We start from the raw sequence: 57,671 nt of genomic DNA, 5'->3' as shown, positions 1-57,671 counted from the left end.
ACCGGCATGGCCGGTTTGGTCCTGATCGTTATCTTTTTTGCCCGGAAGCGCTGGATCCGGGTGTCGGGCGCGGCGTTGGACGGCTGCATCATTTGGCCGATCAAGTCGCGTTTGCTCAGATCGGAATAGACGAACACATCCAGATAGTGGTCGTCGAATATCACGTCCGGGGCGACCTGGTAATTTGCCCCCATATACGGCATGTTGGCGACGATCACTACGTGCGCCTGGGCAACAACATATTTTCGACTGCTGCCAACCTGCAATCGGATCTCCGACGGTTGCGCCTTTACCAGGGTCGAGATGAACCCGGCGATCTTGCCTAGTTCGCCGTGCTGGATGTCGTCGGAAGCCGAATATAAGGCCGAGGACAGGCCGATGGCGGCCGCTTCCAGAAATGGGCGGTCTTTTTGACGATGGCGCACCTGGCCCACGTCGACCTTGATCTGACGCCCTTTCCGTAGCAGCGCGGCGGCGGCGGCAATGTCATCGACCGGGATGCCGAGGCTGCGGGCCAGATTGTTGCGGGTGCCGGTCGGGATGATACCCAGAGTGGTCCGGCTGCCGACCAGTCCCAGCGCTATATTTTCAATCGTGCCGTCGCCGCCGGAAACGATCACCATTTTTACCCCGGCCCGGACAGCGCGGCGGGCCAACAACCGTAAATCCTGTTTCGGCTGTACCACAACCACTTCCGCCTGGATCTGCTGTTTCTGCAAAAGACACAGCAATTCCACCAGTTGCGCTGCGGATTGCTTTGGATTGCCGGAAGCCGGATTGAAAATCAGTTTGGCTTTCACCCTTTCCCCCTTTAGCTATGGCAGCCAGCGGCCGTCTTTATTGCGTAATGTTTCCCTTGGCAGAATGCCACCGGGTTTTCATCGGGTGATGCTGACGGTCAAACAACTTGTGCGCCAGTGGACTTGCGGCCGGGGCAGGCTACGGAGATTGCCTGGGCAGGCTCCAACATCCCCACCCGGAATGGCTCTGTTTGTTTTTCAAACGACCAAAGCGCGGCGGGCGGTAGAATATATCCACCCCCTCGCTCATTCCGGGTCTGGCATAGGCGGGATCTTCGGCGCAGTCCAAGTGTTCAACTGGTCCCGGTTTCTTTCCATTCAAAACGGTCAAGGTTTGTTCATAGGCGCTTCCGACCGTGTCCAGGTATTCCCGGACACGGTTCACATCGTAAACCGCAACCGTGACCGCTGTCTGGATGTCATCTGCCAGCTTGTCAAACGCCTGCCGGGCGAAGTTTTTGGCCAAAGCCGCCATGTCTCCGTCTTGCAATTCCCGGTCCAAATTTTCCAGCGGACGCAGGTCAAAATAGGAGCGGTGCAGATTTCCGGGAGAAGCGATGATGTAACGGGCATATGGTGCCAGCACGGCAACGGTGTACGGGGTGCCGTTGTAGCAAGTGGACAGGACGATCAGATCGAATTTAACTGAATCGCTCTTGATCTGCTTCAATCCCCCGGCAAAATCGTCTATGGTGAACACCCGGCCCGGGGAGGAGGCATCATATCCGGCCCCCCCGAATTCCGGTATCTGGTGGCCGAAGTATAGCAACAACCTTGCTTCCGGAGGAGATGCCCCCTGATGGTATCGGCTATATAGCTCTACTTCCGGCTGGAAGCGGGTCTTTCCCCGGTCCCGCCAATACGATTCCTTGGCCAGAAGCCGTCCCCCCCGGTAGTGGTAGCAGGTGCCGTCAGGGCGGGGGAAAAAGAGCCAGGCATGCCGCCTGGGTTTTTGATGAAAGATAAACACCTCCGCCCGCCTGTTCTGTTCCGCCACCCCTATTGCCCCGGCCAGGGCCGCCTTATCGGCCAGGTGGGCCTGGCCGCCGGCATCGTGATACAGGTAGTCCCCGTCGCCGTGGATAATGAAGATCATCGAGTATCTTATTGGCTGGGGGGTCTCATCTGACATCGTTATCTCCCGCCGGGCGGAGGGAATGGAACTGCACGAAACAAGGAACCATCCGAGCACCACGCAGCCGGCGCACTTGAACAGCATCTGGAATGGCCGCGTGGTGCTCGTAAAGGTCAGGTTGGATGAATTTTGCATGACTATCCTTGTGAATATCAGCTCGATGCCGGACCCACTAAAAGAGCAGGACCAAAATGAGAACGATCAAGAGCAGCGTGACCACGCTGATGGTTATCGTTTCGGGGGCTTGCTCCATATCCTGAACCACATAATCGGAGAAGTCGTCCAGTTGGGCATCCCCCACCCGATCATAGCCATTGGTGCCCGCCAGCTCGTTTTGTTTCTCCTGCAGGGTTGTTTTGAGCTGATTGATGCCGGCCCGGTCATCTTTTGAAACCAGGGGCAAGCTTTGGACCCGGTCCAACACCATGGTCATGTTTTGCAGTGAATTGTTCAGTATTTCGCGCTTTTGCACCGGATCGCCGGTTGCTTTCACGTTGCAGGCGGTGTTGTTAAAATACTTGAGAATGCCGTCATTTGCCGCTGCATAACCTGTTTGCCCCAGGACCAAAAGGGCGGCGATTGTTCCGAGTATGGTTCTTGTCTTCATGGCAGTTTCTCCTTGATTATTTAATGGTTTTAGCTCGGGGACGAGCTAGTTAAGGGTTCCGTTCTCTGCGGCGTTCTTTAATTTGTCATTGGCAAATATGGCGACTTCCACCCGCCGGTTCTGTTGACGGCCATATTCCGTATCATTCGACGCGATGGGATTAGACTCACCCATTCCTACCGTAGATATCCTGGAGCCGGGAACAGCCTGACCCATAAGATGGTTGGCAACCGCCTGAGCCCGGCGTTCGGACAATTTCAGGTTATATTCTTCACTTCCGGTGTTGTCGGTGTCTCCTTCAATGAGAATGTTGGTGTCCGAATATTTATTAAGGATCTTCGCCAAACTCTCGATGTTCGTTTTCGCCTGGGAGCGCAAATACGATTCATCCACATCGAAAAGAAGGCCCGAATCAAAGGTGATCTTGATCCCTTCCCCGACGCGCTCAATCGTTGCTCCCTGCATGTCCCGCTTCATCTCCTCGGCCCTTTTGTCCATCTCATTGCCGATCAAAGCACCGGCCGTGCCTCCGACTGCCGCTCCGATGATGGCCCCCAGGGCCGTATTTCCGTATTGGTTTCCGATAATCCCGCCGGCGACTCCTCCGACCCCGGCTCCTATACCCCCGCCTTTCAGCGCGTTGCTGAGTCCGCACCCCGACATCACTGCGAGGGAGGCACTGAGCGCCAGGGCCATGACAATGTTCGTTTTTATTTTCATACTAACTCTTTTAACTGTTGTTTATTGTTTGGTTTAAGTTATGCTTCTGTTTAAAGGGCTTGCCCCTTCTGGTTTGTCTCTGCTGAGTCTGGGTGGGACCAATGATTCCGGTGAAAAGCTATCCGGTTCCCGTAATGACCGCCATGATCTTGGTTTAATGATTGGTTTTCACATAATGTTCCCCCTGTGCAATTTATCGTGTCCTTGCTTTATTTCCCGTCTGCGCTCTCCGTTGCCGCCGAATTGCGCAGACGGCTGTATTGGAAAGTGAATTCTGCCCCCAGGATCATTATAAAGGCCGAGTAGTATATCCAGACCAGCAGGATAATAATTGAGGCGATGGAGCCGTAGATCAACTGGTAATTGGCGTATTTTTCCAGGTAAAGGATAAATAATGTTCTGGCAATCTCGAAGAGGATAGCGGCTAACAATGCTCCCGGCCATACATAGCGCCAATGCGTCTTGACATTTGGAATGAACTTATAGAGCAGCAAGAATACAGCCAATAACAGCAGGAACGCAGCCAGCCTGCTGCCCACCTCCACTAATACGATAAATGTTGGCGGCAGGTCAAATATTTCCCCCGATATTGAAATGAGCGTGCTGGCTCCCAGCGAGGAAAGAAACAGGATGCCCGTGCCTAATGCCATGCCCACTTCGTGGGCTTTCCCAATATAGAATCGACGGCCGCGTCGGTTGTCCCAGGCCCGGTTGATCGCCTGGGCTATTGCGCCGAACATCCCGCTGGCGCTCCAAAAAAGGAGAACGATGCTCAACACTCCCACCGGACCCCGTAACTTTACAACACTTACAATGTTCTGTTTCAAGAAGTCGGTGGCTCCGGGCAGATTTTTGCCGACAAATATCAACAATTCCTCTTGCAGATTCAGTGAAGGCAGGAAATAACCAAAAACAGCAATCAGCCCCAGCAGCAACGGAAAGGTGGATAAAATTGCATAATAAGCCACGCCGGCGGCTCTTTGGGTGGTATCATGATCGTCTAATCCCCTTGCGGTCAGGTATATCAAATGAAATGCAGGGATTTTCAGAAGACTGTCTTTTGTTTTCAGCAGCCTGACGTATAATTTTTTTATTTGATTTGCCATCCTGTGGTTCCATTTTCCTTCCGTCCATCACCCTAATTAGTGCCCGTGAAAGCCCCATGGTATATTTGCTGACCATACCGGGTTTTATGGATCCTAACTGATACTCCCTTCGAGCGTGCTGTCCCTCAAGTATTGGTATATCTTTATGACCGACATGGTCAGCGGCAGGATCATGATGATCCCCAGGATTCCGCCGAAATGTGCTCCCAGAACACATAGCACCAATATCAACGCCGGATGGATCTCCATTTGCCGGCCCTGGATCCTGGGCACCAGCAGGTTGTTCTCGAACAATTGGATCGTCAAATATCCCAAAGCCACCCAGAACAGCTTTTCCGGAGCCGTGGCCAGCGTCACCAGAATGCCCAGGCCGCCGCCCAGCCAGGGACCGATCTGGGGCACCATTTCGGTAAGCCCTGCAAAGACGGCCAGCGGCAGGGCATAATCTATTCTCAAAATGCTCAGCAACGCATAGGCACAAAGGCCCACCGCCAGCCCCAGCAACAACTGTCCGATGATATAGCGCCCCACCACCTTGTTGAGAATGACGATTATGTTTTTGGTGTGGATCCGCGCCCAACCCGGCAACCCCTCATAAAACTTGTTGCGCAGGCTGCTCCAGTCTTTAAGGATGAAGAACACGAATATGGGCAGACTGGCAAACCCCATGATCATCCCCAGTGAGGTCTGGAACACTTTAAGCCCCCGGGTCAGGAAATCCTTCAACAGATCAGGCAGCGCGGCTCCGGCTTTAACCATATAAACGTCAATGGTCTCCTGGATCAGCGGATCTGACAGCATGGGGATGGATTTAAGCCATTGTTTTATCGTATTCAATCCGTTGGGGATGGTCTGGGAAGCGTCCTGGGTCAGGGCCCCCAGGGCTTTCCCTCCGATGGTGATGATATAGAATATTACCAGACCGATGAAGGCCAGGGATAGGGTATATGCCACCGTTATGAGAGAAATTCTTTTAAATTGCTGCAACTTCGGTTTCCGGCCAGCGCCGGGGAGACGTTTCTCCACCCACCGGATGACCGGCAAGATCAGGTAGGCCACAAGGCCGCCTACCATAAATGGCAGCAGGACGCTTCGCAACCCCCAGATCAACAGGATAGCGAAGATCAGCCCCAGTATGAATACTATCAGCTGCCAGTGTTTTCTTATCTGAGTTTTAACAAAGTTCAATTGCCACCTCCTCCGGTTATCGGCCTATAATCCATCTCCGTCTTCATATCTGTTCTATCCCGGTGCCGGAACCCAGCATGACGGCCAATCCCCGGGTTTCTTCGTGGCTTTCCAGAAAGATCTTGACCAGGCTGGTCATGGGCACCGAGAGCAGCATGCCCACCGGTCCCAGGATCCATCCCCAGAATACCATCGAAAGGAAGACCACCAGAGTTGATAGGCTCAGGCCTTTGCCCAGCAGTTTAGGCTGCAGGAAGTTGCCCAGAAGCATGTAGACCACCATAAAGCCCAGGGCTGTCAGCAGGGCAGAACCTAGACCCAACTGGACCAGCGCCAGAAGGATGACCGGTATGGCCGCGAAGATGGATCCGATATTGGGCACAAAGTTCAGGATAAATGCCAGCGTTCCCCAGAGCAGCGGATACGGGACACCGAGGATCAAAAGCCAAAGACAGATCAGCAGGCCTCCGGCGGCGCTGATCAGGGTTTGAATGACCAGATAGCGCTTGGCGCTCTTGATGAATTTTGCAATGACTGACAAAGACGTTTCGGGATTCTTGTAAACCGCCCTCATTTTTTGGGGCAATTCCGATACTTCCAGCAGAATGAACACCACCGTCAGCAGGATCAATATCGCATTGGCGATAATGCGGCTCAGGGTTGAAAACACCTCCCCGGCCAGGCTCATTACCCATCCCGGGTTTAAAGCGCCGGCTGCTCCATCCTGGGGTATTTTGACGCCTTTGTCCTGCAGCCAGCTTGAAAATGCGGCACTGTTAGCGGACAATCGTTCCAGGTAGCCTGGAAGATTGCTCATAAATTGATTAAGCGAGGGACCTATCAGCAATACAAAGAATGCCCCGCCGATCAGTATCACCGCCAGAATGATGGCCAAGGCCAAAACCTTCGGCACCCCCTTGCGGCGGATCCAGTACAACGGCGGCGTGCAAATGACGGCGATGAACAGCGCCAGGAAAAGGGGCACCAACAACGAACTGGCCGCCTTCATTCCCGCCACCACGATTGTAAAACTGGCCAACATCAAAAGCGCTGGAGCCTTGGCCGTTCGCTTCATAAGACTATTCATTTATTAACCAATAACTCTTTAGGTTTTTCCCAGCATTACTATTCAGCACTTATTTTATGAAGCCAACAATATAGTCAGGCAGAAGGTTCATGGTGTTTGCGGTTTTAACGCTTTATGGCCCGGACGGCTGCGCGCCCCTTGCGGCTGGCTTCGGAGGTTGCCTCCTTGACCGTGTCCACCACACTACCGGCAGTTTCCTTGACCGTGTCCGTCACCTCATCGACCGCATCCTTGAGCAGCTGTCTGGTCACTTTGCCCGATTTCGGGGCATAGAGCAAGGCCATTACTCCGCCAATGACCGCCCCGGTCAGCAGGCCGAGGCCAAAACCGGAAACATGATCCCTGTTCATAATTGTTCTCTCCTTTATTAAAGTTACCTTATGCACTTCGCCGTTTATGGCCCGCGATCAGGCTGGCCAGGATCACCACAATGGAAATCACCAGCAAAACTTGAACCGCCCCTCCCAGAAAACTGCCCATCAGCCAGGCGAAAAGCCACAAGACCAGCAGGATGGTAAAAATGGTCCATATCATACCCCGATCCTTTCTCCGCAGGTAGAACGGCGACCACCCTTAAAACAGTTCCGTTATATCTTCATCAGCAACTGGCGTATTTCTTCCTTGGTTTTTCCGAGTTTTTTCTGCAGCCGGCCCAAAAATTCCTCCTCCTTGCCCTCTATAAAGAGGACGTCATCATCCGTGAGGTTGGCATACTGTTGTTTGAGCTTGCCAGCCACCTCATTCCAGTTACCCTTGATTTTTAGCTTGTTCATTTGGCACCTCCCTGAAATTAATCGAATCCGTTTGGTTTGTACGACAATCCTGTTCTGTTCTTTGACGATCCGACATTCATAACCATCGTATTGTCAAATGGGTTTTAAGCCCTTTACATCATCGGCCGGCTTCCCCGCCAGGTCCTTTTCGGCTGCCAACCAATCTTCCAGGTCATGACCGGGCTGCCGCCCCCTCTGTTCGAACATTTGATGGGCCTTTATCCTAGTCTGGTTTTCCAGGTCTGCGGGCGCCCCGGCGGAGACGGGAGCGGTTATGGCCGGTTGGGCTTTTGTCGTATTCATTTTTCATGTTCCTTAAATTGATGTTTATCCGTTTGTTTTATTGCGGTTTAAGCTGCGACCATCCTTCGCCACAGGCGTTGATATGCCAACTGTATCATGTCTGCCGTGCTGAGTTTTGTGTTTTTCCCCGGGGCATGACTTAAACGGCTGTATGGCCGATGCCTGTTATTTGAACCTTTGCGTTTCATGGTTTTGGATCCTTTATCTTTTCTATTTTTTGAATATTCTGCCGATATTCTTGACTCCCCCCAGCAGGCCCTGGATCAATGCCAATACCGGAAGCAGCGGCCGAAGGCCTTCCTGCACCATGGCCACGGTGTCACTGACGCTCTCGGATGCCTCCTTGACCGACTGCAGCGCTGACTTGGTTTCGCAACGCAGCTGGTAAAACATTACCGAAGCAAAAATGAGCACCGCCGCAGCTACAAATCCCAGGACGGTTATGCTCAAGTCACGGTACCATTCAATACCCATTTGTCGTTACCTCCTTGTTATGTTACAAGGGCCGAGCCTTTGATGACCCGGCCGCTCGTTGTTTTCCCTTTTTGGGATACCTCCCAGTATTTCAGAGATACCGGGAGGTCATTTGCCCGTTGCCCTACGGAGCGGTAACGGTCGCGGCATCCAGGGTCACCGCTGACTGCACCAGCGCCCGTCCGGTGAATATTGAACCGGTTTCCATGCTCATCAGTGTCTGGCACAGCATGATCCCCTTGAGGTTGGCGGTCGTTCCCAGGGTCACTTGGCCGGCCACCTGCCAGAAGATGTTCTTGGCCTGGGCACCTCCGCTCAGGGTAATGATGGCGCCGCTGCCGATGGTGAGATCCTGGGCTATCTGGAAGATCCAGACATCATTCACCCCGCCGCTGAGCGTGACCCCGGGAGCATTTACCAGAACGCCGGTGCTCCACTTGTAAAGGCCCGGAACCAGTGTCAGCGAAGTGATATTACCGGCTCCCAGTTCGGTGGCAGTGGGGTTGGTCCGGCCGGCGGCATCGGTGTAAGCGGTTTCCAGGTCGCTGATGGCTGTGGTCAAATTGGCGGGAGTGGGCGGGTAGTAGTCGGAGGCGTAGACTCTTCCGGTCACCAGGGATGAGGTTGAGAATGTGTTAGAGACATCCATGATCAGCCCGAATCCGGTGATATAGCTGGCGGCGGCCGGGCTTACGCCCATGTTACCCACCACCGAGGCGGACCCGGTGGTCGAAATCCCGGTTTTTGACAGCAGCACGAAATTGCCGGCGGTGCCCAGGTCAACCGGCGGCGGTCCGGCCGTGCCCGCAGCGATGGTGGTGAAGCTCCATACTTTGGCAACAGCCATTGCATTGCCGGCCAGATCCTTGACCCCGGTGGTGACCGTGACCGTATAGGTGGTGTTGTTGGCCAGGTCGCTGCCGGGATTAAGGGCGGCGGTGGTGGTGCTGGGAGACGTCACCGCGCCGGAGACCACCGTGGTTCCCTGTTTTAAAGTAATGGTGGAAGCGGTGATGGTCAACGGATTCATTGCTTCGCTGAAGGTGACGTAAATGTTGGCATTGACCGCAACACCGGTGGCGGAATTGGCCGGGATGGTGGAGACCACTGTGGGCCTGGTGGTGTCCGCCGTTGTGCCCGTGGTAAATGTCCAGACATAGGTGCTGGCCATTGCATTGCCGGCCAGATCGGTGACCCCGGTGGTGATGGTGGCGGTATAGAGGGTGCTGGCCGCCAGATTGGCTGCCGGGTTGAAGGTGGCGGTCGCGCCCAGGGAGGTCACCGCGCCGGAAATGACCGTGGTCCCCTGTTTTAAGGTAAAGGTGGCGGAGGTGATGGTGGCCGGGTTCATCGCTTCGCTGAAGGTGACGGCGATGTTCCCGCCCAGCGCCACACCAGTATCTGCATTGGCCGGGACGGTGGAGCTGATGGTTGGCGGAGTGATGTCGGTGGTTGTGCCGGTGGTAAACGTCCAGACATAGTTACTGGCCAGCGTGTTGCCGTCCGGATCCTTGACCCCGGTGGTCAGCGTGGCCGTATAAACGGTGCTGGCTGTCAGGTTGCTGGTTGGATCAAAGGTGGCCGTGGCGCCTGCGGCAGCATAGGACACCGCTCCCGAAATGGCGGTTGCCCCCTGTTTTAAAGTAAAGGTGGCGGCGGTGACGGTGGCCGGATCCAGGGCCTCGCTAAAGGCGGCCGTGATCTGACGGTTGAGCAACACGCCGGTGGCAAGGTTGGCCGGGTTGGTGGAATTCACCGCCGGCCGTGTGGTGTCGGCCGTTACGGCAACGGGGCTGGTGATCCTCTGCCCGCAGCCGTTGGTCGCCACACCCACGGCCATCGCAATAAGACTGAGCATTATTACGGTTATGACCTGCCGGGTGCCTTTTTTTGTTGACATGGTTCTATCTCCTATTTGGGGCGCAGTTTCAGCCCGGTGGGCGGACGGCTGCGCCTGGTTTCGCTCTTTATGAGCAGTTGGCGGGCCTTTTTTATATCTGATTATTTCCCGAGGTATAATTCATTGAGTATTTTTTATACCACTGGAGATTGTTCCTCTTGGTCAGCCGTTACTTTGGCGGGCTTGATGTGTCTGGTCGGTATTTCCAAATTGCGGGCCTTATATTCCTTTTCGGCCGCCTTCCTGATGATATACGCGTTGTCGTAGATAATGCCATAAAGCAAGTAAAACCCGTTATCGTCCGTATCGTTCACCATGCCTTGATCGGCCACTTGGACCATGTGCTCGACCAGGTCAAGCACCACATCCAAATGCTCATTGATTTTAACTTTACCCATATTTAATCCTATCTAAGCCGGTTGTCAGCTTATAACCGGACCTCCAGAATTTCTGTCACAGGAGAGATCCGTGATTGTCGTCTCTGGTACATAATGGCACATTACCATTAACCGGACGTATCGTCATTCCTGGTTGTGTCTATTTAATAAGCTACCTCAGCAGCACCAGCCGCCGGGTAAGACTGGTCCCTTCATAATTCAACTGGTAAAAATAAACACCGGAGGACAGCCTTCTTCCCTGGCTGTCGCTGCCTCTCCAGATGATGTTATAAACCCCGCTCTGTTTTTGACCCTGCACCAGGGTGTTTACCTTCCGGCCGCAGATATCGTAAACATTAAGCGAGACATTGCCGGCCCGGGGGAGGACGTAGCTGATGATCGCCGACCCCGAAACCGGGTTGGGCCGGCAGGGCATCAGCTGCAGTTTATTGAGGGCCAGACCGCCGCTAACCGCCATCACCGGACCGTGCCAGGTTATCTGGCCGCTTAGATCCTTATCCCCCAGACGATAGTAGTAGGTGGAATTGGGAAGCACCAAAGTATCGGTGTAACTGTATTGGCAGCCGAAGGGGGATCCTTCGGCCGAGACAGAAGCCAGCTTAAGAAAATCTTCGGCCTGGCCAAATGAGCGCTCTATCAGCCATTCGTTATTGTTGATCTCACTGGCGGTCCTCCAGGTTAAAGTTATTCCCTTGCTTACGCTCTGGCAGGCAAATTCCGACAGCTCTATTGCCAAGGGCATGGTAACTGCGTCCAATGTTACCGCGGTCTGGGCCAGGGCCCTGCCGCTTAAAGTTGCTCCGGTCATTACCACTATGGCCGTGGCATCAAGTATCGTTCCTTTGAATTGAGAGTAAGTTCCCAGGGTGGTCTGGCCGGCCACCTGCCAGAAAATATTGTGCGGTTGGGCGCTGCCTCTCAAATGAACGACGGCATAGCTGCCGACGTTGAGAGTTGTGCCTATCTGGAATATCCAGACATCTTCTGCGCCTCCCTCAAGAATCAGACTGTCGTTTATGATAACCCCGGTAGCCCATTTATAAATACCGGGAACCAGCGTCATCCCGCTGATATTCCCGGCGCCTAATCCGACCTGATCCGGCGGTGTCCGGCCGGCGGCATTGGTGTATGCGGCTTCCATGGCACTGACGGCCGCGGTCAACTCGGTCGGAGTGGGTTCCTTATAATTGGCGGCATAGACATTCCCGGTCACCAGGGATGATGTCGAATAGGTGCTGTCGGCATTCATGGTCAGGTCGAATCCGGTTATGGCACTGGCTGCTATCGGACTCACTCCGATGGAACCATTGATAATGGTGGTTCCGGTGGCTGATATGCCGGATTTTGCCAGTATGGCAAAATTGCCGGCCGTTCCCAGGTCTACCGGCTGACTGTAGCCATTGGTAATGCCCATTGCCAGGGCCGCCAGGGCCATGGTTATTGCGGCTATGATCGGCCGTCTTCCGGTCTTTGTTGACATGGTTTTACACTTCTTTCTGATTGGGACGCAGTATGCGCTCGGCGGGCGGAGTGCTGTGCCTTGCCCCGCCGCTTATTAAAGCGGCGGGACTTTGTTTGATAATTTCCTTTGGTATATAAGCGATCCACCGGTAGGGTGTGGGTTATTTCGGACACTTATATTGCTGCCGTAACTCTCTCGCCAGCTGAGGTTCTTATCTCAACAGCACCAGCCGCCGGGTAAGACTGGTCCCTTCATAATTCAACTGGTAAAAATAAATACCGGAGGACAGCCTTCTTCCCTGGCTGTCGCTGCCTCTCCAGATGATGTTATAAGCCCCGCTCTGCTTTTGACCCTGCACCAGGGTGTTTACCTTCCGGCCGCAGATATCGTAAACATTAAGCGAGACATTGCCGGCCCGGGGGAGAACGTAGCTGATGATCGCCGACCCCGAAACCGGGTTGGGCCGGCAGGGCATCAGTTGCAGTTTATTGATGGCCAATTCGCCTCCCGTCGGCTGTTCTACCCCTGTGGTAATGGCCACGGCGTCCAATGTCACCGCGGTCTGGGCCAGGGCGCTGCCATTCACTGTTGCGCCGGTCTGGATCACGATCGCCGTCATGTCCAATATGGTTCCCTTGAAATCGGAGGACGTTCCCAGGGTGGTCTGGCCGGCCACCTGCCAGAAGATGTTTTTGGCCTGGGCGGCGCCGCCTAAGGTAACAATGGCGCCGTTGCCCACTCCCAGAGTTTGTGCTATCTGGAAGATCCAGACGTCATCCGCACCGCCCGACAAGGTGACGCCGCCGTTTATCAGGACCGCGGAGCTCCAGTAATATGTCCCGGGGTAAATGGTCTGCCCGCTGAGGTCACCGGCGTGAAGTTCGGTGGAATCCGGAGTCAATCCGGCGGTGGTGGTATAGGCGGCCTGCATGTCAAGGACCGCCGAGTCCAGGTATGCCGGGGTAGGAACCGCATAATCGGAAGCATAAACTTTCCCGTCCACCAATGGTGAGGTGGAAAATTTGCCCGAGGTATCCATGGTTAATTCAAATGGTCCGGTTATGGCGCCGGCGGCAGCTGGACTCACTCCAATATCTCCCATAATTTGGGTGCCGGCGGTGGTCGATATTCCGGTCTTGGCCAGGATCACAAAATTACCGGCCTTTCCCAGATCCACCGGCGTGGCGCCGTATCCATTGGTAATGCCCAGTATCATCGCAATAACCGCCATGGTTATTACGGTCATGGCCTGCCGTCTGACTGGTTTTGTTGACATAACTCTGCCTCTTTCTTTGGGGCACAGCGCTTGGACGTTGTGGCCTAAAAGCTGTCCCTTGTCCCGCCCCCTTTTGGGGGGGCGGGACCTTGTTAAAAGTTGCTTTTGACTGTTGATCCGTGGCTACTTTATTACCGTGACTTCCATCCTGCGGTTAAGGGCCCGGCCGGCCTTGGTGCTGTTGGTGGCAACCGGGTAGTCCTCGCCGTAGCCAATATGAGTCAACCGGTCTGCGCTGATGCCATAGTCGGCTATCAGGGCGTTGCGAACCACGTTGGCCCGGGCTTCGGATAGCTTCTGGTTATAGGCTTTGGTGCCAGGGCTGGAGGTGTGCCCGCCGATCTCCACCCTTACTTCCGGGTTATCCCTCAGCAACTTGGCTATGGATTCCAGAAGCTGCGCGGAATTGGGGCCGAGCTGGGCATTTCCAACGGTGAAGTTGATGTCGGTGAAGTTATACTTCTCGCCGATCTTGACCAGGTATATGGTCTGCTTCGCAAGCGGCGCGCCGCCCACGGGGTACAGGGTGAGGCTCTTGGGGTAATACCCGTCGGCTCCGGCCTGGACGTGGTACTCGCCCTGGTTCAACATGATGTTGAAGGCGCCCTTGAAGTCGGTCTTGGTGGTCTGGTACTTGCCGGTGGAATCCTTGAAGGACAGAGTGGCAACCACCGGACTGCCGGTCTTGTAGTCCATGACGTTGCCGGAGACCTCGCTGGGCGGTATGGGCGCCAGGGCCAGGGCGAAGTCCTGGATGGCCGGAATTTTCCGGTTCTTTTTGGTCAGCTGGACCGCGGCGCTACCGGGCAGGTACAGCTTGGCCTCGGCCCTGATCTCCACCGGGGCTTTCCCGATGGCGACCCCTTCCAGCCGGTATTCGCCGGCCGGGTTGCTATTGGCGGCGATTCCTCCGGCCGATACGATGGCCAGGATCCCTTTGCCGGTCGCCTTATCAGTCACCTTGCCGGTTATTATACCGGTGGCCGGGATTTTCGGACCTATTTCCGCCTTGGGCGCATAGTGCAGGCCCAGGATGGCATGCCAGTGCTCGCCGCCGCGGAAGAAGGGCAAAGCCTCACGGACGTCGGTCCGCAGGTTGTATTCGCCGCCCCCCGTGATGTTAAAGCCTGCGACATAGTACCTCAGGCCGAAGATCGCCCAGGTGGGGTTGTTCAATTCGTCGTATTCGATCAGCTCGCCGGTGGTGCTGCCGGGCTTGGGATACTTGGTGGTGTCCATCATGTATTCGGCGCTGAACCCTACATAGGGGGTCAGGTATCCCATGTCGTAGCTTAAACCGATGCCGAACGGCAGCGACATGTTCGGATAGATGTTGACCTCGGTGCTGTCGGTGGCCGAGGCATGCATCTTGTCCAGCTTATAATACATGCCGGCGTTGAAGGTGATGCAGCCGCGGCCGTCTTGGCCGAAATGCCGGTCGGCCAGCATCCGGGCGTCGATGCCGCCATTGTAAACGCGGCCCGACGGTGCGGTCTTGAAGGTGTCGGCCACGGTGGAGATGTCATAGCCGAAATAGGCGGCCAGCCACATCTTGTCGCCGGCCGGTATCGACATTTTCAAGCCCACCCGGGTGTTGCCCAAGCCGCTGGGGTTATAGGTGTACTTGGTCCCGCCTATCTCAACGTAGCTGGAAGGCATCAGGTAGTTGGTGCCCGCTGACAGCTCGAACATGTCGTTGATGCTGAAGTAGCCGGAGGGCCTGATGGCCATGTCCATGGCCCCGTTTTTAAGGCTGGTGGCGGTGGAGTCGTCTTCCCATTTCCAGGCGTACAGATAGGCTCCGATCCCGAAGTTCATCGGGCCGGCGTTCTGGGCGCTGATGGTCCGAAACATCCCGCTGCTGCCCCAGATGGTTGGCGAGGCCGAGGCCATCCCGGCCGCCAGCGCTATCAGCGCGACTAATGCGATTAGGCGTTTCATTTGGTTCTTTCCTTTTTTAGGTTGTTGTTTTTAGCCTGCGGGGATTCTTTGCCCCCGCAGGCGCTGTTGCATTTATTGTTTTGGTGCCGGTTGCCGCTGTTTACCTTACCAGCACTAACCGCTTGGTGAGGCTGGTCCCTTCATAGTTAAGCCGGTAAATGTATACCCCGGACGAAACCCTTCTTCCCTGGCGGTCGTTGCCCCTCCAGGTGATGTTATAAGACCCGGCCGGTTTTTGTCCCTGGGCCAGGGTGTTTACCAGCCGGCCGCGGATGTCGTAAATATTAAGCGAGATATTGCCGGACCGGGGAAGGGCATAGCTGATGGTTGCCAGGCCCGAGCTGGGGTTGGGCCAGCAGGGCATCAATTGTAGCTTGCCGTAGGTCAGGAGACCTTCTATCGGCTGTTCTACGCCGGTGGGTATGGTAAGGGTATTGCCTATCAATGTTACCTCGGTCTGGGCCAGCGCCCGGCCGTCCAAAGTTCCTCCGTCCTGCATCACGATCGCTGTATAGTCCAATATGTTACCCTTGAATTGAGTGGTTGATCCCAGGGTGGTCTGATCGGCCACCTGCCAGAAGATGTTCTTGGCCAGAGCGCCGCCGCTTAAGTAAACAATGGCTCCGCTGCCCACGATCAGGGTTCCATCTATCTGGAATATCCAGACATCATTGGAGTCGCCGGTTAAAGTGACGCCCGGGGCGTTTATCAGGACCCCGGTGCTCCACTTATACAGGCCGCGGACCAGGGTCTTTCCGGTAAGGTTCCCGGCATGCAGTTCGGTAAAGTCCGGCAATGTCCGTCCGGCGGCGTCGGTGAACGCGGTTTCCATGTTGCTGACGGCCGTACCCACGTAAGTCGGAGTTGGCACCTTGTAATCGGCGGCATATATCTTACCGTCCACCAGGGCTGAGGTCGAATATGCACTATCGGCGGCCATAATTAAGCCAAACCCGGTTATAGCCGTCGCGGCGATTGGACTCACCCCCATATCTCCCACTATTTGGGTGGTTCCGGTGGTTGAAATTCCGGCTTTTGACAGGATCACGAAATTACCGGCCAAACCCAAATCTACCGGAACGCGATTGGTCGTCATGCCGGTGGTAAAGCTCCAGACATAGGCGCTATCCAGCGCGTTGCCGCCCAGATCGGTGGCACCGGTCGTGATCGTGGCCGTGTAAACGGCGTTGGTATCCAGATTGCTGTAAGGAGTGAATGTCGCCGTCTTTATGCTGTCAGCATAATTCACCACACCTGCAATCGGTGTCATCCCCTGCATCAAAGTGAATGTCAGGGTGTCAATTGTGAGCGAGTCCATGGCTTCGCTGAAGGTGGCGGTGATCTTGGTGTAGATGGACACGTCTATGGTGGAATTCGGAGGATCGGTGGAGATCACCGTGGGCGGGATGCTGTCTTTGATGGTGAATACGCCATCGCTGGTATCCGCCGAACTGTTGCCGGCGCTGTCACGGACAGCCACCTTGACCAGGGCAAATGTACTGGGGGTGTTGGGCACCATCCAATTGTAGCTGGTGTCGAGCCCGGTCCAGATCAGGTCCCAGTTGGCCCCGTTGTCGGTGGAGTAGCTCACCTCGCTCTCCGTCACGCCGACGTTGTCGCTTTGGCTCCAAACTATCAGGTGGCTGGAGCCGGTGTTCCAGGTCTCGCCTCCGTTGGGCGCGACCACAGCCACTACCGGCGGCAGGGTGTCCTGGGCGGTGGTATCTACTGTGACCGGGGCGGTGAAAGCCACGGCGTCCAGGGTCACCGCGGTCTGGGCCAAAGCCCGGCCGTTAAAGGCCGCGCCGGTCATGATCACGATGGCAGTGGCGTCCAGTATGATCCCCTTGAAATCGGAGTATGTACCAAGGGTGGTTTGGCCGGCCACCTGCCAGAAGATGTTCTTGGGTTGGGCGCCGCCGCTCAATTTGATCATGGCGCCGCTGCCCAGGGTTAGGGTTTGCGCTATCTGAAATACCCAGACGGCGTTGGAGTCTCCGGCCAGGGTCAGGGTATCGTTTATCAGTACTGTGGAGCTCCAAAAATAGGTGCCGGGGTAGAGTGTCTGCCCGCTGAGAATTCCAGAGTGCAGTTCGGTGGAATCCGGGGTGCGTCCGGCAGCTACTCCGTACGCGGTTACCATGTTGCCGACCGCCACTCCCAGGTCGGTCGGGGTTGGCTCCTTGTAATTGGCGGCATAGACTTTCTCGGTCACCAAAGATGACGTCGAATATGTGCTGTCGAGGCTCATCACCAGCCCGAATGGTCCGGTGATCGTACCTGCGGCGGCCGGGCTTACTCCGATGTTTCCCGCAATTAAACTGCCGGCAGTGGTTGAAATTCCAGACTCTGCCAGGATGGCGAAATTGCCGGCCGTTCCCAGATCCACCGGGGTGGCGCCGTAGCCGTTGGTAACACACATTACCAGAGCCATAAGCGCAATGGACATTGCGGTTATGCCCTTCCTTCTGACTGTTTTGGTAGACATGATCCTGACTCCTCTTTGTATTAGTTTCTTTCTCTGATGCTTGTTGCTCTGGGGCCTAAACATTTTTTCAGCTCAAATATCGCTTGGGTGATATTTTTGATCAGGCATAATATGCTTCCTTTCCTTTCTTCTATTTATAAAATTCATTGTTTAGCAGTGCTTGCGGAGATTCAACGGCCATGACCCCCGGCCGTATAATTGCAGCCCCTGTCAATTGCCGTCCTGCTCCGGCAGCAGGGTTATTTCTATCCGACGGTTCTTGCTGCGGCCGGAGGCCGTTTTATTGCTGGCCACCGGCTGGTATTCCGACAGGCCGATGACCTGCATCCGCTCCGGCGCGATGCCGACCTTCTCCTGAAGGAAACGGACCACATTTGCCGCCCGGGCCGTGGAAAGCTCCCAATTGGTGGGATATTGCTTCTGGAGGCGGGGGTGTATCGGCACGTTGTCGGTATGACCCTCAACCCGGATGGTCTTGTTGCTGGTGTTTTTCAGAACGTTGCCTACCCTTTCCAGCACCTTTATGCCCTCCGGCGTTAATTCGGCTTCGCCCGATGGGAACAATATCTTGTCGACCATGCTTACCGACAGACGGTCGGCCAGCTGGGTGATCTTGATCTGGCCCTGCTGGATCTCATTCTTCATGTCCGCGGTCAGCTTTTCGTAAGTGCCTTTCAGCCGGGCGATCTCCTCCTCCTTTTTCAGGGAAATGACGGCTATCTTGGCCTCGAGTTCCCGCTCCAATTCCATCCTCTGCGCTTCCAGGGCATCGACCTGGAAGGTGAGATCCGTGACTGTGTTGCGCGCAGCCTCAAGCTCGTTTCGGCCGTTAAAGTAAAAATAATACGAGCTGCCGGCCAACAGCATGACCAGAACGATCACCACGGTCAATATTGCTTTCATTTTGATACCTCGTTGATCGATTTTGGTGGTCTACCATGACCCGGATCGCATTTCTCCAATGCCGAATATATAAAGCCGGCGAAAGTTTCCATCGTTCTTATTTCCTCTTGGGGCTGAAGAACAGGCCGAAAAGCCCGGCCAGGGAAGCGACCGATCCGCCTATCAGCATCCAGACCGTTTTGTCGGTGGGTGAGCCGGTAAAAAATCTTGAGACATCAGAACTGAAGGAATCACCGGCCCTGACGCCCCAAACGATCAGCAAAATCCCTACGGCCAGCAGGGCAATTGAAAGAACTTTGTACATTTGTAATGCTCCTTAAAATATTACGGCGATCAAAGCGGCTTGGGGCCGCTTTAGGATAGGCAGCAGGTTATGGGTCGAACCGGTCAAGGGGTGCAATCAAACTTGGCCGGTAAACTTCCGCCCGGGTTAAAAGAAATACCTGACCCCAAGACCGGCATCTATGCCAAAGCCCGTTGACGGCACCACTTGCAGCGCGGGAACCAGCTCCAGAAACACGTCGATCGGCGTCCGGCGAGGCAGCCACAGAATGCCCAGCACCCCGCGGACGGCAGCCGAGTTCTTGTACCCGGCCCCGGTATTGATGCGCCCGCCTATCCCGTAATAAAGCGGAAACCGCTCGCTTGAGCGAATGGCATCAAATGAGTGCCACAGGTGATCCATGTGGAAGTGGATCCGGCTCTCGCCGGTATAATAGCCGTCATACTTGGAGATCCGATCCCCGCCCAGCGACCATCCCAGGCCGAAGTCCAGGGCAGTGCGGTTCGATGTCCACAGTTTGGCGCTGAGCCCGGTCGGTTCGCCAATGATTATCCCCAGACCAAAGCGGCGTTCCTGGCTGCTGGCTCCGGTGGCGGTCAGAAACAGGACCAAGGTGATGGCGGCATAAAGAAACGATCTCATGGGGGGTGCTCCCTTCGATGTTGTTGTAGGTTACAGTATTTTGTTGCCGCGGATGATCCTTATCAGGACGGCAATGACGGCTATGACCAGAAGAATGTGGACCAAACCTCCCATGGTATGGGAAGTGACCAGCCCCAGCAACCACAAAACTACCATTATAGTGGCGATGATGAACAGCATCTTAGTTTCCTTTCATATTATCGGTTTACAAAATAATTCTAATTTTTGCCGCAATTTGGCGGTCACCCAAATGCCCTGAGCTGATCCTGCGGCAGAATTGTCCAACATTGTTATATAGCAGCTTATTCCGTGCCACATCATCGGCGGGACAAAAGATACTCGGCAGGTGACATCCTATGCCCTTGAACCGGAGCCTGATGCCTGCCTGAAAATAAATAAAATGAACGCCTGAGCAGCACCCTAAAGTGTATCATGTCCCTTAGCGTTAATGAGACACTCTTCCCGGCCCTGGCCAATAAAAAAGGGCCCGTCCTGCCTATTCCGGCAAAACAAGCCCTTTCCATGGGGTATCTTTGATTTTTAGAGCCCAGTATCGGTCATCGAATCATATCATCTGTATCATTAGCGTTAAATGATACACTTTGGCTAAATGAGACACTCGCCTTCACTTTTGGGTCAGGAACCGGTGGATGGTGGCCCGGCTGACCCCCAGGAGTTTGGCGGCCTTTAATTTATTGCCCTGGGTTTCTTCCAGGGCCGCTTCCACTGTTTTGGAGTCAAGTTTTCCCTGGCGGTTCCTGCGTTTCTTGGAACGTTTATCGGCCGGGAAGATATTTGCCGGCAGGTATTGCGGGGAGATGACCTTGCCCCGGCATTTGATTAAGGCAAATTGCAGGACGTTCTGCAATTCCCTGACATTGCCGGGCCAATGGTACCCCATCAGAATATCCAGTGCCTCCTGGGTCAGGGTTGCTTTTTCCTTTTGTGATTCTTTTGCCGACCAGTCAAGGTAGCTCTCGGCCAAAATGGGGATATCGTTAAGCCTTTCCCGCAGCGGGGGCATCTTGATCGGCACCACCGAGAGGCGGTAAAACAGGTCCTCCCGGAAACGCCCGGCTTTGATCTCCTGGGCCAGGTCCTTGTTGGTGGCGCTGATGACCCGGACGTCCACCTTTATCGTCTTTTCGGAGCCCACCGGTTCAAAGGAGCCGTTCTGGATGACCCGCAGCAATTTAACCTGCATGGCCTGGCTCAGATCGCCCACCTCGTCCAGGAAGATGGTGCCCCCGTCGGCCAGTTCAAACCGGCCTTTTTTATCGCGGATGGCGCCGGTGAAGGACCCTTTGCAATGGCCGAACAGCTCGCTTTCCAGCAGGCCGTCCGGCAGGGCGCCGCAATTTACCGGCACAAACCGTTTTTGCCGCCGCGGGCCCTCGTTGTGCAGGGCCGAGGCCACCAGTTCCTTGCCGGTCCCGCTCTCGCCCAGGATCAGGACCGGGGCGTTGGATTCTGCCAGTTCCCTGATGGTGTCGAATAATTCCACCATTTTTTCATCCCGGCCCTGTATGCCCGCAAAGGAATGTTCTATCCTCAGCCGTTGGCGCAAATAAGACACTTCGGTGATGTCCTCCACCGTCAGCACCGCCATTTTCCTATTCTCGTATTCTACCGGGGCGGCGCTGATGGAGAACATCCGTTTATGGATGTGTCCGTCGATGAAGAACTCAAAATTAGTCCTGACCCGCTGGGTTGCCCGGCCCGCCAAAGCCCCTAGGACCGTGTTGCTGATCTGGCAGTTCTTGCAGATTTCCAGGGACCCGCAGCCCTCGGGGGTCTCCTCGGCATGGGTGCACCGCAGCACGTCCCCCCAGCGGCGGTTGACGATGGCGGTTTCCGACAGGCCAAAAGTATGCTGGGCTGCCTCGTTGATGGACATTACGGTCAACTGATCGTCCATTATCAGGATGGTGCAGGGGACCGCCTCAAAGATGGTGCGGAGCTTCTGCTCCGACCGCTTGATCTCGGCTTCGGCCTGTTTGCTTCTGGTGATGTCGCGCAGGAAAACAAAAAAACGTCCTCCGTCGATGTCCGTATAATTGGCGCTGAACTCGATATCAATGATCCCGCCATTCTTGCAGCGGTGTTTGGTCTCGAACCTTTCATGGCTTATCTTATAGTCCGGCGCCCCCCCCTTGGCCGAGTGGCGCTGCCGGTATTTGGCGGCGACCCGGCCGTTCTTTTGCAGCTCTCTGGCTGCAGTGGTGGCTGAGGGGGGATTCAGCGGGACAGCCGTCTCTATTAGTTTGCGGATATGAGCGGCGGTATCTTCTTTGTTTTCGCCGGCGTCCACATCCTGAATGTTCATTTTTAAAAGTTCCCGGCGGCGGTACCCTGTCATTTTACAATAGGCGTCATTGACGTTCAGAAAGCGGCCCTGCCTATCGGTGATCCAAAATCCGTCCATGGCGGTCTGGATTATGGACTGGGCCTGCAGTTCCAGATGCTTGCGGTCGGTGATGTCGCGGATATTGCATTGGATCACCCTGGTGTGATCGACCGTATAGACATTGCTGACAAATTCCACCTGGATGGCCCTTCCATCCTTGGTCTCCAAAGGCAGGTCTTCGTAGCGGATGAATTTTTTCTTCTGCAATTCCAGAAAGGCCCGGCGGCTTTCCGGAACATCCTTGAAAGGGCCGATCTCCCAAAGACGCTTGCCCAGGAACTCCCCGTGGGAATAACCCAGCATGGCCACCAAAAACGGATTGACATCGGTGATGCGCCCGGTCAGGGCGTCCAGGATCAGGATCCCGTCCTGGGCTGTTTCAAACAGCCGCCGGTAGCGGGTCTCCGAATCCTTCAGCAGTGCTAAAGCCTGCTTGGCCGCCGAATCATCGGCCAGCTGTTTTTCCGTCTTACCTTTCATGGAACATCCCCCTGTTGGGTAATTTAGCTCGCGTTGTCCATATCTTGAATTTTGCCTTAGAATTACAAGTATTCGCTGTTGGTTGCCAGATCCCGCCCCTAATATGGACTCTACCCATTGGATCGGTCATATCCTGAATTATCGTAACCGAATCCTTTTTCCCTAATAAATGATACACCCAATGTTTGGTAAAAGTCAACTAAAAAAAGCTTCTCCCGATATTTTGGGATGAAGCTTTTTCTGGGAATCCTCTTTAAAACGGGAAACTCTGATGCCCCTGCCGCCGCAATACTTTGCTTGATTGCCGGGTCACGCGTTACTGATGGATGACATCCAGAACACCGCTTTTCAGGGCATACCAGACCACCTGCAGAAAGGTGTCCCCTGGTTTTCTCCGGTAGCTCACCCGGCCCACCTTCATCGGAGCTGATTGCTCCGGAGAGTTGGTGCCCCGGATCTTGAACTGGTTGGCCAGGAACGAGGCAATGCGGTTGCCCAACCCCTTCTGGGAACCGGTTGTTTTGTCAAGCACCGCGATCGTCAGGTCGCTGAAGTTAGCCCTGACCCTGCCGCGGGCGCGGCCGGAGGCCACGTCGATCTCGAACTCCGCCCTTTCTACCCGTCCGGAGCTGATGTCGTAGTGCTCCACAATACTAAGGAATGGCCCCAGACGGGTCAGGTCCATCGCGCCCAGCGAACCGGAACACTTGAACGAAAGGTCTGTTGAAGCGGCCGGGATCGCCAGCGTCATTTTAAGAAGTCCGGCATCCATCATTTTTCCCTGGGCCCGGAGGACTATGGAATCATCCGCTTGGCCCCGGTTGGTGATGCCCTCGGCGTTCAGATCGACCTCGGTGAAGGTCAGCACTCCGGGCGCGGCTCCGGATGCCACCCGGTCGCGATAGGCCACCCAGCCGCCGGTGATGCTCAGGCTGTCGACCCGTACCGGCAGCCGGATGGCGGCCAGCGCCTGGTTCACCATCAGGGGGCTCTTGACAAAAGGCCCGGACGGCTTTTCATGGTAGGCAAAAGCGTCAAAGGCGGGGCGGATAAAAATGACCGACCTGGCCCGGTAGGATTTGCCCTGAAGGATTTCCCCGACGTCCAGCCCCGATATCCGGCATTCCGGGACGGTCACGGTGTACCGGGTGGTCCTAAAAGGGTTGGCCGCGCAGATCTCTTCATCCCCGGCCAAAGGCGAAAGCTCAATTCCTTCGGCGGTCAACTCTGAGTTAGGCGCCATAGCCTGCAGCCTTTTACAGCGTATCCCATAACGAGACCGGAGAAATTCCATATCAAGTTTCGAAGCATCCAGGCCGGCGTTGGCCATGGCATCGACCAAAGCAGACTTTCCCAAAAGGAACTGCGACCATCGGACGCCAGTCAGCGAGATCCGCCCGGCCTTATAGGTTGAATTGGCCGTGCTCAGGGTAACGGATCGGGCCACCAGGCGGTTGGGACCGACGACGTAATACAGTTTGCCTATCCGCAGTGTGGACCCGGGATGGGTTGCGGCATAGTTATGCTCCAACTTCCTTTTCCCATATCCGTTCAACAGCGCTCCATTGAAGATAAGAAGGAGCGCCGCACCTGCCAAGACGGCACCGCCTAGACCATAGCCCGCATAGGTCATCAGCCTGCGCAGCTTATGGCCCCGGCTGTTCTCCGCCTCTGGCTGGCGGGGTCGGTCATCCGGGTGGCCACTATAATTCATCGATAATTCCTGCTTTTTTATTGGAAAGGCACCGTTTCCGGTTTGCCGAAGATAAAATCGCTGAAGCCAAAATCCGTCGTCCGGAAGGCATTGAACTTGAAGATATTGTAACCGCTTCCGGGGATCGAGGGATAATACGCGATGGAGAATTGAAAGTTGTTCAAGACCAGGTATTCGTTTTTGATCAAAGCCCCTATTCCCAGTTGTGAGGACACCCGGCTGTATTTGAATCCGGACGCAGCATTGCCCAGCATGCCGAGCGACCCGGTCAGGTATGGTCCGAACCGGAATCCCACCAGGTTCCAGGGGGCATAGGATTGGGTCTGGAGCGTCAAGACGATCTTTTGGGTGCCCCGCGAAGAACCGCTGAAACCACGGATGCCGTTCTCATCGTTGATGGTCAGGCTGTCGGAGGAAAATCGATGCGCCCCCCAGGTGACCTGGGGTTTGACGAACTGCCGGATCCGCCAGGACCCGGTCTCCAGCAGATTGCTGAAATAGTTGACTCCGCCGGCAAAAACGCCCTGCTCCAAGGATCTTCCCCGGATAAATGTCCCGTACTCCAGGGTGGAGCTCAAATATCCCCAGCCGTGATAATTGCCGAAGGAGGTGCGCCAGCCCAGGTACAGGCGGCCGGCGGCATCGATGGTCTGGTAACCTCCTGTTAGGCCGTAGACCGCCCCGACCGGCACATATTCGACCCCACCGTAATTATAAATATAATTGTCCCGGAAGTATTTACGCATCGAGATCCCCAGACCCGCCAGATAAAGGTCCTGGTTGGCATAATGATGGAACGAGTCTGGCATTTCATATGGTTTCTCAAGATACCGGATCCGTAAATAACGCCCGGCCACGATGGCATTCGTCGTCCTGTCATTTTCGGTCTTCCCCTTGAATATCCTGTTGGCATTCCCGGCCCAGTAGTCCTGGATGTTGTATTTTATATCCTGCCTTTGGTGTTCCGGCAGGGCATCGGCCAGGGCATCTTTTTGAAATTGCTGGGACAGGTTCAATCCCGCCGCCCACCGGGCAAAGGGGGAATAAAACGGACGTTCCACCGCCACACTCCTGCCCGAATTCCCGTTTTCGTCGCTGTTATAATGGAGCACTGTGCTGATGTGCGAATTTCGGACATTGGGAATATAATAGTTCGCGGTCAAGGCATTCTTTTTAGTGGAACGGTTCCAGGTATACCTGTTTTGCAGCTCATGCCCGAAACCAATAAAGTCCTTTTCAGTGAAGCCGGCGGCTGCGTGCGAGGAGGTAAGCGAGCCGTTCAGATAAATGCTCCATTTGTCCAAAACCCGGATATTGACATCCACCGAATCGGCCGTTTCACCCGCGGGGGTAAAAGAGAAGACGACTTCGCGGACATAGGACTGGCTGAGGATCAACCGCTCGGATTCCTTTGCCAGCAAGGAGTCCAGCGGTTCGTTCCTGCGGATAAGTAAAATGTTACTGATGGTCATTCCCTGGGTCTTGACATGCAGCGCATTCCCCGACCTAAACAGTATGTTCTGGGGCAGGGCCGCAGTGTCCTTGGCCGAGAAACCGAACGGATCCAGGGTGACAATGTTAATGTCACGGATGATCTTGCCTTCATAGTCGGCATAGGGCACATGCAAAAGCAGGGGAAGCTTTTTCTTGGCGGGGCTGGAAGCTACCGGCTTGAACACCAGGCCATAGACAAACCTGGTGAATTTGGATTTTTTTGAAAATGTTTCAATGTCTCCGTAAACGGTGGCTGTATCCGCTTTAAAGGAGGTGGGTTGGGCTAAGGCCTGAAGGTCCAGCCCGATCACTAAACATACCACTAAAAGTATTTCAAATCTCGGCCGGCATTTTCTTATGATTACGGAACAGTTGGTAACCATTGTTTTTTCAGGCCGAGCCGGCGTCAGGCCTGCCTTTTGAATATATGCCGATGGCGGGCTGGTGATGCCTGTCCCGCCCGGCCAGGACCAGGCCGGCATAGGCATACATTTTTCAGGGCCAACTTCAATTGTTCTTTCCATTTGGTTGGTAAAGGTTATTTTAAAGTAACGGTCAATTAATCATACCTGGACCTTGTTTTGAAGTACCCCCGTTAATTGTGCCTATTGAAAATAATACTGATAGGCCTTTCAAGTGAAAGTGAATTATTTTATTTTACAGTTTAATATAATCAAAATCAAGCAAAATCTGATCCCCTAACGGATCTAAGTCTTATGTAATGAAGACAATTATAATGAAACCTTAGCCACTCGCCGCATCTCAATCCTTGTCTCATCCCGTAAAATCAAGCTTTGCGGCGCCAGCCGGAGGAGTCAGATTGAAATACCAGGGCCCGCAGGTATAATGCCTATGGGCTTTTTGTTTTGCAGGATCTGTGGTAACAGGGATACAACTTCCCCTTGGTTGCCGATCAAGTCCTTCTATCCTCCGGCCTTCCCGTATAAACCACCCGGACCGAGCATAAGACATTCATCCGGACCATCGTAAAGAAGATCATGGTTAACAAACCGCAAGTCTCAATCAATTACACCATCGCAACTTATAAAAGCAACACGGAACCACTAAACATAGCGGTTCCGTGTATTATACGATCTGGCTCCAGCGGTAGGGCTCGAACCTACAACAACCCGGTTAACAGCCGGGAGCTCTACCATTGAGCTACGCTGGAATATCTTTAACAGGGTCAATTATATTTTATTTTCGCGGTTATGTCAAGATTTTTATGCCCAGGAAGACTACCTTAAAACCATGATCTTTTTAGACGACTGGTTCCAGCCGGTGGTCATCAGGGCGATGTACAGGCCGCCGGGAACCGGCTGCCCCCGGTCATCCTTCAGGTCCCAAAAGGCCGGTCTCTGGGTGTCATCGCGTTCGAACGATATGGGATAAGACCCCAGAAGGCTTCCCAATTCCAACTTTCGCACCATCCTTCCGTCCAGGGTATAAACCCTGATGGTGACGGCATAGGAGTCCTGAAGCAGATAGAACGGCAGATACACCCCGCCGTCGCTGGCTTTGACCGGGTTGGGATAGGGGTCAAGCAATTGATCCTTCTCCGGCAAGGCTATTTCCGGGTAAACGATCTCGGGGGCGGAATGATACAGGGCCGCGATCCCGTCCGGGACCCCCCAACCCAGGCGGTAGACATCATAAAGATCATAGGTTGCGCCGTCGCTGACGTAATACTTATGGTCGGTGGCAAGGCCGGAAAATCCGGGATTGTGATTGGGATAAACTCCCAGCGTAATATCCAATGATTCCGGCACACCAAAAAAAGCGTCCACGGTGTTCTTATTGCTGCCGCTGTATTTTAAGGCGTTGATGACATCCTGCGGCCCCCAGGAGGGATGGGCCTCCAGCAGCAGGGCGCACAATCCGGCCGTCAGGACGGTGGCTCCGGAGGTGCCGATGGAGCTGGCGTAACGGTTGAAATTTCCGTCATCATCCGGTTCGTTGTAGGCATAGTAATTCTGCCAGGATGAGGCGATCTCGGGTTTGATGCGCCTGATATAAGCCGAATCGGTCCTGCCGGTCGGCAGGATCTTTATGCTGTCGGAGGCCGGGCCGGCAGCCGCGCCAGTCACCCTCTCCCCGCTGGAGCCCACCGGATCGGCCCATTGCATGTTGGTGGCCCAAACTCCGCCCACCGATAAAATTCCCTCAGCATCAGCCGGGGTGGCAATGCAGGTGTCGGGGCGGCCGGTTAAGCCGGTCAGGGAAGTGTTGACATTGCCCAGCGAATTGAGCACTAAAACCCCGCGGGCGGCCGCACTGTCAAGGATGATGGCGCTCAGGGTGGTCTTGCCGTCCATCTGGCCATAGGAATATGAGGCGGCGTCGGACCAGTGCCTATAGCCCAGCGAACTGGAGATGATGTCGGCGCCCACGCTGTCGGCCGCCCACTGGACCGCCGCCACGAACCAATCCTCCTCCTGCCGGAAATCGCCGCCAAAGTACCTTTCGGTCTTGGCCAGAATGAAATCGGCATTATAAGCGCTGCCGATCAGGCTGCCCGGCTTGTATCCGCCGGCGATGGACAGCATGCCGGTGCCATGCCAGGTCTGGCTATAGGACGAATCCTGATCGATCTCAAAGGAAGTTATGGTATCCGGTTCGCCTCCGGCCAGAACCCTTTGGAAATCACGTTCCGCTGCCACTTTGACCCGAAGCAGGGACTCGTGCCAGCGGTCGAATCCGGTATCGATGATGGTCAATCTCACCCCCCGTCCGGAATATCCCTTCTTATGAAGCTGATCCACTTTCATGAGCTGTATCTGGGCCTGGGAACTGCCGTAATCGACCGCCGTGGCTGATTTCGGAAGCAGGCCGGGAGCTGCTGGCTTTTCGGACGGTTTTTTCAGGGTAAGCACCTGGTCGATCTTCTCGACCTTATCAATTCCACCTATCAGGGCCACCTGCCGGGCGGTGGCCCTTACGCTGACCGCGTTAAGCCAGGGGCTGATCACCCGGATCTCCGACCCGGTCCCCCGGATCGCTTCAAGGCATCCGCGGCTGACCGGCAGATCGCCGTAGGACAGCTCCCGGCCGATCTTGGCCCGCCGTTTAACGGCGTTTTCATTAAGCCCCGGAAAATTTTTCGCCGGCCCCTTGTCCCCGAAGAACACCCAGCACAGCAAGGTATCAGATGGCTTCCCCCCGGCAATCTTTTTTTTCAGGGATGGTGTCAATTTGCTTTGCCCAGCAGCAACAAAGGCGGCTGACAGCGTTATCAGGGCGGTGCCTATAATAATTATTTTTTTCATGCTTGCTTTGATAAGATTACGGCAAAACACCGAAGAATTTATCTTCGGTGCTATTTTTTTTTGCCGAAAAGGCCCCCCAGCATGCCCTTTTTCTCCGGTTCCGGGGGCTTGGGCGCTTCCGGTTTGGGCTGGGGTCTGGCAGCCGCCGGCGGGGTCGGTTTCAGCGGCGGGGGCGGCTCGACCGGCTTGGGTTTGGCCACCTGCTTAAGCAGGCCGGAGGAAACCAGCCCGTAAAGGACCTTGCAGGTCTCGAAGTCGCCCATGTGGCTTTCTTTGATCATTTGGTTGATGCTGCGGGAACCGTCCACCAGCGCCAGCACCCGCCATTCGGCCGGCTCCAGCTTGATGTCCTCGGTCCCGGCCGCCGGGTTCTCCTCGATGGCCAGGACCAGATCCAGGCTGGGAAGCAGCTTCTGAATATCCTGCCACTCGTCTATCTGGCGGGCAGCCTCCAGCACCAGATGCTGGAGCGGGGACTTGATGCTGTGCTGGTCGGTGGTCACATCGGGCTTGAAGGCAAAAGAGCCCTGCCGCCAGCGCAGTATGCGATTGACCGCCTCGTCTCCCCGGATATCGGTTGCCATGGCATGGACCGCGGCGCCCTCATTGAAGAAAATGCTTCCGGCATCTCTGCCGGCTTCGACCTCCAGGGCCCCGGTCTTTTTGCCCATCTGGATCAGTTGCAGAATATCGGATAGATCGAAATCCTGTAGATTGCCTTCCAAACCCATTGTCAAAACCCGCTGCTTTATATTAATCAATTGATTGTAAACAGAACAGTCCCTGCGGCCGCCCCCAGAATATCAGCGGCCAGATCCTTAAAGCTGAAACGATCTCCCTTTTGGGCCCCGTCATGTAATTCCTTGACCATCCCCAGGGACAGGGAAAAGGCCACCGCAGTGTTTCTGGCCCGAACTGGGGGCTCAGCACTTTCAGCCTCCAGCCAGTGATTGGCAAGCCCCACGGCAGCCAGGCTTACGGCAAAATGGGACAGCTTGTCCCGCCCCAGCCAGCTGTCGGCAAACCCGGCCTTTTCCGCTGTTTGGCCGTTCAGAACAGCAGCAGAACCACAAAGCACCAGGACCGCAGGCAGGAATAATTTTATCTTCGGTCTCAAAATCCCAGGCCCAGAGAAAATCGATGGGAGGTGCCCAGGTCATAACGGCTGGGAACAAAGGCATAGTCAAATTCGTAGCTGCGCCACCGGCAGCCCATGCCCAGGCTGTAGGTCTCGGTATCGCGGCCGGTCTTATATCCCATCCGGAGGGCCAGTTGGTCCCTCCATATAAACTCTCCGCCCCATCTGGACTGCCACCCTCCATCGATCGGTTTGGCAAGGTCGGCCGCCGCAGTGAATCTGCCGTGATAAACGATCCAGGGCAGTTTATAGGCTGCCCCCAGTTTGAAAGTGGTGGGCTGCTTAAAGAGGTTCCCGGCCATCTGCATCCTGGGCCCGATATTGTCGGCCGTGCCGGCCAGAGAAAGAGCCCCCTTAAGGAGGTTGAAATTAAGCCCGGCCTGAAGGCTGTGCCCGTATGCCGAGTTCAGGTAGATTTTCTCATACAGCCGCCGGTAGGACAGCCCTGCTGACAACAGCGGTGACGGGGCAAAGGCATACGACAGGCTGCCGAAAAAATCATAGGCCTGGTAGAAATCCACGGGATCCAGGCTGGGGATATCCTCCCGGAGGGGGATATCGCCGGCCGACAACAGCCGCCCGCCCAGCCCCAGGCGGTGTTTCCCGAATCCGGTGGCGTAATAGATCTCGTCCACCGAGGTCTCGGCTATCCAGGCGTTATGCTGGAAATGGAACGAGTTCTTCCGGGGCAGCTGGGCCAGACGGGCCGGATTCCAGTAACAGGCCGTGGCATCATCCACCAGGGCGATCCCGGCTTCGGCCATTCCGGCGGTCCTGGCCCCGGCCCCGATCTTGAGGAACGACATGGCGGTGCTCCCGGCCAGGGGATAAACTTCCGCCAAAACATTACCGGCAGTGGCAAAAACAAACAGGGCTAAAAACAGACGGCCTAGATATCTTATCATGACAGCCTCGTAAAAGCTTTCCGGTTAAATGGTGATTACCTACCTTGAATTTTCCGTTACAATACTCCTTACTAATAACCCAAAAGCTTGTTTGCTAAAACCGCCTGTTCCAGGGATAGGCATTGTACGAGTATGGGTCCGCCTGGTTATACTGGAACTCTATCAGGAAACTCTTGCTGGGCTGGTATTTCATGCCGAACGACGGCAGGAGCATTCCCTGATTATTATTGCTGTTCTGCAAAGATGTTAGGCTGTTGAATTGATTCGGGGTGAAACGATAGGCCAGATCCAGGTTCAGTTCCAGCTTGTCGGTCAGCCGGTAGCTCATGGAATTGCGGTAGAGATTGCTCACCAGGCTGCCCCGGCCGGTGCTGAGATAATTCATTGAGAAACTCTGCCGCATGGAAAGCCGGCTCATGTCAATAAGGTTATTGTTGAACAGGCTGCTGTATGACGGGAGGGCGATCCCGCTGTAGGACTGGGCCGAAACCAGGCTGGCAGCCAGACAGAGAAAAATCACGATGGAAACGAGCCTTTTCATTTTTTCCCTCCTTCGCTGGTGGCGCTTTTGTTTTCAGCTTTTGCCGGGGTGCCGCCGGATTCGGATTTGGCCTGCCGCCGGTACTCGCTGCTGCGGTTATCAGTGATGTAAAATCCTGATCCCTTGAACAACAGGCCAACCCCCGCACCCAGCAGGCGTTCCACCTTGCCGCCGCATTGGGGACATTTCTTCAAGGGCTTGTCCTTTATGGATTGGAACTGCTCAAAACGGTGCTGGCATATATTGCACTCATATTCGTAGGTAGGCATAAAACTCCCGATGTTATCTCATAAGTATACTAACTAAAATGCCTTATGTCAATACAAAATCATTATTTGATCATCACCATCCGGCGCACCAGCGACCTTCCGGAAACCGAAAGGCGGACAAAATATATGCCTCCCGACAGCCTCCTGCCGTAAAAATCCTTCCCATCCCAGATGGCATTATAACTTCCCGGCTGGAGCAGGCCCGAGGTCAGGATTTTAACCTTCCGGCCCAGCACATCGTAGACCGCCAATTCGACCGGTGATCTCTGTTTCAACTGGAAGGTTATCTCGGTTGACCCGGCAAAGGGGTTGGGCCGGTTCGGCAGCAATCTGTCGGCGGAAAGAAGCGCCGGCTGTCCTCCCGACACCCCGGCCGGAGCCGGACCCACCAGGACATCATCGATGAACCATCCCTGCGACCTGATGCCGGGTCCGGCGCTGTCCACATAGGCGATGAACCTCAATTGCAGGGCCTCGCCCGGCTGGTACCGGGACAGATCGTATACTCTCTTTTCCCACTGCCCGGACGACCCGGCCAGGACCCCTAACAGCCTGGTCCCGGAGGAGCCGGACAATTCTATGAAGCCGTAGCCCCATTCGGGAATGAAATCGTACCACTGCCAGAAACTCAGCTGGTGGCTTTCGCCCACCAGAAATGTCCGGCTAAGCAGGGTGTCCACCGCCCGGTAAGGGGCCAGGTTGGCCGGCTCGATCCCGAAATACCAGCTGTTGGCCGGAGAATGGTACCTATAAGGGCTGATATGCCAATAACTGGAATCCGCCACCAGCCAGCTGCCGCCGCCCGACTCCGTTTGATCGTCAAGCCCCGCCGCCCCCACCGTCAAGACCAGCGAATCGGAAAAATACCCCCCGGCAAAGGAGCCCTGGATCAGGAGCCTGGGGAAATAATTGGTATCTGGAGCCAGGGAATCAATTTTAAGGATAAATTCAACAGAGGAGGCCGAATCCGGCGCCAGCCAAATAAGGCTGTCAGAAGGCTGCAATATATCCATCAAGGGATCGGCGCTGCTCAGGCTGAAAGCGCCTTGGCTTAGAGCCGCCTGGCCGGCGTTTTTCAAAGACACCGCCAGGGAAAAGATCTCGCCCGGTTCGATTACCTTATTGCCGTTGCCCAACAGGCTGTCATCAGTTATATGATACAAATATTTCAGTGACGGGGCCAAGATATCCTGCCCGATCTGGTAATGCCAGCTGTTCCCGGCGGAATCGATGAGTTCAATTTCGAACCGGGTGATATCCCCCTCCCGGCAGGTCGAGTCGATGGCAATTTTCGGAGAACCGCTGGTCCAGAGGCTGTCGCCCGGCAGCAGCCCTGAGATATCTGCCAGACTGTCGGTCACTGCCGCATTGCTGTCAGTTGACCTCAATACAGCCCTGGCATTCGATCCGGAGGATAATGTTCCGTTATTTCTGATCAAAATTTCCAGGGTGCCGGATTCGCCGGGTCCGGCCAGGCCGTCGCCGTTGCCCGAGATCTCGGTCCACCTTTGTCCGGCATATGATAGGCTGGGGCCCGGTGTGACTATCTTCACCTCCTTCTGCAGCGGGATGCAGTTCGCCGTCCAGGCAGAGAGCACCGCCTCCTGCGGCAGGGCTGTAAATCCCGACAACAGCGCCTGTCCGGACCGATCGGTGACCGATCTGATGTAGGTAGAATCGACGTACAGGGTAAGGACGACATCGCCGGCCGGCTGGTTGTTCCTCGATACACTCACCGAGAGCTCTATGGGTCCGGTATTGATGCTGTCGGAGCAGATGATCTGCAGGCTCTCCGGAGCTGCAGTCCAGACCGCCAGGGTGGGATCGCCCAGCAGGTTCAGGTTGTAGTTGACCCAGCGAAAATACCCGTCGGCCTGCGACAAGGGGATCAGGTCGGCCTTGGAGAAGCCCAAAGCCTGCCCCAGGCTGGGGGCCTGCCGGATCAGCAGCTGGTCGAAGAAGGTATTGTCGTAAAGATCCGAGGGGCTGTAGCCGGGGAATCCCGGAAAGTACCACCCATAGCGCGAATTCCCGATGAAGGCCAGCCCCCCGCCCTGGGGGTTATTCACGAAATGCTCGGCGATGCAGTTGGAATCGAAGCCGGCCGCCTGGCAGCCCTGGGAGTACAGGATACCCCACCGGCCGGGGTTGTTGAGGGTGTCCATCAGGGTGGTATCCAGCCAGCCGTTCCCTCCCTGCATCACCTTGAAACCGGAATGGCCATTGTGGTTTATCAGGTGAATGCCGTTGTTGACCGACTGGATTATGCTGGCCGGGCTTTCGTTGCCCGATGACTGGTAAAGCTTCTCCACCGGACGGAAACGATCGGTCACATAATCACGCTCCACCATGTCCTTGCCCAGTGCGGCGTCGGTGCCGGCGTCCAGATAGGAGGCCCAGAAAGATGCCCTGGGAAGATAACCGCCCGGAGGGTTCTTTTCGTAGGTCGACACCTTGTCGACGAAGGTTCGGGACTGTTCTATGCTGCCGGCCGTTGCCCGGCCCACCGAGATCTCGGGGTACATATCCACGCTGTCGGCCGGCTCTCCGAAGATGCCGTTATCATTAAGGTCCCAGCTGCCATCCAGATCACTGTAGTAAAGATCGCAGATCAGACTGTCCAGCCCCACTTTGCCGGTCATTTCCTCGTACCCGCTGTGCATGGCAAAGGCGGTCCGGGCCGGGACCAGGCCGTAATCTCCGCCCAGCAGCAGATGGCTGATCCCGTAATTTGTATACTGTTCCAGGACAAAGTTGCGCAGTTTCTCCGGCTGGTCGCGGCCGGGATATTTGGGGTAGATGGTATCCACCACAGCCACTTTTGTACTGATGCCCTTTTGGTTCTTCCATTGCGCCAGTCTTTGAAAGATTGTGTCATACTGGGCCACAGTTATTATCAGAAGATCGTATCCCGTGCTCTTAATTATCCCCGCCGTGGGATAATCAGAAGCATAAGAACTATAGTTGACTGTATTATTCCGAACCCATTGTGAAGCACGGCCGGTTACACTTGAATTCCGGGAATGATCAATGTCGTATTCCAGTATGACCTCAAGGTCCTGAAGCATCCTCAGCTTTCCTTCCAGCGGCTGGAAGCTGAAGGGGCAGACCACCAGGTTTATAAGGTTATAACCGCCGAAATTTCCCTGGCGCCGGCTGAGCACCGGCCCGGCGGGATAGTAGCCGCCGGAATTGTAGATCAGGCTGTCCCTGAGGAACCCCGGCAGGGCCTTCTCGGAGATCGGCTGGTATCTCTGGGCCGGGACGATGTTGTATCTGCCGGGAAGCAGACGGTATGAATCATTGATTTTTACCGACCTGACAACGGCCTGCGGCGGCAGTAACAGGGTGACCGTTTCTACCGGCAGCCAGGGGGCCCCGGGCTTGCCGTAATTGGCCAGCCCGGAACATTTGATTGCCTGATACTCCCCGGTTTTTTGGAAAACCGGGGAAAGGTCTCGAAATGATATTTTTTGACTGAGGATACCCCCGCCGGCCATTGAAGCGAGCGATAGCAACGAGATTATGGTCAATTTGATCTTCATATGTATTTAATGCAGTTGTAAGAATATAACATCAAAAAGATGGGCTGTCAATAGCATAAAGCCCGCCCCGCTTGATGCGGGGCGGGCCTGGGTAGTTGCAGAATGACATTAACGCATCAGCACCATTTTTTTGGTGGCCACAAACTCTCCGGCCTGCAAACGGTAGAAATAGATCCCGTTACCCAGCAGGCTATTTCTATCATCCCGGCCGTCCCATTTGATATTATAATAGCCAGCCTCTTTGCTCCCTTCGTCGAAACTCTTTACTGCCTGCCCCAAGATATTGTATATTGTCATTGAAACCTTAGCGGGCTTGGGCAGTTGGTAGGAAATGCTGACAATGCTCCTCACCGGATTGGGGTGGTTCTGGGATAGCTTGAATACCGTTGGCATCAGACGGTCTTTGGGATTGCCTTCCACTCCGGTTGGTGTGTAGATAAAAGTTAATACCCCCCGATAAGTGTCGGAGTGGAATATGTCTCCGAGATAATAGCTGCCAGGCGACACGTCATACCCGGCAATACCCGGTGCCCAAACGTTCCATCCGGTGGAGTTGCAGATATACAGATTGTATGTCCCTGAACTGTCCACTTCGACGTTGGTCTGGTAGCCATTGGGCCAGGAATTGTTATCGGAAGCGCCCATCCAGTTTTGGGTGGCCAAAGGATAGCCGGTCAATGTCACCTCCACCTGGCAATGGCCGTAGTTGGCCAGAAAGTCATTGTTTCTCAGCGTATCGTTGGGGTGGACAATCAGCGATTGATACCGTGACGGCTGGAATAGGAACCTTCCATTGTTGTTGTACCCGGCTCCGACGTCATAGGTATCGGGCATTGCCGGAATAGAATACTGTCCGGATATGTTAGGCTGGGTCTGGAATCCACTGCCCCCGCTTGTCGGCCATGCCTGCAACCAGATCTGGTCATAATCAGCCAGCTGGGCATCGCCGGGATCCTGGGTGATCTGCCCCTCGATGAATTCGGTGGCCGGAGACAGGTCAAAATTCTTTTCGGTGGCCGGCGGATTGACATTGCTATACCCGCTGGGGTTCACCGTCCAGCCGTCGGGGATGGGATACTCCTCGCTCCACGTGTCAATGCCCACATTATAATCGGTAGAGTCGGATACCATCAGCTTATATGCCCCGGTAGACGGATCGGTCAAGGTCGAAGACGATATCTGTAGGGAGTCCGACCAGGCATAAATCCTGTAGACCCGGCTGGAAACTCCTCCCTGCTCGGTTACCGTTCCCTTGATCGAATCGGTAGCCCGGTAGGCCTTGAAGTCATGAATAATATGCCCGACGCCGGCCGGTTGGATATCAAATTCACTGGGATTCATGTACGGCGCGTTCCCATCCCACCCGCACCCCAGCCGCCAGGTTCCCGTATCAGCGGTCGAAAAGAACAGCTGGTAGTGGCTACCGCTGGTCTGGGTATCCTTTTCACGGCTGTCCTGTTGCGCATACACATATGCCGTAATGGATAACGGCGTGCCCAATTCGTCTCTCACCTCGCCGGTGACGCTGTCGGTGGCGGCAGTATAATCAAAGTTTACGTCGTTGTAATTTCCGCCGTTTACCCGGATGGTGGTATCGGCCGGCGCTATGTAGCCACCAGATAGATCGTTCAGGCCCCCGATATCCCACAACGTGTCCAGATAGGTATTGTCCATGTTGATAGTGTAATTGCCAAAACTGTCGGTGAGCGCGGCCCAAAATGCATTGTCTCCGAAGTAGATGTCAGCCTCCACCCATAAATTCTTCTGCAAAACGCTGTCGCCCGGCACGTGAACATGGCCGGAAACCGTGGCCCAGGGGCTGACCATCGGCGTCACCCGCACCGAATCAAAGGCCGAGCTGCCATCCACCAAACTGACGGCCCTCATCCAGTATAAAGTCGGAGCAAAGCCGTTTTTGAGAGCGTTAACTATTTCATTGTCCAACACAGCCGTGGTGTCTGGGAGGCCTCGACCACCAAGAGTATCGCCGTTGGACACCGAGTAGACAAATAACTGCAGGTCTTGATTGACCCCAAGGCTGTCGAACAGACCGTTGCCGTTATCCACCCAAATCTCCCACTGCAGGGTGTCGTTGGTCAGGCAATTGGCCGCCCAGGTTAACATCTGGCCCTGGGGTGAAGCATGGGTTGGCACGCCATCGGAAGTGAACCAGACGGAACTTACCGTTTTACCTACAGACCCAGGGGCCCGGAAGGCTGCTGTGGGAACATACCGGAGCCAGGACGCTTTTTTGCCGTGATCAGGCGCCTTATAACCCGATCCATATACCATGGGTATACTCACCAAAGCAAGCCAAAACACCAAACATGTTCTTTTCATAACGCTCCTGTTTAATTGTTATTTACGACGAATTTATCACTGTTCCGAATAATTGTCAAGGCAATTTAAACAAAAAGAACCGGATATCATTCCGGTTCTTTTATACATTCCTACAGGGCCTGTTTTCTCGACAGGCTGACCTTGCCCGTCTCTGAATCTATCTTGATCAGCTTGACCACTATCTGCTGGCCCTCCTGAACCACGTCCTCCACCTTCTCCACCCGTTTTTTATCCAGCTCGGAGATGTGGACCAGACCTTCCTGGCCGGGCATGAACTCCACAAAGGCCCCGAAATTCATGATCTTGACCACCTTGGCCTGGTAGATCTTGCCTATCTCCGGCTCGGCGGTCATCCACTTGATCTTCTCGTAGCAGGCCTCGGCCCCCGCCACCCCGGCCGCTCCCACCGAGGCCACGCAGACCCGCCCGGAATTGTCGTCGTCGATGTCTATCTTGACCCCGAACTCCTCCTGCAGGGCCCGGATGCTCTTGCCGCCCGGGCCGATGACCATGCCGATCTTGTCGGGCGGGATCATCAGGCTGAGGATCCGCGGGGCATAAGGGGAAAGCTCGGTCCGGGGTTGGTCCATGGTCTGGGTCATGATGTCCAGGATGTGCATCCGCCCCTGGTGCGCCTGGGTCAGGGCTTTCTGCAGTATATCCTTGGTGAGGCCCTGGACCTTGATGTCCAATTGCAGGGCGGTGATGCCCTCCCTGGTGCCGGCCACTTTGAAGTCCATGTCCCCCAGATGATCCTCCAGGCCCATGATGTCTGAAAGAATGGCCACCTGGTCCTTTTCCATGACCAGCCCCATGGCAATGCCGGCCACCGGAGATTTGATGGGTACTCCGGCGTCCATCAGCGACAGCGAAGCGCCGCACACCGAGGCCATCGAGGAGGAGCCGTTGGATTCCAGGATTTCCGATACCACCCTGACGGTGTAGGGAAACCGGTCCTCGGCCGGGATCATGGGAGCCACCGCCCTCTCGGCCAGCGCTCCGTGGCCTATCTCCCGGCGGCCCGGACCGCGGATGGGCTTGACCTCTCCCACCGAGAACGGCGGGAAGTTATAATGCAGCATGTAGCTTTTGGTGTATTCGCCCTCCAGATCCTCTATCCGTTGCCCGTCGGAAGCGGTTCCCAGGGTGGTCACCGCCAGGCTCTGGGTCTCGCCCCGGGTGAACAGGGCCGAGCCGTGGGTCCGGGGCAGCACCCCCACCTCGCAGGTTATGGGACGGATGTCGGTCAGGCCCCGGCCGTCGGCCCGTTTGCCCTCCTTAAGGATCCTCTCCCTCAGGTCCTGGCTCTGTATCTCCTCGATCAGCGCCTTGATGGTCTTGTCGGATTCCGGATAGGATTCTTTCAATGATTCGATGGCCTCGGCGGTCAGCTGCTTGACGGCATCCTGGCGGACCTCCTTTTGCGGCAGGATATTGGCCGCCCGGACCTTGTTCAGGGTCAGCTCCCTGACCTTTTCTATCAGGGCCTGGTCCTTCTCCGCCGGGGCGACAACCAGCTTTGGTTTGCCGCATTTTTTGACCAATTCATCCTGCATCTCCACGATCTGCTTGATATACTGGTGGCCGAACTCTATGGCGGCCACGATCTCGTCCTCCGAGACCTCCCGGGCCCCGGCCTCCACCATGGTGATGGAATCGCGGCTGCCGGCTATGACGATATCCAGCCGGCTTTCCTGCAGCTGCTGGAAGGTGGGGTTGATCACATACTGGCCGTTTATCATCCCCACCCTGACCGACCCGATGGGTCCCAGGAAGGGGACATCGGAGATGGACAGGGCCGCCGAGGCCCCGATCATTCCCAGTATATCGGAATCGTTCTCCTGGTCGGCTGAAAGTATCAGGGCAAAGACCTGCACTTCGTTCCTGAATTCCTGCGGGAACAGCGGACGGATCGGCCGGTCGATCAGCCGGGCCGAAAGGATCTCCTTTTCCCTGGGCCGGCCCTCCCGCTTGAAGAAGCCGCCCGGTATCCTGCCTACGGCATAGGCCTGCTCCCGGTATTCCACGCTCAGGGGGAAGAAATCTATTCCCTCCCGGGGCTTATCGGCCCCCACCGCCGTCACCAGCACCACGGTGTCGCCGTAGCGCACCGTCACCGACCCGCCGGCCTGTTTGGCCATCCGGCCGGTCTCGATTATCAGTTTGCGTCCCCCCAGTTCCAGTTCCTGTACTTGTACCATTTTTTCCTTCCTGCCCCGCAGCTCTGCGGGACCTTCCCCGCTTTTCGGGGGAAATTGATTGTTGATTGGAGCTAATCACAGCAGGCCTTGCCGGACCTGGCCGGACCGTAATGGTCCGGATTGTTTCGCGTGTTTCGCGGGCAAGAAAGCCTGCCGATGCCTGCTCCGGGGTATTGCTTGCCGTCCGGTTTAAGCCAACAGGGGCGATCATCATCGCCCCTGTTGCTTATCAAGCCCGGACAATTACTTTCTGAGTTCCAGCTTATCCACTATGGCCCGGTAGCGGTCCATATGGCGCTTGGAGAGGTAGTTCAGCAGCCGGCGCCGCTGGCCCACCATCTTTAAAAGGCCCCGCCGGCAGGCGTGGTCTTTTTTGTGGATCTTGAGGTGTTCGGTCAGGTCGTTGATCCGCTCGGTAAGCAATGCTACCTGCACCTCGGGGCTGCCGGTATCCCCTTCATGTTTCTGGTGTTTGCCGATCAATTCCTGCTTCTTTTCAATGGTCAGTGGCATGGTGTGATTTCCTCCTGATTTTTCTGATGCCTTCTCCCGCGAAGCGGTGCAGGAGAGGTCGTTAATGATAGGTAATTATAATCTATAACAGACTTAAAAGTCAATATGATAAGCCGGTTTCAAAATATCTTTCTATTTTTCCCTGGTCCCGCTCTATGGCCCTGATCAGCGCCTCAACGGTGCCGTATTTTTTACCCGGCCTGATAAATTTATGAAAAAACATCTCGGCCTTCTTCCCGGAGAGGTCATATTTCCCGCCGAAGGCGTTGAACTCAATGGTCCTGGCGCTCCGGCCGACGGTGAGGCGGCGGCCGATATAGAGCATTCCCTGGTATTCCCTGCGCCCGATCCTGGCCCCGGCGGCATAGACCCCGTCCCGCGGCAGAAGCTTCTGGGGATCCGACGATCTGATGTTGGCGGTGGGAAAGCCCAGCTTGCGGCCCAGCCCCAGCCCCTTTACCACCATGCCCCTGACGGAGTAGACCCTGCCCAGCATCTTGTTGGCCTTCCCTATTTTTCCGGAAGATATCAGGTCCCGGATGCAGGAACTGCTGATCTTGCTTCCGTTGGTCTTAAGCGATGAAAGCACCGACACCTTGAAGCCCATCTTGGCCCCCAGTTCCCGCAGGGTGTTGATGTTGCCCTTCCGTCCGGCCCCGAAGCCGCAGTCGTTCCCGCAGATGACCTCCGACACCGCCAGTTTTTTCACCATCACCGAGCGAATGAATTCCTCCGGCGACAGCGCCGCCACCCGGGGCGAGAATTTTATGACTGCCATCACCCCGACGCCCAGGGTTTCCAGTATCTGTTGTTTCTCGGACAGGGCCGTCAAAAGGCAGGGGGTCCTGTCCTGGGACAATACCTGCCGGGGATGGGGATCGAAGGTGATCACCACGCTGTCATGCCCGATCTTTTTTGCCCTGGCCACCAGCTTTTTGATGATGGCCCGGTGCCCCAGGTGCAGGCCGTCGAAGGAACCCAGGGCGGCCACGGCGCCGGGATGCTTGACGCCGAAATTATTGAGTCGTTTGATCACCAGCATAATTCTCTACAGCACGATCTCGGGATGCACTTGATGGTCGTCCTTGAACTGCCCCAACGCCACCAACTGCCCGTCATATTTGATCCGATGGTAGATGTCCCTTTCCCCCTTTTCAGCGACCATGATAGCATTACCATGTTTGATCCTTTGATAGCCGTCGGGATCTATGATCACCTCGGGCATAAAGGCCAGCGCCTGGTCCATGCTTACACCGTCCTGCTCCGTGATGCACTCCAACTCCAGGGCCTGCTCCAGGCGGAATTCGCCCACCGCGGTGCGGGTCAGGGCCGCCAGGGTCCCGCAGCTGCCCAGGCGCTGGCCGATATCCCGGGCCAGCGAACGGACATAGGTGCCCTTGGAGCAGCGGACCTTGATGGTTATCTCATCGCCAGCAACGCCGATAAGATCGATCGCATCCACCCTCACCTGCCGTTCCGGGATCTTCACCGCCTTCCCCTGCCGAGCTTTTTTATAGGCCGGCTGGCCGTCGATCTTGATGGCCGAAAAACTGGGCGGAGTCTGCCAGATGTCCCCGGTAAATTCGTTCAGCGCCAACAGAAGCTGCGGCCGGGCGATATCCGGGACATCGCACTGCCTTATCACCTGCCCCTCCAGGTCGCAGGTATCGGTCTCGATCCCCAGCTTGATGGTTGCCAGATATTCCTTGGGCCGGCCCATCAGGAACTGGGAAAGCCGGGTGGCCCGGCCGGTAACCACCAGCAGCACCCCGACGGCCATGGGGTCCAAGGTCCCGGCATGCCCGGCCTTCTTGATTTTCAAAAGCCGCCGGACCCTTGATACTACGGCAAAGGAGGTCATTCCCGGCGGTTTGTTTATATTGAGGATGGCATCCATATATCGGAGATCAGCGGACAAAGAATTCACGGGCGGCCTGGATCACTCCGTCCCGGTCCAGCCGATGGATCTCCAGAAGCTTGTTTCTGGGGCCGGCCTCGATGAACTCATCCGGCAGGCTCAGGATTTTTATCTGGCAGGACAGGCCCCCGGCCTCGGCCAATTCCATAACGGCCGAACCGAAACCGCCGTCCCGCACGTTCTCCTCCAGGGTGATGATCCTTTTATGGCGTTTCAGGAGCCCGGTTATAGTTTCCTGATCCAGCGGTTTGACGAACCTGGCGTTGACCACCTCCAGTTCCAGTCCCTCCTTGGCCAGCTCATCGGCCGCCTGCCGGGCGACAGTGGACATGATGCCGATCCCCAGCAGGGCCCCGTCCTTGCCCGGCCGGGTGATCTCGGCTTTGCCCGAAGCGAGCAAACCTGGATTTTTCAGGCTTACCCCGAAACCAGGACCTCTGGGGTAACGTATGGCCGCCGGCCCTCTGATCTGCAGGGCGGTTCTCAGCATGGAGGCCAGCTCCCATTCGTCCTGGGGGGCCATCACCGTCAGGTTGGGAATGCAGCGCAGGAACGACAGATCGAACGGCCCGTGATGGGTCGGCCCGTCCTCGCCCACCAGGCCGGCCCGGTCTATGGCCATGATCACCGGAAGCTTCTGCAGGGCTATGTCGTGGATGATCTGGTCGTAGCCCCTCTGCAGGAAAGTGGAATAGATGGCCACCACCGGTTTGAATCCCTGGGACGCCAGCCCGGCGGCAAAGGTCAGGGCGTGCTGTTCGGCGATGCCGACATCAAAGAAGCGGTCGGGGAAAACCCTCCGGAAATAGTCCAGCCCGGTCCCCTCCGGCATGGCCGCGGTGATACCCACTATCCGGGGGTCGGTCTTGGCCAGCTCCACCAGTGATTTGCCGAATACCTCGGTATAGGAGCAGATGTTCTTGCAGGACAGCGGGTCGCCGGTCTCCGGATCGAAGGCGCCCACCCCGTGAAATTTTTCGGCATTCTCCTCGGCCGGCTCGTAACCCTTGCCCTTGACCGTCAGCACATGCAGAAAGGTCGGGCCCGGCTGGTCCTTGATCCTCCGCAGAACATCCACCAAAGCCGCGATATCGTGCCCGTCTATCGGGCCCTCGTAATGGTATCCCAGTTCTTCGAAGGTCAGCCCCGGCACGATCAGGTTCTTGAAGCCCTGGCGCAGACGCCGGAAGGCCACCCTCGACGGGCCCCCGATGTTGGCCGGCAGCCGCCCCAAAAAATCCCACAGGTTCTTTTCAAAATTGGTATAGGCCGGAGTGGTGGTGATCTTGGTCAGATACTGCCCCAGGGCCCCCACCCGCTTGGAGATGGCCATCCGGTTGTCGTTGAGAATGACCAGCATGTTCTTCTTGAGCTGCCCGGCATGGTTCAGCCCCTCGAAGGCCAAGCCTCCGGTCAGAGAACCGTCCCCGATGACGGCCACCGTCCGAAAATTTTCACCGTTCAGGTCCCGGGCACAGGCCATCCCCAGTGCCGCGGAGATTGAGGTCGAGGCATGGCCGGTGTCGAAATTATCGTAGGGGCTCTCGGCCCTTTTGGGGAAACCGCTCAAACCCTTATAGGTCCGAACGGTGTCGAATTGTTCCCGGCGCCCGGTCAGTATCTTGTGAGCGTAAGCCTGGTGGCCCACGTCCCACACCAATTTATCCTGGGGGGTATCCAGCACGTAATGCAAAGCGATGGTCAATTCCACAGTGCCCAGGCTGGGGGCCAGATGTCCCCCGTTGCGGGATACCACCGTGATGATCCTCTCCCTCACCTCCCGGGCCAGGATGTCCAGCTGGTCCAGTCTCAGCTCCTTGAGATCGGCCGGTGAATTTATTTTCTCTAAGTACATAATGTCCGATTAAAATACATAATGAAACAGCAGGCCCCAGATGAGGCCCAAAAAGCCTCCGGCGATGACCTCCACCGGAGTATGTCCCAGCAGCTCCCGAAGCTTCTCGCCCCCGGCCCTCTTCTTAAGCGTCCGGCTCTCCAGCAGGCGGTTAAGCAGTATGGCCTGCTTCCCCACCGCCCGGCGGACCCCGGCGGCATCGTACATCACCACGAAGCTGATATAAGCGGTCAGGGCGAACAGCAGGCTGTCGAACCCGGCGGCCAGGCCGATCATGGTGGCCAGGGTTACCGAGGAGGCGGCATGGGAACTGGGCATGCCCCCGGGCTCCAGGGTGCGCCGCCAGTTGATGTGCCCCTCCCAGATGACGGAGGCGAAGGCTTTTAGCACCTGGGTGGAGATCCCGCTGGCCACCACCGCCCACAGGATCCTGTTCTTTAAAACGTCCCAAAACAGCATGGCCGAAATGATTTAAAATTCCCGGTTGATCATATAATCCGCCCACAGCATCAGCAGCTTTTTGTATTCGCTGTCGGGCAGCGTCTCCAGGGCGGCCACCGCCTTGCGGACGTATTTCTGGGCCATCTCTGCGGTGTAGGCGATGCTGCCCAGCTCCTGGAACAGCTTGGTCACCTGTTTGACCTGATTGGGAGCGGCCTTGGAATTGTTTAAAGTCTTCAGGATCAGGCTTTTCTCCTTGCGATTGGCCTCGCCCAGAGCGTGATAGACGATCACCGTCCGCTTGCCTTCCCTGATGTCCGAGCCCACCGGCTTGCCCAGTTTTTTCTCGTCGGCCAGGATGCCCAGAATGTCATCCTGCAGCTGGAAGGCGATCCCGCAGTTGGAGGTGAACAGCGACAGGGCCTCCACATAGGGATGGCGGCTGTTGGGCTGGTCTATCCCGATCATGGCCCCGGCCCTGCCGGCGAACTGGTACAGGGCCCCGGTCTTCTTCCACAGCATGGCCAGGATCTTTTCCTCGCTCAAGGCCTCGATCGGCACCTTGGAATACTGCAGGTCCAGGGCCTCGCCCTCGATCAGGTTGCACTGGACGTCCACCTCCAGGTCCAGGATCAGCTGCAGCACCAGGATGGGACTGATGCCCTTTTCCCTGGCCAGCTCGGTCAGCAGTGAGATGGTCCAGCCCTGCTGCAGGTCCCCGGCCAGGATGGCCATGGCCTGGCCGTAGTGCGCCGCCTCCTCGCCCTTCAGGCCCAGCTTCTTGATGGCCCGGTTCTTCAGCTCCTCGTGGACGGTGGCCACCCCGCGCCGGGTGCCGTCGCGGTCGATGATGTCGTCATGCACCAGGGTCCAGGTATGGTAGACCTCCACCGCCGCCGCCGCCGGGATGGCCTTGTCCTCGTCCCCGCCCACCGCCCCGCAGGCCAGCAACAGCACCGCCGGCCGGAGCGACTTGCCGCCGGCCTTGAGGTATTTATGCACCCCGCAGTAGATGTCTTCGGGCTGGAATTTTTCCGGCCGGTCCTTCAACTGGAGGTATTGGTAGACCTTCTCCTTGCGGCACTTGACCTCCTCCATCAGCCTGGCCAGGCCGCTTAAGGGTTTGACCTTGGCCGGCATTTCATTTTTGGCCGGAGCCGGCCTCACGGCCGGGGCCTGTTTCCTGACCGCAGGGGTTTTCTTGACGGATTTTTTCCTGGCCGCCGTTATCTTCTTAACGGGCTTTTTTTTGGTTGCAGCTGTCTTCTTGACGGTCTTCTTCTGGGCCATTTAATTCTCCTCCATATGGTGCTCTTCAACCTTCAGCCTGCCCTGGATGTCCCTGGTTATTTTTTTTATTTTATTTTGGGTTTCTTCCAAAGTGGCCTGGCATCCGGCCATCAGCTCCATGCCCTCCTGATAGAGGTTGAGGGCTTTGTCCAATTCGATCTCGCCGGACTCCATCTGGTCCACTATCTGCTCGATACGGGCCAGGGCTTTTTCGAATTTGAAATCGGCATCTGTTTTTGCTTTTTTCATGGCATGGTTTCCTCGACTGTCATTTGAGCTTTGCCGGCATGGAACTCGGCAGTTATCAATTTGCCCTTATCCAGGGCTTTTGAAGACACCACCACCCGCCCGTTCTGATCGCGACAGATGCTGTATCCCCGCTTGAGGGTATTTTTGGGGTCCAGCGCTTTTAAAGCTATCGCCTGTCCCTGAAGCCTATTGTTATACGATCCGACCCGGTCGTTGATCTTATTATTCAAAGATGTTCCCGCCCAGTCCAACTGCTGCGATTTCTGGGATAACATATCCTGCAGGCGGTTCAGGCCGTAGCTGCGCTGCAGCGAAGACAACCTGACCTCGGCGCTATCCAGCATATCATTTATTGAAGAAATTATTCTCTGGGCCAGGTCGGACAGGTTCGATCTTATTTCCCTGACATCGGGTACCGCCAGTTCGGCCGCCGCCGACGGGGTGGGCGCCCTAAGGTCGGCCACCAGGTCGGAGATGGTGAAATCCACTTCGTGACCCACCGCCGAGATGACCGGTATCTTTGAGTTGAAGATGGCCCGGGCCAGAATTTCCTCATTGAAGGCCCACAGGTCTTCGGCCGAGCCTCCGCCCCGGCCCACGATCAAAAGATCGACCTTACCGTACTGGTTGAGATCATCCACCGCCCGGGCGATCTTTTCGGCCGCCCCTACTCCCTGCACCGGCACCGGGCAGAGGATCAGCTCTATTCCCGGCCAGCGGCGGCGGGCCACTTTGACGATATCCCGGATGGCAGCCCCGGTAGGCGAGGTGACTATCCCGATGCTTTTGGGATAGGCCGGAAGCTCCTGCTTGAATTCCGCATCGAACAGCCCCTCGTCGGCCAACTTTTTTTTCAGACGCTCGAAGGCCTGGGCCAGCTCGCCGGATCCCGCCACCTGCAGCTGCTGGACACTGAGCTGATACTGCCCGGCCCGGTCGAAGACCGTGACGTCCCCCTGGACCACCACCTGCATGCCGTCCTGGGGCATCAGCATCAGGTCTTTGGCGTAGCTGCGGAACATCACGCAGCGCACCTGGCTGCCAGCGTCCTTCAGGGAGAAGTACAGGTGCCCGGAACTGTGGACCGTCAGGTTGGATATCTCGCCCTGCACCCACAGACGGGGGAAGCTGTTCTCCAGCACCCGCTTGATCTCGCCGGTCAGCTGGCTGACAGACAGGATCGTTCTTTTATCTTCGGACATTATTTTTCAATTGCACACGGATTAGACGGATTAATACTGATTTGCACGGATCATTTCTTAAAAACTGAAAGCATAAAATCTTTGCGTCCTTAGCGTCTTTGCGGTAAAAAAAATATTAATCAACTTTGAAGCTTGGCCGCCATCACGCAGTTCTTCAGCAGCATGGCGATGGTCATCAGACCCACCCCGCCGGGGACCGGCGAGATATAGGCCGCCACCTTGGAGGCCGATTCGAAGTCCACATCGCCCACCAGGCTGTAGCCCGATTTTTTGGAGGCGTCCGGTATGCGGTTGGTGCCCACGTCTATCACCGTGCAGTTGCTGTTGAGCATTTCGCCGGTGATCAGGCCCGGCGCTCCGGCAGCGGCGATTACTATATCGGCCTGCTTGGTGTAATAGGACAGCCCCTTGGTGCCGGTATGGCAGACGGTGACCGTGGCGTTGCCGCGTTCCGACTTTTGGGCCAGCATGTTGGCCAGCGGCTTGCCCACTATGTTGGAACGGCCCACTATCACCACGTACTGGCCGGATATCTTGATGTTGTAGCGCACCAGCAGTTCTATCACCCCGGCCGGGGTGGCCGGCAGAAAGCGCGGCCGGCCCAGCATCAGCAATCCGACGTTCTCCGGGTGGAAACAGTCCACGTCCTTTAGCGGATGGATGGACTCGAAGGCCCTCTCCTCGGACAGCCCCTTGGGCACCGGGGATTGCACCAAAATACCGTGGACGTTCTTGTCGTTGTTGAGTTTCTCCACCTGGGCCAGCAGTTGCTCCTGAGTGGTGTCCTCCGGCATTTCTATGACTGTGGACTTGATGCCGGTCTCCTCGCAGGCCTTGTGCTTGTTGCGGACATAAACCTGCGACCCGGGATCCGAACCGACTATGATCACCGCCAAATGCGGCGCTATCCCCTGTTCCTTGAGGCCTGCGACCTCGGCAGCCACTACCTGCCGTATCTCGGCCGATATTTTTTTACCGTCTATGATTTGGGCCATAATTCTCTTCTTTTGGGCTTATTGTCATTCCCGCGTATGCGGGAATCCAGGCATCTATTTGCGATACCATGAATGATATCGCTGGTATTCATCAAGGCTCCTCCGAGCCTTCACAATCTTCGAATTCCTTTAGTAACTCGCCCTTTTCATGATGCACTTTCTGCCCGCTGATATAAATTTTGATCCTTGGCACAGCCTGTTTGCTCACGGATAAAACGCCATAACCGTTTTGCCAATATAATTGTTTTTTGCCTTGGAAATGTTTATTTACATCGTACGATGTACTGCCTTTTAACGCATGGGCTACATCGGATATCAATTGTGCCGGACGCAAGGACAGCAATATATGGACATGATCCTCCGTGCCGTTTATCGCCAATAAATGATAACCTTCTTGTTTGCATTTTTGCCCGATGCAGGCAAATAAATAACGCTCAATCTCTTCGTCGATATATGGTTTATCATCCTTGGTGTGCCAAACAAAATGATAAAACAATTCGTAATGAACCTTCGGCATAAAACGTCTTTGCTAAATCTACCCTTCATCAGCGATACCATGAATGATATCGCTGGTTTTCACCAAGGCTTGCCTCTGCAAGCCTGACTTTTTACAGGCCGTCCCAGCGGCCTTGTTGACTTTCCAGCGATAGGTTTTCAACCTATCGCAAACATACCGCCACCACCACCCCGTTGAACCTCACATCCCCCTCGGCCACCTCGAATTTAGTTGGTAGTTGGGTTAAATCATCTGTTTTGTATTTCTGTAATACCCCAATTCATAACCCGCCATAGCTTTCTTTTCTTGGTTAACGGAAATTGCTTATCAATAATCATTTCTTTTGATGAAACACGATAAACAACGGTCTCGCCTAAATCTTGATGGACAAAATAATCATATCCTTCCTTTGTCCCTGTGTAATACCAAATACTAACTTTGGGCTCTTTCCACTTAGAAGCCGCCAAGTTCAATTCGTTTTTTGTCACAGTTTGCACACTCTGACAACCAACAAAGGCAAACAAACCAATAAAGACAATAAACAGAAATGCTTTATTATTCATTTCAATACCGCTATGTATTAATTATTATTCTTTTTATGGCTTTCGCCTTCCCGCTCTGCTCATCCACCTCCACCACCACCCCGTTGAACCTCACATCCCCCTCGGCCACTTCGAACTTGGTAGGCAGTTGGGTCAAAAACTTCTCGATTATCGGCTCCTTCTCCATGCCGATCACGCTGTCGAACCCGCCGGTCATCCCGGCGTCGGTGATATAGGCCGTGCCTTTGGGCAGCACCCGCTGGTCGGCGGTCATCACATGGGTGTGGGTGCCTATCACCGCGGAGACCCGGCCGTCCAAATACCAGCCCAAAGCGATCTTCTCGGAGGTGGCCTCGGCGTGCATGTCCACGATGATGATCTCGGTCTCCTTCTTCAGCCCGGCTATCACCTGGTCGGCAATTCTGAACGGGCAATCCACCGCCGGCATGAACACCCGGCCCAGCAGGTTGAAGACGCCCACCTTGTGTCCCTGCTTGTCCTCATAGACCCCGAAGCTGGTTCCCGGCACCTCCGGCGGATAATTGGCCGGACGCAACAGGCGGGGCTCTTTTTTGAGCCGGGGCAGGATATCCTTCTTGTCCCATAGATGATTGCCGGAAGTGACCACGTCTATGCCCAGGGCAAAAAGGTTGTCCAGCACCGCCGGGGTCAGGCCGAAGCCGGCTGCGGCATTCTCTCCGTTGGCTATCACGAAGTCGATCTGATGCTCTTCGATCAAGCCCGGCAGCAGCTTCTCCACCGCCATGCGGCCCGGCCGCCCGATGATATCGCCAATAAAAAGAATTTTCATTTTCCCACTAAATGCACGAAAGATCACTAAAATAAACCATTTTCGTGAATTTTAGTGTGTTTCGTGGGTTGGTTATTTTGCGTAGCCTATCCCCCGCGTTTCGCGGATGACCGTCACCTTGATCTGCCCGGGATACTGCAGGGACGACTCCACCTTGTGGGCGATCTCGTTGGCCATCTCGGTGGTCCGGCTGTCGCTGACATCCTCCGGGGTGACGATGATCCGGACCTCGCGCCCGGCCTGGATGGCGTAGGCCTTGCTGACCCCGCTGAAAGAATAAGCCACCTCCTCCAGCTTCTCCAGCCGCTTGACATAGGCCTCCAGCGATTCCCTTCTGGCGCCCGGCCGGGCCCCGGAGATGGCGTCGGCCGCCGCGATCAGCACCGATATGGGCGAGATGAACTCGATGTCCTCGTGATGGGCCCCGACGGCGTTGATCACTATGGCCGACTCGCCGTAGCGTTTGGCGATGTCCATGCCGATCTGGCTGTGGGTGCCCTCGATGTTGTGGTCCACCGCCTTGCCGATGTCATGCAGCAGCCCGGCCCGCTTGGCCAGGGCCGAATCCAGCTCCAGCTCCCCGGCCATCATGCTGGCCAGAAAGGCCACTTCCTTGGAGTGCTGCAGGACGTTCTGGCCGTAGCTGGTGCGGTATTTGAGCCGTCCCAGCAGCAGCAGCAGTTCGGGATGCAGTCCCGGCACCCCCACCTCCAGGGCCAGTGATTCCCCGGCCTCCTTGATGCTGCGGTCCACATCCTTCTGGGCCTTTTCGATGACCTCCTCGATGCGGGCCGGCTGGATCCGCCCGTCGGACACCAGCTTCTCCATGGCCATCCGGGCCACCTCCCGGCGCACCGGGTCGAAGGCCGAGATCACGATGGCCTCCGGGGTGTCGTCGATCAGCACCTCCACCCCGGTGGCGGCCTCGAAAGCCCGGATATTGCGGCCCTCCCGGCCAATGATCCGTCCCTTCATCTCGTCGCTGGCCAGCGGCACCACCGACACGGTGGTCTCGGCGGTGTGCTCCCCGGCGTAGCGCTGGACCGCCATGGAGATGATCTGGCGGGCCTCCTTCTCGGCGTTCTCCTTGGCCTCGTCGCGGATGACCTTCATCATCTGGGCCGACTCGTGGCGCACCTGGGTCTCCAGGTTCTGCATCAGTATCTTCTTGGCCTCCTCCTGGGTCAGGCCGGCGATCTGCTCCAGTTTGGTGTTCTGCTCGTCTATCAGGGTGGTCAGGCGCTCGTCCTTGGCCCGGATCACCCGCTCCTTGGCCACCAGCTCCCGCTCCCGGACCTCGACGTCCTTCTCCTTGCGGTTGATGATGTCCACCTTGTGGTCGATCTGCTTTTCCTTCTCGGTTATCCGGTGCTCGTAATCCTTGAGCTCCTGGCGCCGGCTCTGGGTCTCTTTCTCAAAATTGGTCTTCAGCCGGTATGATTCCTCCTTGGCCTGCACCGCCGCCGCCTTCTTGTAGGTGGCCGCCTCGCGCTGGGCCTCGGCGATCACCTTCTCGGCCAGCTTCTCGGCCCCGGCCAGTTTGGCCTCGGAGATCTTCTGATGTATCAAATATCCCAAAAAGGACCCCAGTCCGGTGCCGGCCACGGCAATAATTATCCAGATCACTGTCATCATCTGTCTTTCCCTTCCTGTTTATATGTAAAAAGTGTCGCGTTAAAATGTTTTCTTTTATACAGCATCTGTCACACTGAGAAATTTTCCCGTCCGGCAGGTTGAAGTGCGACAGATAAAATGATCATTCTTCAACTTGCTTTGCCTTGGAGTGCCACTTCAAAGGTCAAAAGAATTCTTGTTTCATGGCAAGCTCTCAGGATGGCGCCGGGGCAATAAAAATTCCCCGCCTGTGTCGGGCAAACGGCATCTTTGAACCCATTCAAAAGGTGGTACCTCCTCAACCGTTTCAGGCTTCCCCTTGCGGGGCATGCACACCGCGATCGAAGGTTAGGTCCATTAAGAATAGGCGTTGGCTCAAAAAATATCCGCTGGCTTCGAGCACTGCAGGGAAAATGAATGAACTCCGTCTAGGCCAAATATACTACCGTTGGACCGGATTTGCAAGCCCTTTTTGAAAAATATTTTCCGGCCCCAAACTTTTTATTCGCCGATCTGCTCCAGCCGGTGGCTGAGCTTCTCCATGGCCTTCTCGCGCTCCTGTCTTTCCCGGAACAGCTCGTCGGCGATGTTGATGGCGGTAAGAATGGCGATCTTGGAAACGGCCCCGGTCACCGATAGCTGGGACAGCTGGCGCATCTTCTCGTCCACGTAGGCGGCCACCCGCTTTACGTATTCGGCGTCCGCCTGCCCTTTGATCCGGTATTCGTTCCCGAAGATCTCAACTTTTATGCCCGGTTTGGATTCGGCCATAGCACTCTATGATTATGGTTTAAAATTTCCCTGCAGTTCGATATACTATTGCTGGAGCTTCTCCAGCTTGCCTATTATGTTTTCCAGCTTGCTCTTAAGCTCTTCCTGCGATCCCTTAAGCTGCCGGTTCTCATCCTGCAGGGACGCCAGGTCCCCGCCCTTATCCTCCATAGACTTGATCTTTTTATTCAGGGTCTCCAGCTGTCCCTTTAGCCGGGCGTTCTCGCCCTCCAGTTGATCCCTATCCTTCTTTAACTGGGTGATGGTCCCCACCGCCTTGTCGATCCTTTCCTCCAGTGCCTCCAGTGCGTCTAAGCTCATAGATGACCCTCCGAGTTTATATATATAAAATGGCAGGAGCCAGATCAGGACTGTTACCTGATATGGGCCTGCAGTTCCCCCTTCAATCCCTCCACCACCTTTTGATGGATGCCGGAGACCTCGGCGTCGGTCAGGGTCCGGTCGGCCGCCCGGTAGACCAGGGAGAAGGCCATGCTCTTGCGGCCCGGCTCGATCTGTTTACCCTGATACAGGTCGAATAATGACACCGATTCCAGTTCGCCGCCGGCCAGCTGTCCGATCAGTCCGATCACCCTCCGGCATTCCGTTTCCACCGGCAGCTCCAGGGCCAGGTCCCGTTTTATTGACGGGAATCTCGGCAGTTCCCGGTATCTGTTCTGTTTCGATCCGGACAGCTCCATCAGGAGTTCCAGATCGATCTCCAGATAATATATCCGTTCCCTAAGCCCTATCTGGGCCGATGTCGCCGGATCCAGCTCGCCGCAGCAGCCCAGTATCTTCTTATCGATCCTGACCACGGCCGAACGGCCGGGATGCAGGGCCGGGACCTTTTCTGCGGCAAATTCGGCCTCGGCCAGGCCCAGGGAATCCAGCAGGAACTGCAAAGCGCCCTTGATGTCGAAGAAATCGGCCGCCTCGGGTTTGGCGTCCCATGCTTGGCCGGATGCCTGTCCGCACAACAGGGCTCCCAGATGAAGGCCTTCGTCCGGAGACGGCTTTTGGGGCCGGAATATTTTACCCATCTCGAAAAGCCTGACGCCGGCGCGACCGTTGTTCAGGTTCTGTCCGGCGGCCTCCAAAAGCCCCGGCAGCAAAATCGTCCGGAGGGCTGACTGGTCCGAGGAGATGGGATTGACCAGCTCCACCGCCGGTTGGGACGGGAAGGCCGGCGACAGGTCCAAAATCTCCAGTTTGCCCGGGTCTGTCAGGGTCAGGCCGTAATGCTCGGAGAACCCTTGGCCGGTCATGGCTTTTGAGACCCCGGCCAGGAAGATGTCCTTGGGGCGCTTGACGGCCGGCACCGCCCAGGGTTCGATCCGATCCCCGGGCAGGTTGTCGTAGCCGAATATTCTTCCCACCTCTTCTATCAGGTCCACCTCCCGCTCGATATCGCTGCGGAAACTGGGCACTTGAACTTCTATGATGTCTCCAGCCTTTTGAGCTTTTATTTCCAGGGCATTGAGTATTTCGATCATCCGGTCGGCCGGGATATCCACTCCCAAAAGGCTGTTGGCCTTTTCCGGGCGTAATGTCAGCTGGCGGTATTCGGGAAATTCCGTCTCGGTTACATCCAGCACCCCTGCCGCCACCTGGCCTCCGGCCAGTTCGGCTATCAGTTTGGCGGCCCTATCGGCCGCTTTCTTCAGGATCAGCGGATCGGCCCCCCGCTCGAAGCGGTATGAGGCCTCGGTCTGGAGGCCCAACAGCCGACTGCCCCGGCGTATCAGGTTGGGCTCGAAATAGGCGCTCTCCAAAAGGACGTTTTTGGTGTGGTCCGATATCTCCGATTCCAGCCCGCCCATGATACCGGCCAGGGCCACCGGCCTCTTGGCATCGGCGATCACCAGATTTTCGGCCGTAAGTTTACGCTCCACTCCGTCCAGGGTGGTGAAATTTTCATTGGGATTGGCCCGCCTTACTATGATGGTGTGGTCGGCCAGTTTGTCGTAATCAAACGCATGAAGCGGATGTCCCAATTCATACATCACCAGATTGGTCACATCCGCCACATTATTGATGGAACGCAGTCCTATCTTCTCGATCTTCTCCTTGAGCCATCCGGGGGATTCGGCCACTTTGACCCCGGTGATCACCCGGGTCAGATACCGGGGGCAGCCCGCCCCGTCCTCGATGGAGAGTTTGGCCAGCTGGTCGACCGGCTGGCCTTTCTCGGCCACCGTGCAGTCGGGCGGGGTGATATTCCCGCCGGCCAGGGCCCTGATGTCACGGGCGATGCCCAGCAGGGACAGGCAGTCCGGCCGGTTGGGGGTTATCTCCAGATCCAGCAGATGGTCGCCGCCGGACAAAGGCTCAACCGCCTCCACCTCGATGCCGGAGAAGGTCAGCTTGTCGGACAGCTCCTTGACCGTCCAGTTGAAATCTATGAATTCCTTGAGCCAGTTATAGGTTATCTTCATTTTTCTTGGATGCTGATTATACTTGCCGCATTCCGTAGTCGATATTCTGTATCAGTTCTCAATCTCTGTCATTAATTTTCATCCGTTGTCTGTCGTTCTTTGTGCCTTGGTGTCTTGGTGGCTGGTTAAAACTGCTCCAGAAACCTCAGGTCCCCCTGGTAGAACAGCCGGATGTCGTTGATGCCGTATCTGAGCATGGCCACCCGCTCCAGCCCCAGCCCCCAGGCGAATCCCTGGTAAATCTCCGGATCGTAGCCCACATTCTTGAAGACGTTGGGATCCACCATCCCGGCCCCGGAGATCTCCAGCCAGCCGGACTGCTTGCAGACCCGGCAGCCCTGGCCTCCGCAGAACAGGCAGGAGAAATCGTACTCCACGCTGGGCTCGGTAAAGGGGAAGAAATGGGGCCGGAACCTTATCTTGACCTTCTCCCCCAGCAACTGCCGGGCAAAATAATTAAGGATGCCCTTCAGGTCGGCCAGGCTGGCCTTCCGGTCCACGTACAGCCCCTCGCACTGGTGGAACACCGGCATATGCGAAGCATCGATGGCATCCCGCCGGTAGCACCGGCCGGGGGCGATGATCCGCACCGGCGGCTGCTGGGACCTCATGGTCCTTATCTGCACCGGGGAGGTATGGGTCCTCATCAGCAGGCTCTGGTCATCATTGAGGTAGAAGGTATCCTGCATGTCCCGTGAGGGGTGGTTCTGCGGCGTGTTCAGGGCGTCGAAATTATTCCGGGACGATTCCACGTCCGGGCCCTCGGCCACCGAGAAGCCCATTCCGTGGAAGATGTCCGAGATCTCCTCCAGCAGCTGGGACAGGGGGTGCCGGTGCCCGGCAAAAGGCCGCCGCCCCGGCAGGGTGACGTCCACCGCCTCCTGGCTGTGCCGGGACTCAAGTTCGGTGGTGGACAGCCCGGCCTTCCTGGAATCCAGCAATTCACCGATCCGCACCTTGAGCTGGTTGGTGGCGGCCCCGAATGAAGGCCTCTCCTCCGACGGCAGGGAGGAAACCGACTTTAAAAGCTCGGTCAGCTCCCCCTTGCGCCCCAGATACAGGACCCTCAGGGCCTCCAGCTCGGCCAGGGACCGGCAGCCGGAGATCCTCTCCTCGGCTTCGGCTCCTATTGTTGCCAGTTTATCTTTCATGGGAAAAATTGATCCGGCTCGTTGCCCTTAGGCCGGGCCGATCTCCGGCTTCCCTTTTTCAACCGGAACCGGCTTGACGGCGGATTCCTTCCTGGCCGCTTCCACGATCCTGGTAAAGGCCAACGGGTCGTGCACCGCCAGCTCGGCCAGCATCTTGCGGTCGATGGCAATGTTGTTCTTCTTGAGCCCGTTGATGAAGGCATTGTAGGAAATGCCGTTCATCCGGCAGGCGGCATTCACCCGGACGATCCACAGGCTGCGGAACTCACGTTTCTTGTTGTGGCGGTCGCGATAGGCGAACTGCCCGGCCCGCATCACCGCTTCCTTGGCGATGCGGTACAGATTCTTTCGGCCACCCCAAAAGCCTTTGGCTTTTTTGAAGATCTTTTTCTTTCTCTGCCGGGTGGCGACTGCGGTAGTAACTCTGGACATACTGCCTAAATATCCTTTCTATAAGATCAGGTCGTCAGACCATGATGGGTTTACAGGTTGGGTAACAGTCTCTTGATGCGTTTAAGATTGGCCGAGTCCACCAGGGTGTCCTGGCGCAGCACGCGTTTTCTCTTGCGGCTCTTGACGGTCAGCTTGTGGCTCTTGCAGGCCCGGGAGCGCTTGATCTTGCCGGTGCCGGTGCCTTTCAGGCGCTTGGCGGCCGCCTTGTTGGTCTTGATCTTGGGCATAACACCTCCTGAGGTTTTATGATGTTTGTTTTTATTGTTTCCGTAAAACACCCTGCGGCCGGGACATGAACAGCCCCGGCAGTATCGGTTGGATGCTCCCGCGATGTTTCAGCCGTAGCTCTATACTTGTTTGGGGGACACCACCAGGTTGATGGTCCGGCCCTCCATCTTGGGAGCATGTTCCACATTGGCCAGCGGGGCGATGTCCTCTATGAAGCGGTCGATCAGCTTCTGGCCCAGGTCCACGTGGGCCATCTCCCGCCCCCGGAAGCGCATTGAGACCTTGACCTTGTCCCTTTTGGTCAGGAATTCCTTGGCCTGGTTCAGCTTCACCTGGTAATCGTGAGCGCCCATCTGCGGGCCCAGGCGGATCTCCTTGACCTTGGTCTGGTGCTGTTTCTTGCGCGATTCCTTAAGTTTCTTCTCCTCGGCGTAGATGAACTTTCCGTAGTCCATTATCTTGCACACCGGGGGTTTGGCATCGGGGGCGATCTCCACCAGGTCCAGCCCCTGTTCTTCGGCCATTCTTAAGGCTTCGCGGGATTCCAGTATCCCCAACTGGTTGCCCTCTGCTCCGATCACCCTGATCTCGGGGATTCTGATCCTTTCGTTGATTCGGTGTTCTTTCAGAATAAGGTTACCCTCCAAAGTGTTTAGGTTGCTGATATTACTCTCACAAAGACACAGTATCCGGCCTCTGCGTAACTAACCACTGAAACACGGAACTACTTAAAAATACAAAGCAAGAACCTTAACCGGGCTTCCCTCTGGTTATTATTCCAAAATTTCAGTGTTTCCGTGGTAAACATCTTTGCGGCTTGGTGTGAGGCAAAGATGATTAATGGCAACAAAAAAGGCCGGCGGCAAATAATACATGCCACCCGCCATAACAGTCAGAGACTCCGACTGGCTGACCTCG

54 protein-coding genes, 1 tRNA gene and 1 other RNA gene (1 of these 56 running past the window's edge) are annotated in these 57,671 nt (G+C 56.0%); all 56 read right to left on the bottom strand.

Going from position 1 to position 57,671, the window contains the following annotated elements; all coding sequences use genetic code 11:
* Positions 1–800, bottom strand: the 5' portion of a protein-coding gene (locus RDU76_09640) for a YegS/Rv2252/BmrU family lipid kinase (protein MDQ7799184.1). The gene continues 181 nt to the left of window position 1, outside the view; only the first 800 of its 981 coding nucleotides appear in the window; its start codon is at positions 798–800; its stop codon lies off the left edge, out of view.
* 139 nt (positions 801–939) lie between these two features.
* Positions 940–1,932, bottom strand: a complete 993-nt coding sequence (locus RDU76_09635; protein MDQ7799183.1) for a clostripain-related cysteine peptidase — start codon at positions 1,930–1,932, stop codon at positions 940–942.
* 175 nt (positions 1,933–2,107) lie between these two features.
* Positions 2,108–2,542: a hypothetical protein gene (locus RDU76_09630; GenBank protein MDQ7799182.1), complete on the bottom strand. Its 435-nt coding sequence runs from the start codon at positions 2,540–2,542 to the stop codon at positions 2,108–2,110.
* A gap of 45 nt (positions 2,543–2,587) precedes the next feature.
* Positions 2,588–3,262 carry an OmpA family protein gene (locus RDU76_09625; GenBank protein ID MDQ7799181.1) on the bottom strand — a complete coding sequence of 225 codons (675 nt, stop codon included), beginning with the start codon at positions 3,260–3,262 and terminating at the stop codon, positions 2,588–2,590.
* A gap of 209 nt (positions 3,263–3,471) precedes the next feature.
* On the bottom strand, positions 3,472–4,368 hold the full coding sequence (locus RDU76_09620; protein ID MDQ7799180.1) for a YihY/virulence factor BrkB family protein: 897 nt from the start codon (positions 4,366–4,368) through the stop codon (positions 3,472–3,474).
* Between the two features lie 93 nt (positions 4,369–4,461).
* The gene (locus RDU76_09615) at positions 4,462–5,556 is read right to left on the bottom strand and encodes an AI-2E family transporter (GenBank protein MDQ7799179.1); all 1,095 of its coding nucleotides are present in this window, start codon (positions 5,554–5,556) and stop codon (positions 4,462–4,464) included.
* A gap of 43 nt (positions 5,557–5,599) precedes the next feature.
* Complete coding sequence (locus tag RDU76_09610) at positions 5,600–6,631, bottom strand: AI-2E family transporter (protein MDQ7799178.1); 1,032 nt, start codon at positions 6,629–6,631, stop codon at positions 5,600–5,602.
* Between the two features lie 116 nt (positions 6,632–6,747).
* Positions 6,748–6,993, bottom strand: a complete 246-nt coding sequence (locus RDU76_09605) for a YtxH domain-containing protein (protein ID MDQ7799177.1) — start codon at positions 6,991–6,993, stop codon at positions 6,748–6,750.
* Between the two features lie 28 nt (positions 6,994–7,021).
* Positions 7,022–7,177 carry a DUF5670 family protein gene (locus RDU76_09600; GenBank protein MDQ7799176.1) on the bottom strand — a complete coding sequence of 52 codons (156 nt, stop codon included), beginning with the start codon at positions 7,175–7,177 and terminating at the stop codon, positions 7,022–7,024.
* Positions 7,178–7,230: 53 nt separating this feature from the next.
* A complete protein-coding gene (locus tag RDU76_09595; protein ID MDQ7799175.1) occupies positions 7,231–7,416 on the bottom strand; it encodes a CsbD family protein in 186 nt (61 codons plus the stop codon).
* Between the two features lie 93 nt (positions 7,417–7,509).
* Positions 7,510–7,719 carry a DUF2934 domain-containing protein gene (locus RDU76_09590; GenBank protein MDQ7799174.1) on the bottom strand — a complete coding sequence of 70 codons (210 nt, stop codon included), beginning with the start codon at positions 7,717–7,719 and terminating at the stop codon, positions 7,510–7,512.
* Between the two features lie 210 nt (positions 7,720–7,929).
* The gene (locus RDU76_09585) at positions 7,930–8,193 is read right to left on the bottom strand and encodes a hypothetical protein (protein MDQ7799173.1); all 264 of its coding nucleotides are present in this window, start codon (positions 8,191–8,193) and stop codon (positions 7,930–7,932) included.
* Positions 8,194–8,317: 124 nt separating this feature from the next.
* Complete coding sequence (locus tag RDU76_09580; GenBank protein ID MDQ7799172.1) at positions 8,318–10,093, bottom strand: Ig-like domain-containing protein; 1,776 nt, start codon at positions 10,091–10,093, stop codon at positions 8,318–8,320.
* 134 nt (positions 10,094–10,227) lie between these two features.
* Positions 10,228–10,491: a hypothetical protein gene (locus RDU76_09575; protein ID MDQ7799171.1), complete on the bottom strand. Its 264-nt coding sequence runs from the start codon at positions 10,489–10,491 to the stop codon at positions 10,228–10,230.
* A gap of 151 nt (positions 10,492–10,642) precedes the next feature.
* Complete coding sequence (locus RDU76_09570; protein MDQ7799170.1) at positions 10,643–11,971, bottom strand: ice-binding family protein; 1,329 nt, start codon at positions 11,969–11,971, stop codon at positions 10,643–10,645.
* Positions 11,972–12,164: 193 nt separating this feature from the next.
* On the bottom strand, positions 12,165–13,229 hold the full coding sequence (locus RDU76_09565) for an ice-binding family protein (GenBank protein MDQ7799169.1): 1,065 nt from the start codon (positions 13,227–13,229) through the stop codon (positions 12,165–12,167).
* Positions 13,230–13,352: 123 nt separating this feature from the next.
* Positions 13,353–15,170, bottom strand: coding sequence for an OmpA family protein (locus RDU76_09560; GenBank protein ID MDQ7799168.1), 1,818 nt, complete (start codon positions 15,168–15,170; stop codon positions 13,353–13,355).
* A gap of 100 nt (positions 15,171–15,270) precedes the next feature.
* Positions 15,271–17,658: an ice-binding family protein gene (locus RDU76_09555; protein MDQ7799167.1), complete on the bottom strand. Its 2,388-nt coding sequence runs from the start codon at positions 17,656–17,658 to the stop codon at positions 15,271–15,273.
* A 210-nt stretch (positions 17,659–17,868) separates the two neighbouring features.
* The gene (locus tag RDU76_09550; protein MDQ7799166.1) at positions 17,869–18,561 is read right to left on the bottom strand and encodes an OmpA family protein; all 693 of its coding nucleotides are present in this window, start codon (positions 18,559–18,561) and stop codon (positions 17,869–17,871) included.
* Between the two features lie 97 nt (positions 18,562–18,658).
* Entirely contained in the window at positions 18,659–18,865 is a 207-nt protein-coding gene (locus tag RDU76_09545; protein MDQ7799165.1) for a DUF3185 family protein, read from the bottom strand.
* A gap of 126 nt (positions 18,866–18,991) precedes the next feature.
* Complete coding sequence (locus RDU76_09540; GenBank protein MDQ7799164.1) at positions 18,992–19,486, bottom strand: hypothetical protein; 495 nt, start codon at positions 19,484–19,486, stop codon at positions 18,992–18,994.
* Positions 19,487–19,516: 30 nt separating this feature from the next.
* Positions 19,517–19,666, bottom strand: a complete 150-nt coding sequence (locus RDU76_09535) for a lmo0937 family membrane protein (GenBank protein ID MDQ7799163.1) — start codon at positions 19,664–19,666, stop codon at positions 19,517–19,519.
* A gap of 445 nt (positions 19,667–20,111) precedes the next feature.
* The gene (locus tag RDU76_09530; protein ID MDQ7799162.1) at positions 20,112–22,373 is read right to left on the bottom strand and encodes a sigma 54-interacting transcriptional regulator; all 2,262 of its coding nucleotides are present in this window, start codon (positions 22,371–22,373) and stop codon (positions 20,112–20,114) included.
* 316 nt (positions 22,374–22,689) lie between these two features.
* Complete coding sequence (locus tag RDU76_09525; GenBank protein ID MDQ7799161.1) at positions 22,690–24,087, bottom strand: DUF748 domain-containing protein; 1,398 nt, start codon at positions 24,085–24,087, stop codon at positions 22,690–22,692.
* 17 nt (positions 24,088–24,104) lie between these two features.
* A complete protein-coding gene (locus RDU76_09520) occupies positions 24,105–25,904 on the bottom strand; it encodes a hypothetical protein (protein ID MDQ7799160.1) in 1,800 nt (599 codons plus the stop codon).
* Positions 25,905–26,677: 773 nt separating this feature from the next.
* Positions 26,678–26,752: transfer RNA gene (locus RDU76_09515), tRNA-Asn, on the bottom strand.
* A 67-nt stretch (positions 26,753–26,819) separates the two neighbouring features.
* Complete coding sequence (locus tag RDU76_09510) at positions 26,820–28,847, bottom strand: S8 family serine peptidase (protein ID MDQ7799159.1); 2,028 nt, start codon at positions 28,845–28,847, stop codon at positions 26,820–26,822.
* A gap of 50 nt (positions 28,848–28,897) precedes the next feature.
* A complete protein-coding gene (locus tag RDU76_09505; protein MDQ7799158.1) occupies positions 28,898–29,578 on the bottom strand; it encodes a DUF4388 domain-containing protein in 681 nt (226 codons plus the stop codon).
* Positions 29,579–29,604: 26 nt separating this feature from the next.
* On the bottom strand, positions 29,605–29,964 hold the full coding sequence (locus tag RDU76_09500; protein ID MDQ7799157.1) for a DUF2279 domain-containing protein: 360 nt from the start codon (positions 29,962–29,964) through the stop codon (positions 29,605–29,607).
* Positions 29,961–30,890, bottom strand: coding sequence for a PorV/PorQ family protein (locus tag RDU76_09495; GenBank protein MDQ7799156.1), 930 nt, complete (start codon positions 30,888–30,890; stop codon positions 29,961–29,963). Before RDU76_09495 ends, RDU76_09500 begins: the two co-directional genes overlap by 4 nt.
* 94 nt (positions 30,891–30,984) lie before the next feature.
* The gene (locus tag RDU76_09490; GenBank protein ID MDQ7799155.1) at positions 30,985–31,431 is read right to left on the bottom strand and encodes a hypothetical protein; all 447 of its coding nucleotides are present in this window, start codon (positions 31,429–31,431) and stop codon (positions 30,985–30,987) included.
* Positions 31,428–31,700, bottom strand: a complete 273-nt coding sequence (locus tag RDU76_09485; protein ID MDQ7799154.1) for a zinc ribbon domain-containing protein — start codon at positions 31,698–31,700, stop codon at positions 31,428–31,430. The genes RDU76_09490 and RDU76_09485 overlap by 4 nt, the downstream gene beginning before the upstream one ends.
* Positions 31,701–31,762: 62 nt before the next feature.
* Positions 31,763–35,245, bottom strand: coding sequence for a C25 family cysteine peptidase (locus RDU76_09480; GenBank protein ID MDQ7799153.1), 3,483 nt, complete (start codon positions 35,243–35,245; stop codon positions 31,763–31,765).
* A 108-nt stretch (positions 35,246–35,353) separates the two neighbouring features.
* Complete coding sequence (locus RDU76_09475; GenBank protein ID MDQ7799152.1) at positions 35,354–37,369, bottom strand: FlgD immunoglobulin-like domain containing protein; 2,016 nt, start codon at positions 37,367–37,369, stop codon at positions 35,354–35,356.
* 326 nt (positions 37,370–37,695) lie between these two features.
* Positions 37,696–39,786 (bottom strand): polyribonucleotide nucleotidyltransferase, encoded by a 2,091-nt coding sequence (gene pnp / locus RDU76_09470; protein MDQ7799151.1) that lies wholly within the window; start codon positions 39,784–39,786, stop codon positions 37,696–37,698.
* 243 nt (positions 39,787–40,029) lie between these two features.
* A complete protein-coding gene (gene rpsO, locus RDU76_09465; protein MDQ7799150.1) occupies positions 40,030–40,299 on the bottom strand; it encodes a 30S ribosomal protein S15 in 270 nt (89 codons plus the stop codon).
* Between the two features lie 100 nt (positions 40,300–40,399).
* Positions 40,400–41,341 carry a bifunctional riboflavin kinase/FAD synthetase gene (locus tag RDU76_09460; protein ID MDQ7799149.1) on the bottom strand — a complete coding sequence of 314 codons (942 nt, stop codon included), beginning with the start codon at positions 41,339–41,341 and terminating at the stop codon, positions 40,400–40,402.
* Positions 41,342–41,347: 6 nt separating this feature from the next.
* Entirely contained in the window at positions 41,348–42,196 is an 849-nt protein-coding gene (gene truB / locus RDU76_09455) for a tRNA pseudouridine(55) synthase TruB (protein MDQ7799148.1), read from the bottom strand.
* 10 nt (positions 42,197–42,206) lie between these two features.
* Positions 42,207–44,072, bottom strand: a complete 1,866-nt coding sequence (gene dxs / locus RDU76_09450) for a 1-deoxy-D-xylulose-5-phosphate synthase (protein MDQ7799147.1) — start codon at positions 44,070–44,072, stop codon at positions 42,207–42,209.
* Positions 44,073–44,081: 9 nt separating this feature from the next.
* Positions 44,082–44,531 (bottom strand): divergent PAP2 family protein, encoded by a 450-nt coding sequence (locus tag RDU76_09445; GenBank protein MDQ7799146.1) that lies wholly within the window; start codon positions 44,529–44,531, stop codon positions 44,082–44,084.
* Between the two features lie 12 nt (positions 44,532–44,543).
* Complete coding sequence (locus RDU76_09440; protein ID MDQ7799145.1) at positions 44,544–45,803, bottom strand: polyprenyl synthetase family protein; 1,260 nt, start codon at positions 45,801–45,803, stop codon at positions 44,544–44,546.
* Positions 45,804–46,052: an exodeoxyribonuclease VII small subunit gene (gene xseB, locus RDU76_09435; GenBank protein MDQ7799144.1), complete on the bottom strand. Its 249-nt coding sequence runs from the start codon at positions 46,050–46,052 to the stop codon at positions 45,804–45,806.
* A complete protein-coding gene (gene xseA / locus RDU76_09430; protein MDQ7799143.1) occupies positions 46,049–47,254 on the bottom strand; it encodes an exodeoxyribonuclease VII large subunit in 1,206 nt (401 codons plus the stop codon). Before xseA ends, xseB begins: the two co-directional genes overlap by 4 nt.
* 119 nt (positions 47,255–47,373) lie before the next feature.
* Positions 47,374–48,249 (bottom strand): tetrahydrofolate dehydrogenase/cyclohydrolase catalytic domain-containing protein, encoded by an 876-nt coding sequence (locus tag RDU76_09425; protein ID MDQ7799142.1) that lies wholly within the window; start codon positions 48,247–48,249, stop codon positions 47,374–47,376.
* A gap of 91 nt (positions 48,250–48,340) precedes the next feature.
* Positions 48,341–48,766, bottom strand: coding sequence for an IS200/IS605 family transposase (gene tnpA / locus RDU76_09420; GenBank protein ID MDQ7799141.1), 426 nt, complete (start codon positions 48,764–48,766; stop codon positions 48,341–48,343).
* Positions 48,767–48,993: 227 nt separating this feature from the next.
* Entirely contained in the window at positions 48,994–49,308 is a 315-nt protein-coding gene (locus RDU76_09415) for a hypothetical protein (GenBank protein MDQ7799140.1), read from the bottom strand.
* A 10-nt stretch (positions 49,309–49,318) separates the two neighbouring features.
* Entirely contained in the window at positions 49,319–50,098 is a 780-nt protein-coding gene (locus tag RDU76_09410; GenBank protein MDQ7799139.1) for a TIGR00282 family metallophosphoesterase, read from the bottom strand.
* A gap of 72 nt (positions 50,099–50,170) precedes the next feature.
* Positions 50,171–51,733 (bottom strand): ribonuclease Y, encoded by a 1,563-nt coding sequence (gene rny / locus RDU76_09405; GenBank protein MDQ7799138.1) that lies wholly within the window; start codon positions 51,731–51,733, stop codon positions 50,171–50,173.
* 216 nt (positions 51,734–51,949) lie between these two features.
* Positions 51,950–52,126, bottom strand: a non-coding RNA gene (ssrS, locus tag RDU76_09400) — 6S RNA.
* An 87-nt stretch (positions 52,127–52,213) separates the two neighbouring features.
* Positions 52,214–52,483, bottom strand: coding sequence for a cell division protein ZapA (locus tag RDU76_09395; GenBank protein MDQ7799137.1), 270 nt, complete (start codon positions 52,481–52,483; stop codon positions 52,214–52,216).
* A 45-nt stretch (positions 52,484–52,528) separates the two neighbouring features.
* Entirely contained in the window at positions 52,529–52,804 is a 276-nt protein-coding gene (zapB, locus tag RDU76_09390; GenBank protein ID MDQ7799136.1) for a cell division protein ZapB, read from the bottom strand.
* Positions 52,805–52,857: 53 nt separating this feature from the next.
* Positions 52,858–54,921, bottom strand: a complete 2,064-nt coding sequence (pheT, locus tag RDU76_09385) for a phenylalanine--tRNA ligase subunit beta (protein ID MDQ7799135.1) — start codon at positions 54,919–54,921, stop codon at positions 52,858–52,860.
* A 125-nt stretch (positions 54,922–55,046) separates the two neighbouring features.
* Complete coding sequence (pheS, locus tag RDU76_09380) at positions 55,047–56,072, bottom strand: phenylalanine--tRNA ligase subunit alpha (GenBank protein MDQ7799134.1); 1,026 nt, start codon at positions 56,070–56,072, stop codon at positions 55,047–55,049.
* A 27-nt stretch (positions 56,073–56,099) separates the two neighbouring features.
* The gene (gene rplT / locus RDU76_09375) at positions 56,100–56,504 is read right to left on the bottom strand and encodes a 50S ribosomal protein L20 (GenBank protein MDQ7799133.1); all 405 of its coding nucleotides are present in this window, start codon (positions 56,502–56,504) and stop codon (positions 56,100–56,102) included.
* A 50-nt stretch (positions 56,505–56,554) separates the two neighbouring features.
* Positions 56,555–56,752, bottom strand: a complete 198-nt coding sequence (gene rpmI / locus RDU76_09370; GenBank protein MDQ7799132.1) for a 50S ribosomal protein L35 — start codon at positions 56,750–56,752, stop codon at positions 56,555–56,557.
* Between the two features lie 120 nt (positions 56,753–56,872).
* Entirely contained in the window at positions 56,873–57,400 is a 528-nt protein-coding gene (gene infC / locus RDU76_09365) for a translation initiation factor IF-3 (protein ID MDQ7799131.1), read from the bottom strand.
* Positions 57,401–57,671 lie beyond the last annotated feature (271 nt).

The sequence above is a fragment of the Candidatus Edwardsbacteria bacterium genome, from assembly GCA_031082425.1.
GTDB lineage: Bacteria > Edwardsbacteria > AC1 > AC1 > EtOH8 > UBA2226.
The sequence above is the reverse complement of the archived record's forward strand: the minus strand, read 5'-3'. Positions and strand labels throughout refer to the sequence as shown.

Bases quoted from the DNA above. Each gene is read 5' to 3' on its own strand.
- RDU76_09510 (MDQ7799159.1), bottom strand. From the start codon at position 28,847: ATGAAAAAAATAATTATTATAGGCACCGCCCTGATAACGCTGTCAGCC.
- RDU76_09630 (MDQ7799182.1), bottom strand. From the start codon at position 2,542: ATGAAGACAAGAACCATACTCGGAACAATCGCCGCCCTTTTGGTCCTG.
- tnpA (MDQ7799141.1), bottom strand. From the start codon at position 48,766: ATGCCGAAGGTTCATTACGAATTGTTTTATCATTTTGTTTGGCACACC.
- pheT (MDQ7799135.1), bottom strand. From the start codon at position 54,921: ATGAAGATAACCTATAACTGGCTCAAGGAATTCATAGATTTCAACTGG.
- rny (MDQ7799138.1), bottom strand. From the start codon at position 51,733: ATGATGACAGTGATCTGGATAATTATTGCCGTGGCCGGCACCGGACTG.
- pheS (MDQ7799134.1), bottom strand. From the start codon at position 56,072: ATGAAAGATAAACTGGCAACAATAGGAGCCGAAGCCGAGGAGAGGATC.
- RDU76_09490 (MDQ7799155.1), bottom strand. From the start codon at position 31,431: ATGAAAAGGCTCGTTTCCATCGTGATTTTTCTCTGTCTGGCTGCCAGC.
- rpmI (MDQ7799132.1), bottom strand. From the start codon at position 56,752: ATGCCCAAGATCAAGACCAACAAGGCGGCCGCCAAGCGCCTGAAAGGC.
- RDU76_09595 (MDQ7799175.1), bottom strand. From the start codon at position 7,416: ATGAACAAGCTAAAAATCAAGGGTAACTGGAATGAGGTGGCTGGCAAG.
- RDU76_09535 (MDQ7799163.1), bottom strand. From the start codon at position 19,666: ATGCTGTTCATCATCGCCACTATAATGGTAGTTTTGTGGTTGCTGGGG.
- dxs (MDQ7799147.1), bottom strand. From the start codon at position 44,072: ATGTACTTAGAGAAAATAAATTCACCGGCCGATCTCAAGGAGCTGAGA.
- RDU76_09635 (MDQ7799183.1), bottom strand. From the start codon at position 1,932: ATGTCAGATGAGACCCCCCAGCCAATAAGATACTCGATGATCTTCATT.
- RDU76_09460 (MDQ7799149.1), bottom strand. From the start codon at position 41,341: ATGCTGGTGATCAAACGACTCAATAATTTCGGCGTCAAGCATCCCGGC.
- RDU76_09620 (MDQ7799180.1), bottom strand. From the start codon at position 4,368: ATGGCAAATCAAATAAAAAAATTATACGTCAGGCTGCTGAAAACAAAA.
- RDU76_09485 (MDQ7799154.1), bottom strand. From the start codon at position 31,700: ATGCCTACCTACGAATATGAGTGCAATATATGCCAGCACCGTTTTGAG.
- RDU76_09530 (MDQ7799162.1), bottom strand. From the start codon at position 22,373: ATGAAAGGTAAGACGGAAAAACAGCTGGCCGATGATTCGGCGGCCAAG.
- RDU76_09540 (MDQ7799164.1), bottom strand. From the start codon at position 19,486: ATGAGATCGTTTCTTTATGCCGCCATCACCTTGGTCCTGTTTCTGACC.
- RDU76_09565 (MDQ7799169.1), bottom strand. From the start codon at position 13,229: ATGTCAACAAAACCAGTCAGACGGCAGGCCATGACCGTAATAACCATG.
- RDU76_09475 (MDQ7799152.1), bottom strand. From the start codon at position 37,369: ATGTTAACCTGGGCGGCCAATTGCCTGACCAACGACACCCTGCAGTGG.
- rpsO (MDQ7799150.1), bottom strand. From the start codon at position 40,299: ATGCCACTGACCATTGAAAAGAAGCAGGAATTGATCGGCAAACACCAG.
- RDU76_09395 (MDQ7799137.1), bottom strand. From the start codon at position 52,483: ATGGCCGAATCCAAACCGGGCATAAAAGTTGAGATCTTCGGGAACGAA.
- xseB (MDQ7799144.1), bottom strand. From the start codon at position 46,052: ATGAAAAAAGCAAAAACAGATGCCGATTTCAAATTCGAAAAAGCCCTG.
- RDU76_09495 (MDQ7799156.1), bottom strand. From the start codon at position 30,890: ATGATAAGATATCTAGGCCGTCTGTTTTTAGCCCTGTTTGTTTTTGCC.
- RDU76_09525 (MDQ7799161.1), bottom strand. From the start codon at position 24,087: ATGAATTATAGTGGCCACCCGGATGACCGACCCCGCCAGCCAGAGGCG.
- RDU76_09625 (MDQ7799181.1), bottom strand. From the start codon at position 3,262: ATGAAAATAAAAACGAACATTGTCATGGCCCTGGCGCTCAGTGCCTCC.
- RDU76_09545 (MDQ7799165.1), bottom strand. From the start codon at position 18,865: ATGTACAAAGTTCTTTCAATTGCCCTGCTGGCCGTAGGGATTTTGCTG.
- RDU76_09590 (MDQ7799174.1), bottom strand. From the start codon at position 7,719: ATGAATACGACAAAAGCCCAACCGGCCATAACCGCTCCCGTCTCCGCC.
- RDU76_09600 (MDQ7799176.1), bottom strand. From the start codon at position 7,177: ATGATATGGACCATTTTTACCATCCTGCTGGTCTTGTGGCTTTTCGCC.
- RDU76_09480 (MDQ7799153.1), bottom strand. From the start codon at position 35,245: ATGAAGATCAAATTGACCATAATCTCGTTGCTATCGCTCGCTTCAATG.
- truB (MDQ7799148.1), bottom strand. From the start codon at position 42,196: ATGGATGCCATCCTCAATATAAACAAACCGCCGGGAATGACCTCCTTT.
- RDU76_09570 (MDQ7799170.1), bottom strand. From the start codon at position 11,971: ATGTCAACAAAGACCGGAAGACGGCCGATCATAGCCGCAATAACCATG.
- RDU76_09585 (MDQ7799173.1), bottom strand. From the start codon at position 8,193: ATGGGTATTGAATGGTACCGTGACTTGAGCATAACCGTCCTGGGATTT.
- zapB (MDQ7799136.1), bottom strand. From the start codon at position 52,804: ATGAGCTTAGACGCACTGGAGGCACTGGAGGAAAGGATCGACAAGGCG.
- rplT (MDQ7799133.1), bottom strand. From the start codon at position 56,504: ATGTCCAGAGTTACTACCGCAGTCGCCACCCGGCAGAGAAAGAAAAAG.
- RDU76_09560 (MDQ7799168.1), bottom strand. From the start codon at position 15,170: ATGAAACGCCTAATCGCATTAGTCGCGCTGATAGCGCTGGCGGCCGGG.
- RDU76_09550 (MDQ7799166.1), bottom strand. From the start codon at position 18,561: ATGAAAGCAATATTGACCGTGGTGATCGTTCTGGTCATGCTGTTGGCC.
- RDU76_09580 (MDQ7799172.1), bottom strand. From the start codon at position 10,093: ATGTCAACAAAAAAAGGCACCCGGCAGGTCATAACCGTAATAATGCTC.
- RDU76_09415 (MDQ7799140.1), bottom strand. From the start codon at position 49,308: ATGAATAATAAAGCATTTCTGTTTATTGTCTTTATTGGTTTGTTTGCC.
- RDU76_09505 (MDQ7799158.1), bottom strand. From the start codon at position 29,578: ATGGGTTTGGAAGGCAATCTACAGGATTTCGATCTATCCGATATTCTG.
- RDU76_09555 (MDQ7799167.1), bottom strand. From the start codon at position 17,658: ATGTCTACCAAAACAGTCAGAAGGAAGGGCATAACCGCAATGTCCATT.
- xseA (MDQ7799143.1), bottom strand. From the start codon at position 47,254: ATGTCCGAAGATAAAAGAACGATCCTGTCTGTCAGCCAGCTGACCGGC.
- RDU76_09445 (MDQ7799146.1), bottom strand. From the start codon at position 44,531: ATGCTGTTTTGGGACGTTTTAAAGAACAGGATCCTGTGGGCGGTGGTG.
- RDU76_09425 (MDQ7799142.1), bottom strand. From the start codon at position 48,249: ATGGCCCAAATCATAGACGGTAAAAAAATATCGGCCGAGATACGGCAG.
- RDU76_09605 (MDQ7799177.1), bottom strand. From the start codon at position 6,993: ATGAACAGGGATCATGTTTCCGGTTTTGGCCTCGGCCTGCTGACCGGG.
- pnp (MDQ7799151.1), bottom strand. From the start codon at position 39,786: ATGGTACAAGTACAGGAACTGGAACTGGGGGGACGCAAACTGATAATC.
- RDU76_09440 (MDQ7799145.1), bottom strand. From the start codon at position 45,803: ATGGCCCAGAAGAAGACCGTCAAGAAGACAGCTGCAACCAAAAAAAAG.
- RDU76_09575 (MDQ7799171.1), bottom strand. From the start codon at position 10,491: ATGGGTAAAGTTAAAATCAATGAGCATTTGGATGTGGTGCTTGACCTG.
- RDU76_09610 (MDQ7799178.1), bottom strand. From the start codon at position 6,631: ATGAAGCGAACGGCCAAGGCTCCAGCGCTTTTGATGTTGGCCAGTTTT.
- RDU76_09410 (MDQ7799139.1), bottom strand. From the start codon at position 50,098: ATGAAAATTCTTTTTATTGGCGATATCATCGGGCGGCCGGGCCGCATG.